Here is a 56851-nt window from a genome sequence, read left to right on the forward strand (position 1 = left end):
TCCGAGGGCGGCGGCCCCTGCCAAATGGTGAGCTTCTGATCGAGAATGCCTTCGTGCTCGGCGCGACACTGGCGCTTGAACGCTCGCACGATCTGCTTTGGGCGGTCCATTGCGAGGTAGAGGACCTTGGCGGGCCGTGCCGCCACAGGCATGTCCAGGACGGGATCGGTCAGCACACCGACCATGGTGAGCACCAGTTGCTGAGCGAGGGTCGTCTTACCGACGCCCTGGCTCCCGCCGATCACAAGCCCCTCACCCTTGGCCCACAGCACCTTATCCTCTCTGCCCCATAGGCAGTCGACGTCCGGTGTGTTGTTGAATATGAATGCGCCTCCAGGAATGAAGTTGTCCGCCCAGCCTCCGCCTTCAGCACCAACCGCATTATCTGTCGATGCCGGAATAGTGAGGCTCGGAGGCAGGGTGGCCGCTATCAGAAGTGCGGCTCCGTCCTTCATCCGCCTGAACTCAGCGAGCGCAACGTTTGCCGGGGCACGGTCCGCCACCGAGAGGACGTAGAAACGTTCCAGGTTGCCCAGCGCCTTGCACACGCCCGTACGGCCAGAAACATAAAGCCGGAAGAGGCCCGCCACGTGGTCCCGCGTGACGTCATGCCGGGCCGCCCCGACCACCATAAGGTCTTGAAATGCTGCTTCCAGCCTCTTTGCGACTACACAGTCCGGCTCACCATCGTCTGGAAGATCCACAAGCCGTTGGTACACATCAGGATCGACCTCACGACCAGGGTCTAGCAAAGCGTCGGTTAGTACCTCGCTTCGAGCCGCGTCCTTCGACAATGCCTTTACCCATGCTTCCGGCAGCGCAGGTAGTTCCCCTACCGGCGGGACATGGCCATCCCCCAGTTGAGATTCATTGGGATGGTGCCATCGGTACGTCGAACCCGACGGATGCACAGACGGCCACACGACCGCGTACCGGCTCGATGGCTGAATAATATCGACATGGCCGATGCCCAACTCCGGGAATCGAATTCCGCCAACAAAACAGGCATCACTCGGGACAGAATAGAAGCGGATCCCACTGACCCTGTCCGCATCCCGCGAAGACGAACGGTAGGTTGGCGGCAATGGCCCCCAACGCCCTTCGGCCTCCTTCAGGGTTTCCGCCCCGGTCTTGCCCGCATAGGCGTCGATATCGATACCAACTACCCCATGGCCCAGTCGCAGGCAGAGGTTGTCAGTACCACGCTCATCGACCCATTCAGCCACGAGATCGTCGGTCGGCCAAGCACCGTCGCGTCCCGTCAGCCCCGCTGGCGGAGGAGCTTTCTGCCCCTGGGGAAGCGGTAGCACCCCGCGCCAACCAGCAGATCGATACAGACCTGATGCAACACCGTACCCCTGAATACGTGGCGAGCGCGGTACCGCGCTCACTGGACACCATCCTGGATGTTCTCAGCGTGTTTCATGCTGGCCTTCGATCTCATCGACAATAAGCCGCTGTCGGAGTCTTCCGGCAACCGGTACGGCGTCATCAAAGATGACCTCCGGATCTATCTCTCGGAACTTCAGACGAAGTCCATTGCCTACAGGCCAGTCCATTTGAGCGGCCGAGACCCGCGACGTATGAGGCAGCTTCGCGGCCAATTTCATACTGGCGAGTGCGGCTAGCACCGCGCGTTTGGCTTCCGGACTCAGACTGAGTAGCTGTTGGATCACCTGATCATCAAGATGGACGGCGTTAGGCGGCTTGGATTCGTAGTCGATCGGTCCGCCATTCCACGCCACAAACCAGGGCTCATCATCGCTCTTGAAATCTGCCACATCGCCGATCGCGAGGATGACCGGCCAGACTTGGAATACCTGACTGACGATTTCGACGTACTCGGCGCTCACCGGGCAGAGCAGTGTCGTACTCGGAAAGACATGTGGTTGGTTAATGTGCTCGCCCAACAGAGACTCACCGCCATCTAGTGCCACTCCGCGTGTGGCCAGAAAGCTGTTCATCTCACCGAAGGTGATGACTTGCGAGTAAGCGATATGCTGCGCGCAGGCTCGCGCATGTTCTTCGGGCGAGGTCATCTCTACACGCCCTCGCTCGTGCTGGAATCCGTCGGTGTCCGGCCCCATCGGTCTTTGGTCATTGCACTTCGCCTTAGTATGGTTGTTCGTCCAGTTCTGGTAGCTATCGACAGCCGAGTTCGGCCATCTCAGAAGCTCTCTGCGGCAATGACTTGCAGACATCCCGTTGTCCGGCAAGCACCGCAGCTAGGCCCTCTCGCGGGCCGGTTGATATCAACGGCTCGCGGGTCGGTCGGTGGGCAAGCAGCGGTGCTCAGCCAAGAACTCGTCCACGTCGCTCCACCGATACAGCACTCGTCGACCGACTCGTATGAAAGCGGGTCCCGTTCCACGGTAACGCATTTGAGCGAGCGAGCTCTTGGTGGTCCGCAAGCACTCAGCGACGTCCTCAGGCGTCGCCAGGGCACCTCGCGAGCGTCGCTCGGTTTCGTATCTCTGAATACCTGGAGGCATGACTCCGTTCTACCCCAACTCCCGCCCCCTTGTCAACTCTCCGAGAATCTGGAATTATCAAGACGTGGCCGCAGTCAATCTCCGAGAACTAGTGGGCAACAACGCTCGCCGCATCCGATACGAACATGGGTTGACCTTGGATCAGGTCGCCATAGCGGCCCGACAAGTCGGCCTAGGCTGGAAGGAGCCCCGCGTCGCCGACTTCGAAGGCGGGCGGATAGCTCCCAGCTTGCCCACGATCTTGGCCGTCTGCGGAGCACTGTCCATCGCTACCGGCCGCGAGACGACCCTCCTGGACTTACTTAAGGCTCAAGGTGATCCGGTCGCTATCAACGAACACTGGGCAATGACCGGCGACAATCTTGTCCGACTCATCAGCGGCGGTGTCGAGTCCAGGCAGGGCGGGGCCACCACATCCTCTTCGAGCCGCATGGTTGCGCCGGTGAAACGCGCCGCGGACTTCTCTCCGCCGTTCATTCTGAGGCCGGTAGAAGCGGTCGTTGCCGAGTTTTTGAAGGACTTGAAAAGCAAGGACAAGCTCATCATCGAACGCTATAAGGCAGGGGTGGAAGCTGAGGATCTACCGGCGCTCCTCCGAGACTTCGGAGCTGCAGAGGATCGGGTTCGGCGCGAGCTCGACATCTCGGCCTACGCGCTCGCCCTACTCGCTGTGGGCCTTTGGGGCCAGTCATTCGCGGACGAACGTGATGAGCGGGCCGGGGCCGATGCGAACGTCCAAAAGCGAGGCCAGGTAACCCGGCGAATGAAGGAAGAACTGGACCGTGCTATAGCCGAATTGAACACGTCTCTCGATTAGCCCAGGCAGTTGTCCGAGCGGGCCAGCTCGCTCGCACGGACGGTGCCCGGAGACGCGGCTCACGCTAGGACCCGACTTCCAGTGCCTCCGACCTTGCTTCGTCGAGAGCTGACGCAACAGCCTCCAAGTCGTCGTCGAACAGGTCTGCGTAGAGGTCGAGAGTCATGGCTGCGCTCGCATGCCCGAGCATGCGTTGCACTGCCTTAACGTTCGCCCCGGCGCTGACCGCGAGGGATGCAGCCGTGTGTCGTAGGTCATGCGGGGTCACCCTTGGTAACCCAGAGCTGGCAACGGCCTTGGCGAACCACCCGGACACCGGGTGCGGGCGGCGCAGGTGCTTACCGTCGCCGAACAGCAGATCGCCGCGTTGCTTACCCTCACACTGGCGCGCCAATGGTTCCACGAGGAACTCTGGCAACGGGACCGACCGCTGTTTGTGAGCCTTTGGTGTACCTACGTGAATGTCACCGCCTGACTGGACTGCGTTCTCGTGGATCAGCGCGCGCTTGCGCAGCATGTCGAGGTCGCCGACCCGTAGGCCAATCGCCTCACCCCACCGCACGCCCGTGTAGGCCAGGAGCAGCACCAGGGTCCCGTTCTCCCCCGCCGAATCCGCCAGGGCGGCTACGTCCTGGTGGGTCAGATACACCGGCGTCTTGCGTTTGGTACGGGGTAGGGGCAGAGCGGCGGCAGGGTTCTTGGGGATGAGATTGTCACGTACAGCGTCTGCCAGGATGCGCGACAGCACGTGGTGGGCACGCTTCACCGCGGCAGCACCGATGGCCTTGCGCTCATCGGTGGACTGGCCCAACTCAGCCATCCACGACTGAACGGCGGTGGGCTTGATGTCCCCCAACGCAACGTGACCCCAGCGCGGTTGCACGCGCACTCGCCACGTGGTCTCCATCACTGCGTAACCAGACGGCTTGAGCTGGCTCTTCTGCCGCTCCAGCCACGCTGCTCCAAGATCGTCGACCGTGCGCCGGGCGTCGGCAGGGTTGACGTACTCCCCTTTGAGCTTGGCGACCTCGACCGTGTTGAGGAAGCGCTCGGCGTCACGCTTGGTCCGAAATCCACGCTTGTCGGTCTGCCGGTTGTCCGGCGTCCGGTACCGAACCCGGTATCGCTTGCCCTGCTTGGTCTCGTATGCCGCGACAACTGCCACGTCCACTAGCGTAGAGAAGTGTGGGCAAAATGTGGGCAAAAGATCGGCGTGACGATGCCAGAGCAAGCAAAAGGGCGGACCGTTTCCAGTCCGCCCCTAGGCTCAAATAAGGTCGTGAACAGCGCCTTTAGAAGTCCCAGTCCTCGTCCTCGGTGTTGACGGCCTTGCCGATCACGTAGCTCGACCCCGAGCCGGAGAAGAAGTCGTGGTTCTCGTCGGCGTTGGGGCTCAGCGCCGACAGGATCGCCGGGTTCACGTCGGTCTCGTCCTTGGGGAACAGCGCCTCGTAGCCGAGGTTCATCAACGCCTTGTTGGCGTTGTAGCGCAGGAATTTCTTGACGTCCTCGCTCAGTCCGACGGCGTCGTAGAGATCCTGGGTGTATTCAACCTCGTTGTCGTACAGCTCGAAGAGCAGCTCGTAGGTGTAGTCCTTGAGTTCCTGGCGCTTGGCCTCGTCGACCAGGGCCAGGCCCTTCTGGTACTTGTAGCCGATGTAGTAGCCGTGCACGGCCTCGTCGCGGATGATCAGCCGGATCATGTCGGCGGTGTTGGTCAGCTTGGCCCGGGACGACCAGTACATCGGCAGGTAGAACCCGGAGTAGAACAGGAAGCTCTCCAGCAGTGTGGAGGCCACCTTGCGCTTGAGCGGGTCGTCGCCCTTGTAGAAGTCCATCACGATCTGCGCCTTGCGCTGCAGGTTCGGGTTCTCCTCCGACCAGCGGAACGCCTCGTCGATCTCGCTCGTCGAGCACAGCGTGGAGAAGATGTTGCTGTAGCTCTTGGCGTGCACCGACTCCATGAACGCGATGTTGGTGTAGACGGCTTCCTCGTGCGGGGTCAGCGCGTCGGGGATGAGGCTGACGGCGCCGACGGTGCCCTGGATGGTGTCCAGCAGGGTCAGGCCGGTGAACACCCGCATGGTGAGTTGTTTCTCGGCGGCGGTCAGGGTGCCCCAGGACGGGATGTCGTTGGACACCGGCACCTTCTCGGGCAACCAGAAGTTGCCGGTCAGGCGGTCCCACACCTCCGCGTCTTTATCGTCCTGAAGCCGGTTCCAGTTGATGGCCGAGACCCGGTCGATCAGCTTCATTCCATCGGACACCTTGGACCCCAATTCGAAACGTGACGAGTACTGCCCCAACACTACAACTGGGGGGCGGCAACGCGGCGCAACACAACAACTTGTGGTGTCGTGTCGCGAGAACTACTGACTGAACTCGTACTCCGCGGGCTCGAAATGCCGGGTCGCCAGCCAGTACTGCCAGGTCATCCCGCTCCACAGGGTGCGGTTGACACCATGGGCGTCCAGGTACCAGCTCTGGCAACCGCCGGTGTTGAACACCGTGCCGGCCAGATCGTGCTGCAACTGGGTGTTGAAATCGTCCTGGGCGCGCCGGGTGGGCGCCAACGCCTTGGCTCCGGCCGCGTCGGCGGCGGCGATCGCTTGGGCGACATAGCGGATCTGCGATTCGATCATGAACACCACCGAGTTGTGTCCCAGCGCGGTGTTGGGTCCCAGCAAGAAGAACAGGTTGGGCATGCCGGCCACGGCGATACCGCGGTGCGCGGCGATCCCCTCCGTGTTCCAGCGGTCCACCAGGTCCTCGCCACCGGCGCCCTTGATATCGACATAGGTGTAGGAGTCGGTGACATGGAAGCCGGTGGCCCACACCACGACATCGGCGGGATGCTCGACTCCGTCGCGGGTGACGATGCCGGTCGGTGTCATCCGGGCGATGCCCTCGGTGAGGACATCGGCCTTCGGGTCGGCGATCGCGCGGTAATAGGTGTCGGAGTTGAGGATTCGCTTGCACCCCGCGGTGTAGCTCGGGGTCAGCTTGCGACGCAGGACGGGATCTTTGATGCTGCGGTTGATGTTCCAGCGGCCCAGAAGTTCACCGATCTTGAGCAGCCGCGGCTGCTTCGTCATCGCGAAACCGACACCCTCGTGGATCCAGTAGATACCCGCGCGCATCAGCGCCCTGGTGCCCGGAACATAGGTGAACAGCTTCCGGATCCATTGCGGGAAGGCGTTATTGGGCCGGGGCATCACCCAGGCCGGGGTGCGCTGGTACAGATCCAGCCCGGCCACCTGGTCGATGATCGCCGGCACGATCTGGATGGCGCTGGCACCGGTACCGATCACCGCCACCCGCTTGCCGGCGAGGTCCACGCTGTGGTCCCACTGGGCGGAGTGGAACATCGCGCCGGCGAAGGTGTCGGCACCCTCGACCTCGGGAATCGACGGGATGTGCAGCCCGCCCGCCCCCGAGATCAGGAACTGCGCGATGAACTCCTGGCCCGACTTGTCGAAGACATGCCAGCGCGCATCGCCCTCGTCCCAGTGCGCGCGATCCACGTGGGTGTTGAACCGGATGTGGCGGCGCAGCCCGTGCTTGGCGGTGACGCCCTTGAGGTAGTCGAAGATCTCCGGCTGAAACGACCACATGTGGGTCCAGTCGGATTTCGGCTCGAACGAGAAGGAGTACATGTGCGACGGGATATCGCACGCGCACCCGGGGTAGGTGTTGTCCCGCCAGGTGCCGCCGACCTCGTCGGCCTTCTCCAGGATCAGGAAGTCTTGATCCTTGAAGCCTTGTTTCTGCAGCGCGATACCCATTCCGAGCCCGGAGAATCCGGATCCGATGATCAGCGCGCGCGTGACGACGGCCGACATAGCTCACGCCCTTTCCCGGAACGGCGGTACCGGGTACCAGTATTCAGACTGCGTGCGGCGGGGTGCAACAACCCCAGGTCAGGCGCGCAGATCGATCTGCTGGAGCTTCACGGCGCTGCTGATCGGCTGGTCGGGGTCGATCACGACACCGACGAGTTCCCCGGTGCCGTTGACCGCGCCCATCATGATCGTCGTCATATGCGCCACGAACTTGTCCATCGGCATGCGGCGAACGCCCTCGTCGGTGGCGCCCAGCCACCAGTCGGTGGCCGCGGCCGCGGTCCCGAACAGCGCGAAGGCGGCCAGCTCGAACACCTCGGGGTCCAGGTGCATGTCCTCGAGCTCGCCGCTGACCATCTCGGCGATGGCCAGGGTGATGTCGCGGCCGCGGTTAACCGTGCTCATCGCCGCCGACGACTGGTCGGCGAACCGGCCCTGCAGCAGGAAGCGGACAACATTGGGGTGCTGGTCGACCAGCTCGACATAGTGCTCGACGGCCCGGCCGATGATCTGGCGGGCGGAATCGTTCTCGATGTCGATCGACGGGATGACCGCAGCCCACAGCATGTCCCGCATGCGCTCGCCGATCTGGGCGAACATATCGGATTTGTCGGTGAAATGCCGATAGATCTTCGGCTTGGCGGTGCCGGCTTCCTCGGCGATCTCGCGGACGCTGACGTTGGGGCCGAGCCGGTCGATCGCCCGGAATGCGGCGTCGATGATCTCGGCGCGCACCTTCTTGCGATGCTCCCGCCACCGCTCACTGCGCGCATCGACCTTCACTCCGGGTTGCCCACCGGGCAGCGGAATGGCGGGAAGAGATGGTCTGCGCACCCACCTACTGTACCGGGCTGGCCGTCTCTGACCTGCTCCGCGCGCACCGAGTGCGATCCGCCGGCAGATCAGCTACGAATAGCTTCGGTAACATCGATGGGACACACTCCCTTTCAACGAGGCGGAAGATGACGGCCAGATACGACCTGGTCATCGCAGGTGGGGGCCCGTCCGGTTCAGCGGCCGCATGGCAGGCCGCGCAGACGGGCGCTCGGGTGATCGTCTTGGACAAGGCGGATTTCCCCCGGGACAAACCCTGTGGTGACGGATTGACCGCACGCGCGGTCAGCTATTTGCAGAAGATGGGCTTGGCCGACGAGGTGGCGAAATACCACCGGATCAACAAGGTCACGGTGTACAGCCCGAGCGCGTGGGAGCTGTCGTTTCCGCGCCGCCCCGGGATGCCCGACCACGGTCATACCGCCAGCCGCACCGACCTCGATCTCAAACTGCTCAAGCATGCCGAGTCGGCCGGCGCCGAGGTGCGCCAGGGCGCCGAGGTCGCCGGGCCGGAGTTCGACGCCAACGGCCGAGTCGTGGGCGTCGTGCTCAAGAGCGGCGAGAAGGTGCTCGGCGACGCCGTCATCGCGGCCGACGGCGCGTACTCCCCCATCAAGCGGGCGCTCAAGCTGGATTCGCAGTACAACGGGTACTCGGCCATCGCGATCCGCTCGGAGATGCCCGCCAACCGTCCCGACGGCGACAGCATGGACATCTACCTGAAGCTGCAGTTCCAGGGTGACCAGCTGCCCGGCTACGGCTGGGTGTTCCCGATGGGCAACGGCGTGTTCAACATCGGGCTGGGTTACGTCAACAGCTACAAGAACTGGCAATCCATCAACGCCACCCAGTTCCTCGGCGAGTTCCTGCGTTCACTGCCCCAGGACTGGGAGCTACCGCCGATCGAGGAGCTCAAGAAGAACAAGAGCGTGCGGGCATGGCGATTGCCGATGGGCTTCACCGCCTGGCCGCCGTGGCGCCCGGGCGTGCTGTTCACCGGCGACTCCCTGGGGGCCGGCAAGCCGGCGTCCGGGGCGGGCATCTCCAAGGCTCTCGAATCCGGCTTGGCCGCGGGCGAATGCGCCATCGCGGCGCTGCAGAACGGCGGCCCCGACGACTTCACCAACTACGCGCAGCGGATGGAAGCCGCGTGGGGCCGCGAGTACCGCCGGGGCCGTTACATGCACAAGCTCATCGGATACCCGAAGGTCGCCGACGCCGGCATCAAGCTGATCGACAATGCGGCGTTCCGGGACCGGTTGCTCAGGTCGCTGTACAAGAAGGCGCAGGGTCCCGACCACCACAAGGTGTGAACGCGTACTGCAGGTGCTCGTCGACGGCCGTGAACCCGATCCGCTGATAGACGCGATTGGCGAGCGGGTTGGCCGCATCGGCGAACAGCACGACCTCGTCGGCACCCCGCCGGTGTGCATGCCGGGCGGCCGCGGCGGTCACCGCCGCGGCGTAGCCGTGCCCGCGGTGCTCCGGCGGCGTGTAGACGGGGCCGATGCGGGACACGCCCGCCAGCGGGGCGTGCACACGCGCCATGCTGACGGGAGCCGATCCGGCGGTCCACACGACGATGTCCCCGTCGGCGACGGCGATCTCGTCCAGGTAGGCCCGTCGTGCAGTTCGATCGGATGGCAAGCCGAACGCCTCGACGAAGAACGCGTCGAGCCAGTCGACAAGCAATTCCACCTCGCGGCCGACCGCGAGCCGGCTCTCCCCCGCTACCCCGGACGGCGCCGCGAGGTCGACCAGCCGGTACAGCGGCTCCACATCGGTCAGCTCGGCCGCGGCCCCCGTGAGCGCACTCCACGCCGTCACGAACGCCGTGGAGCTGCACCGCGTTCCACGGACGGCGGGCAGGCGCGGATGATCGTCAGCCAGCGCCGCGGCGACATCGGTGGCGTGCGCCGGGGCCAGGCCACTGGTGAGCAGCGCGGCGTTGCTCACCTGTACTGCCGCGCCGATCGCGGCGTCGCCGTCGGCGACCGACAGCAGAATCCGCGAACCATCGGCGGCGGGCACCCGGAGGGTGGTCAACTCGACCGTGTAGGCCACCGGGTCGGGGCGATACACCACATCGACGACCGCGCCGAACTCGCGCTCGGACGGATGGAGTCGAACCTTCATACCTACGAGAGTGGCGACCGAAGCTGGCAATCGCCAGCGAATATTCGCCCGGTGTGAGGCAGAGTCGAGGCGATGCGGGCCGCCGACGGCTGAGCGTACGGCACCCTACTGACGCTTGCGTAATTTTGCCCGATCGCAAGCCCCCGCCCGAGTAAGCCCCGCCCAAGGCGCATACCATCGACCAGAGCCCAGTCACCTGTTGGTTGCTAACTGGTCACTCTTAGCGAAGGTTGTGGGCAGCCAACACGCCGAAACGAGAGCGGGGTCGTGGTAGGGGTTCTTCGCAGCTGTCGGGTGTTCGCACGAGGCGTCGCCACATGGTGGCGCGAACCCGTGGACTACCCCGGTCAGGTGCAGTACTTCGCGCGCCGCTCGCTGGCCAGCGCGATACGCGTGCTGATCGGGACCGGTGCAGGTCTGATGGCGCTCATAGCGCTGGCCGTGCTGCTACCCGGCGCCGGGCGGACGTCGTCCGCGGCGCACGTCGCCGTCGGGCTGTTCGTGGCGCTGGCGACCGGGTGGGCCGTCGTATGGTGCACCCGCGCATGGCCTTCGCAACGCATGTCACGCGCATTCGTCCTCTCCGCGGACGTCGGCATCACCATGGTCGCCCTCGTCGGCCCCACCTGGTCCACCGGGCTGTTCGCTCTCAATTGCTTCGCGCTCGTCTCTGCGTACTTGTTGTTCTTCGACGGAGCGAAGGCACTCACCCTGCACACCGCACTGATCCTCGCCGCGACGACCTCCTTCATCGCCCAGCTCTCCGTCGACGACCACCTGAGCAGAGCGAGCCTGGCCGCCACCATCCTCGGCGCCGCGCTACCCACAATCCTGACGCCGCTGGGTATCCAGCTCGGTATCTGGATGTTGCGCAGAGATGCCAACGAATCGGTCACGGACCCGCTGACCGGGCTTCTCAACCGTCGCGGCCTCCACCTGCACTCCGCGGGACTGCTGGTCATGAATCGCAGCGCCGCGGCGGCCCTCACCGTGATCGTCGTCGACCTGGATCGGTTCAAGGACATCAACGACACGTATGGCCACGCCACCGGCGACGAGGTGCTGATCCGATGCGCCCGGCGCATCGTGGCAACGGTCGACAACAGCTCGGCGCTGGTAGCCCGAATCGGCGGTGAGGAGTTCGTCGTCGTTCATCTTGCCGACCCGTACCTGGCCGACGAATTACCCGAGCGGATCAGACACGCCCTCGCCGCTTCTGGCGAATACCCCTGTGTCACGGCGAGCCTCGGTGTCGCCAACGTGGCCCACGAGCACCTTGCGGCTCCGGACGCGGATCCGGCCGGCGTCCTGGATGACGCCATCGCGCGCGCCGACGAGGCGATGTTCGATGCGAAACGTGTCGGCGGCAACGCAATCCGTCAGATCTGAGCACGCTTCACGCCGCGCCCTCACTGACTGTGCGTGATCTGGTCGGCGAATGCCGCACCGGCATCGCCGTTGAGCTTGGCCGCGTCGAAGCCGTAAGCCACCTCGTCACCGCGGATCGCACGCAGCGGATCCTCGAAGTCCCGGAAGTAGCCCATCGCCCACGCACCCTCCTGATAGCCGATCAGTTTCAGCAGATCGTCGTCGAGGGTGCGCGCGACTTCGGTTGGTACCGAAAGGAATTGGTTCTCCTCCTGGCGCACCCAGCCGACGCAATAGTTGATGTTGATGGCACGGCGCACCCGGTCGCTGCGGTTGGCTGCACCGCTGTGCACGATCTTGCCGGAATACAGCAGCACCGACCCGCGAGACATCTCGGCTTGTACGCACTCGTCGTCGGCGTAGTCGGTCGGCTTCTTGTCGCCGACCTGGCTTCCCGGCACCACCCGGGTCGCACCCATCTCCGCGGTGTAGTCCGTCATCGCCCACAGCGTGTTGCACTGGACGTGGTAGTCATCGGGAAACGGGTAGAAATCGAAGGCATTCTGATCGCGATGCAACGCCTGGTCCGACTCACCCGGTTCGATCGAGATCACCTGGGTCAGCATCAGCTGAAAGGCGCTCGCATGTCCCAGGAAGTCCTTGCACACACCGAGAACGGTCGGATCCTGGATCAGCGTGCGGCACGCCGGCGAGCGCGCGATCAGGGCACCGGTACGCCGGGTGTTGCGACCGATCATCGCGTTGTAGCCCATCGGTGTCGCGTCGAGGTAGGGCGCCAGTTCGGCACTGATGGTGTCCATCAACGAGTCCGGAACCAGATCGTCGACGATGACATAGCCGTCGCGGCGCAGGTGGTCGGCGAGGTCGGCCGCTGACGTGGTGGCCGGAACGTGGTTCAGCACGGTCATGGCTGCAAGTATTTCCGAGCATGTGTGTTGACCAGGTAAAACCGCGTCACGCGGCAGTTACGGTCGGGCGTCGCGCCGACTGTGGGTGCTACGCACACCGGCCGCGGACGTACACAACCCCCACACTCGCGGGCTCAGCGCCGCCCGCGTTTGGTCGGCCCCGGCTTGCGAGCCACCTTGCCCGCGGCCGCCCGGGCAGCCTGTTTGGCCAGCGTCTTCTCCCGTGCGGTGCGTTTCGGCGTCGGCTCGGCCTGCCCCCGCGAGGAACCGGGTTTGCGGCCACGAACGATCCCGGTGAACTCCTCGACCAGCGCCGACGGCGGGCCTTCCGGGAAGGCAAGCCCCACAGGGCAGGTGGGCGCGTCGGTGATCGGGCGGTACGTGAGGTCCTTGCGGTGATACAGCCGGGCCAGCGATTGGGGAACGATGAGTGCGCCGAGCCCCGCAACGACGAGTTCTATTGCGTCCTCGGTGGTTTCGGGTCGATGCTCGATCGGCATACCGGGGGCGCCCGCCCAGGCGACGACATCGTCGAGTGGGAGCAGCGTCGGCTCTCCGTCGAGGTCCGCGGCGGCGATCTCGTCGGCCGCGGTGAGAAGGTGATCGGCCGGTACCACCGCCACCGTCATCTCCTCGTAGAGCGGGATGACGGCCAACCCGGAGGTATCGGCCGTCGTCCGGAGCACCGCCAGGTCGATGGCGCCGCTCCGCACTTCGGCGGCCGCGTCTGCGGCGGCAACGGCGCGCAGGTGCAGCGTCACCTCGGGATGGCGCTCCGCCCAGATCTTGGCCCACTTCGCGGGCGTCCCGCCGGGCACATACCCGAGGGTGAGGGACAGCGGGATCACCGCCTCAGGCTACCGATACGCGGCTACCGATAAGCTCTGTGCCATGAGCAGGCCGAACGCGCAGTCCATGAAACCCGCCACCGCGGCGAAGAAGCTGGACGTGTACCTGCCCGCCACGCCCGCGGAGTTCCAGGAGAACCCGATCACTCGCACCGAACTCGCCGCCCTGCAGGCGGATCCGCCGCAGTGGCTCAAAGACCTCCGCAAGAATGGACCGCACCCGAAGAACCTCGTCGCAGCCAAGCTCAGCGTCTCGATCGCCGGCCTCGCCCGCGGCGGCGTCGAGGATGCGCTCACCACCGAGCAGATCGATGCGCTGCTCGAGGAGAAGCCGGACTGGCTGGTCGCCGAACAGGAGAGCTACCAGAACGTGCTGCGCGAGGAGCGGCGCCTGAAGGCGTTGCGTGCCGAACAGGCCCGCGACAACTGATTCGCCGGCGGCGTCGGCGCCGTCGTCGAAGCGGGGTGGTCACCCCGCCTCGGCCGTATTGAACCAGCCGATCTGCTCGCCGAGATAGGTTGCCATCTAGGGTTTTTACAGCGCGCGGGATCCCGGTGACGGACCGGAGGACCGAGACCGTCGGGGCAACGAGGAGTCGGTGTGAACTGGCAGCACTTCGAGCCGTTCCTGGTGGCGCTGGCCATCGGGCTGTTGCTCGGCCTGGAGCGGGAACGCAGCCACACCCGCGATCTGCCCGCCGGCTCACGCTCGTTCGCATTGTTGTCTCTGGCCGGGGCGATCGCCTCCGGTATCGACGCCAGGGTGGTGGCGGCCGGCGCGATCGGCGTCGCGGTGTTGCTGGCCGTCGCCTACCGTCGTACCAGGGCCGACGACCCGGGAACCACCACCGTGATCGCCGGTCTCGTCGCTTACCTGCTGGGCGCACTCGCCTACACTCGCCCAGCCGAGGCGGTGGCGCTCGCCGTGGTGGTCGCGGTGTTACTGGTGTCGAAGGCCCGCATTCACCGCTTCGCCCGAGAGATCGTCAGCGAGGTGGAACTCGAGGACGCGATCAAGTTCTTCGTGGTGGCCTTCGTGATCCTGCCGCTGCTGCCCGACCGGGCGATCGGGCCCTACGGCGTGCTCAACCCGTCGAAGATCTGGCTGCTGGTGGTGTTGCTGACCGGCATCGGCTGGCTCGGGTACATCGGCGTGCGGGCGCTCGGCCCACAACGTGGCCTGCTTGTCACGGGCCTGGCCGGTGGGTTCGTCTCGGCAAGCGCAACGACTGCGTCGATGGGCCGGCTCAGCAAGACCGAGACTGGCCTGCGCGCGTCGCTGGCCAGCGCGCTGGTAGCCAGCCTGGCCACCTTCGTGCAGCTGCTCCTGGTGATCGGCGTGGTCGACGTCGAGGTGTTGCGCCGCCTGTGGCCCCCGGTGCTGGCGGGCGCTCTCGTCCTTGTCGGCGTTGCCGCGTTCGTGTATCGCGGTGGCACTCGGCCCGATCAGGCCGCAGCCGAGCATCACGACAACCCTGACGAGCGCACCGTGCGACCGTTCGCACTGTGGCCGGCACTGGCGCTGGCCACCGTGCTGACGCTGGCATTGCTCGTCAGCCGGTGGGCGGCCGACATGCTCGGCCCCAACGGGCTCGTGCTCGCGACCTTCGCCGCGGGTTTGGCCGACGCGCATGCCGGCGCGGTCGCGGCGGCAAGCCTGGCCGCCAAGGGCGATGTCACGGTCGACGCCGCATTGATCGGCGTCGCCGCCGCACTGGGATCCAACCTTCTGGTGAAGGTGATCCTGGCGTTCGCGTCAGGCGGTCGGCGGTTCGGGTTGGCGTTCCTCGCCGCGATGGCCGCCCCCGCGGTGGTGTTCGGCGTCGCGCTGACGTTGGTCGTGACATGGGGTTGAGGCGCCCGGCGGGGCCGGATCGATCACGATCCGACCCCGCCGAGCGCTGCTGAGAGGTGTGCCCCGTGCCCACCCTCGTCGTCACGGATCTGCACATGGTGATGTGTTGTGCGCCTTGCCCTGTCAGCGGTGCACGATGCGGGGCTTGCGTTGTGACGAGGGATTCGAACCCTCGGCGCTGCCCTGCGCGCACCAGAAGACCGGCGGACCCGCCGGTTGGGGGCGTGCACGCCTCCGTGTCGACTACCTGCTTCACCTCACTGATCGAGAAGATCGACTTCCCAGTTCTTCTGCTGAATCCGCACATCGAGCTCGCGCAGGTCCCGTGCGGTGGCGTCGGCTCGGGCCCGCAGCTCAGCCACGGGCAACGCCGCGAGCATCTTCAGTTCCGACCGCAGCTGCCGGGCGTAACCCTGCTGCTTACCGCTGCCGGCCGCGGCGTCGGCGGCCGTGGACAGCAGGTGCCGCCGCCACCGCAGCGCATCACGACGACCCAATGCATCGGTCAAGGTGCCGTCGGAGCCCATTTCGGTGGCCGCGTTGGTGCGGTTGATCGCCTGGATCAAGTTTTGCCAATCGTTCACGGCCGCTTCGGCTTCGATCAGCAGCACCGCCGCATCCTCGGCGGGCTCCTCACCCTCCTGGAATCGGGCATTGTCGGCGATGCGGGTGCGCAACGCCTCCAGATGCCGCAGCGTCGCGCTACGTAGCGACAACGCCTCAGCCAACTTCATGATCGTCCTGCCTCCCTTCGTGGATACGCCTGGCTTTCTCCGTCCAACATCGTTGAGCCGCAGCGGCGCTCACCCATGATGAGCGTTGGCTATCTGGCGGGCAACATATTTTCTGATCGGTGCCATCAGACGCAGCCACCTGTGCGCGTGCCCCCGAAGTGTCGAGAATCAGTGTCCGACACACCCTCAACTGTCCCTTATGCTGCGCAGTGGGGAGAACACTAATACAGGGGGAATCCATGTCAGAACCTTTTGCGCCGACGAACCAGCAGGCGAATCCGTACGCGTCCTACCCGCCGCCTCCCGAGGTACCGACCTTTCAGGTCACCACGATGAGTCACGTCGGCGCGTTGATCTTCTGGTTCAACCAACGTCGCACCGTTCAGGGCAGCTACGCCCAATGCGATTCCGCGCTGCGGTCGGCCCAGACCCAGAACCTGATATTCGGCTGGTGGAGCTTCTTCTCGATTCTGATCCTGAATTGGCTTGCGCTCTTACATAATTCGAGCGCACGCAAACGGCTGAACCGAGACGCACAGCAGGCACGGGAGTACGCCCTCTGGTGGCACACCTACGTCGGCACGAATCAGCGATAGACCATGCCCGAAACTCAGAGCACACCCCCGGGCTGGTTCTCCGATCCGCTCTCCGGTGGCCTGCGATGGTGGGACGGCCGGCAATGGACCGAGCACCGTCAACCGGCCGCTTACGCGCAGAGCGCTCCGGTATCGACCGGTGCCCAGGTGCCGTGGTTCGCTGAGGTCCAAGCGGCTCAAGCGGCACACAAGCGACGCACCCGCTGGATGGCTTTGATCGCCGCCGTGATCCTGGTGGCAGGCGGGATCGGTTGGTACTTCCTGGCCCAGAACTACACCTCGCCTGATTGGTATCAGGAGGGCTATGACATCGGCTACCGCATCCCCTTGGTGGGGTCGTCAGTGGACGGCGCCTGCGACTTGGCATTGCTCGGAAAGATCAAGCTCGGCGACAATCCCCGGTTGCGGCGCAACCGCGAACTCAGACGCGGATGCGTGCAGGGCGTGCTGGATCACGCCAGGGAACACAAACCACTCCCCACGCTGAAGTAGTGAGCAGATGATCGCCCGCAATGCGGGTGAGTGCGGTGGGCGCCCCGCTGTGGCGTTGTCGCCGACAATAGGTGCAGGCCAGGAGAAAGTCTCTCCTGGCCTGCGACCTCAGCGAATCCGCGCTACAGCATGCAGCTGACGCAACCCTCGACTTCGGTTCCCTCCAAAGCCATCTGGCGCAGCCGGATGTAGTACAGCGTCTTGATGCCCTTACGCCAGGCGTAGATCTGCGCCTTGTTCACCTCGCGGGTGTCGGCGGTGTCCTTGAAGAACAGCGTCAGGCTCAGCCCCTGGTCCACATGCTGGGTGGCCGCGGCGTAGGTGTCGATGATCTTCTCGTAGCCGATCTCATACGCGTCCTGGTAGTAGTCCAGGTTGTCGTTGGTGAGGTACGGCGCCGGGTAGTACACCCGACCGATCTTGCCTTCTTTGCGGATCTCGATCTTGCTCGCCACCGGGTGGATCGAGCTGGTCGAGTGGTTGATGTAGCTGATCGAACCGGTCGGCGGGACGGCCTGCAGGTTCTGGTTGTAGATGCCGTGCTTCTGCACCGACTCCTTGAGCAGCTTCCAGTCGTCCTGGGTCGGGATGTGGATCTCGGCGTCGGCAAAGAGCTGACGCACCTTGTCGGTGGCCGGCTCCCACACCTGGTCGGTGTACTTGTCGAAGAACTCACCCGAGGCGTACTTCGACTGCTCGAACCCGCCGAAGCGCGTACCCCGTTCGATCGCAATGAGATTCGAGGCGCGCAGCGCGTGGTAGAGCACCGTGTAGAAGTAGATGTTGGTGAAGTCCACGCCCTCTTCGGAGCCGTAGTGGATCCGTTCCCGCGCCAGATAGCCGTGCAGGTTCATCTGCCCCAGGCCGATGGCATGCGAGCTGTTGTTGCCCTGCTCGATGGACGGCACCGACCAGATGTGGGTCTGGTCGCTCACCGCGGTGAGCGCCCGGATGGACACCTCGATGGTCTGGGCGAAGTCCGGTGAATCCATCGCCTTGGCGATGTTCAGCGAACCCAGGTTGCACGAGATGTCCTTGCCCACCTTGGCGTAGGACAGATCCTCGTTGAACTCCGAGGGCGTGGACACCTGCAGGATCTCCGAGCACAGGTTGCTGTGGGTGATCTTGCCGGCGATGGGGTTGGCCCGGTTCACCGTGTCCTCGTACATGATGTACGGGTAGCCGGATTCGAACTGCAGCTCGGCCAGTGTCTGAAAGAACTCACGCGCCTTGATCTTGGTCTTGCGGATCCGCGCGTCGTCGACCATCTCGTAGTACTTCTCGGTGACCGAGATATCGGCGAACGCCACACCGTAGACCTTCTCGACGTCATACGGCGAGAAGAGGTACATGTCCTCGTTCTTCTTGGCCAGCTCGAAGGTGATGTCCGGGATCACCACGCCCAGTGAGAGCGTCTTGATCCGGATCTTCTCGTCGGCGTTCTCGCGCTTGGTGTCGAGGAACCGGTAGATGTCGGGATGATGCGCGTGCAGGTACACCGCACCAGCACCCTGGCGCGCTCCGAGCTGGTTGGCGTAGGAGAACGAGTCCTCCAGCAGCTTCATGATCGGGATGACGCCCGAGGACTGGTTCTCGATGTTCTTGATCGGCGCGCCGTGCTCCCGAATGTTGGTGAGCAGCAACGCGACTCCGCCGCCGCGCTTGGACAGCTGCAGCGCCGAGTTGATGGAGCGCCCGATGGACTCCATGTTGTCCTCGATGCGCAGCAGGAAGCAGGACACCGGTTCGCCGCGCTGCTTCTTGCCCGAGTTGAGGAAGGTCGGGGTGGCCGGCTGGAACCGGCCGTCGATGATCTCGTCGACCAGCTTCTCTGCCAGCTCGGTGTCGCCGGCGGCCAGCGTCAGCGCCACCATGACCACCCGGTCCTCGAAGCGCTCCAGGTAGCGCTTCCCGTCGAAGGTCTTCAGCGTGTAGGACGTGTAGTACTTGAACGCCCCCAGGAAGGTCGGGAAGCGGAACTTCTTGGCGAAGGCACGGTCCAGCAGCGACTTCACGAAGTTACGGGAGTACTGGTCGAGCACCTCGCGCTCGTAGTACTCCTTCTCGATCAGGTAGTCGAGTTTCTCGTCCTGCGAGTGGAAGAACACCGTGTTCTGGTTGACGTGCTGCAGGAAGTACTCCCGCGCGGCCAGCACATCCTTGTCGAACTGGATGTTGCCGTTTTTGTCGTACAGGTTGAGCATCGCGTTGAGCGCGTGGTAGTCCGTCTCCCCCGGGAGCGCATGCGCGCCGGTGGTTACAGGCTCTGCAGCTGTGACGGTTGGTGGCACGTCTGTTCCTTCCAGAAATCTTGCAATCCCGCACGGACGGCATCAACGTCGTCCGGAGTTCCCATCAGTTCGAAGCGGTAGAGGTAGGGCACACCGCACTTGGCGGAGACCACTTTGCCCGCGTAGGCGAATTCCTCACCGAAGTTGGTGTTGCCCGCAGCGATGACGCCGCGGATCAACGACCTGTTGTGCTCGTTGTTCAGAAAAGCGATGACCTGTTTGGGGACGTAGCCACCATTGCTGACATCGGGTGTCGCACGCCCCCCTCCGTAGGTGGGCAGTACCAGCACGTAGGGCTCATCGACCTGGATCCGCCCTTTGAGCGGGATCCGGGTCGCCGGGATGCCCAGCTTCTCGACGAAGCGGTGGGTGTTCTCGGAGACGCTGGAGAAATAGACCAAGCTGGTCATCCGTCAACCCCCTCCCGGTGTATCGGCGGTGACTAGGCGCTGACAGCCGCCGCGCTCAGCGCCTTGATGCGGTCCGGACGGAAGCCCGACCAATGCTCGTTGCCGGCCACGACGACCGGGGCCTGCAGGTAGCCCAGAGCCATCACGTAGTCACGGGCCTCGGGGTCAACGCTGATATCGATCACGTCGTAGGCGACACCGGCCTTGTCGAGGGCCTTGTAGGTAGCGTTGCACTGCACGCACGCCGGCTTGGTGTACACGGTGACCTTCATCTGCGTGGCTCCTCTGCGAATGGGACGGGCAACTTACTTGTTAGAGCGTTCCTGCGGACCCGGCCATTCCGGTTCGCAAGGCCCCGATTCCAGCGGATTCCATCCGGTCGATCGTCGGTTCCGGGGCCCCGGCCGACCCGTACTGCTTGGGGTCTGTCGGTTCGCCAAACACTACACCTAGTGTCCGACAAACCGAACAGATACCAGATGTTCTGAACAACATTCATGAAATTCCCTGGTCGTAAGCCCTGCGGAGCGCGACACGCCCGGCGTGTCGCACGTCACATCCGGGGTGTGTCGGGTCACCACCCCGGTCTATCACCAGGCACCGACAAGTCCGGCACACCTCGACCGGGCAGCAAAAGGGTGCCGAGTCTCACACCATCGCCGACGCCACGGCGATATGGCCGTCGAAATCACACGCTCGGGCGAGCGCCAGATAGCCCGCCGTCCAGCGCCGGTACCCGTCCTGGTTACCCTCGGCCCTCGCGAGCAGAGCCCGCAGTCGGCGCAGCGTCACCTCGTGCAGGACGAACCCGGAGTCCACCGGATCCCCGTCGAGCCGCGCGATGCCCGCCCGTGCAGCCTCGAGATCGCCGGGAGCGCCACGGCCGAGCAATGCCTCGATCAGCACGCTGGTGGCCGGACCACGCCACACCACCGAGCCGAGGGCGAACAGTTCGTCCACCGTGGCCGACGCGAGCGCGACCGCGCCGTCCACCTCACCGAGCGCGTACCGCTGATGCGCGAGGTGGATATCGGCGATCAGGACGATCGACGAGTTGCCACAGCCCAGCAGCGCCGCCTCGCGAGCTCGACGCAGGTGCTCATACCCCGCATCGCGCTCAGCACCGTCCCGGGCCACCAGCACGATCCCCCGCGCCAGATGTGCGTGCACCACCGTGAAATCGTCACCGGATCGTTCGGCCACTGCCAGTGCCGACGCAGTGTCGCGCAACGCATCAGGACCGGACTGCAGCGCACCCAGACCGATCTGCGCGTACTTGTGCAGATTGGTGACCACATACATCAGTGGATCGAGCTCACGTGCCGTGGCGATGGCACGGTCGAGATCGTCCTTCCACCCCGGCAGGCCCAGCGACATCCCGGCGACGCCGCGCAACGCCATCGCCAGCGCTCGCGGCGAGCTCACGAACTTCATGCCCTCGGCCGTCTCGGTGTCGTGGTCGATGACGCGCTGCGCCACGGCGAGGACGTCGCGCACTTCCCCGGTCTCCCACTTGGCCGCCAGAATGCCGAACGACGCCGCCACCGCCAGAGCGTCGTCGCCGATGCTCTCGAGCAACCGCCGCAGTTCGGAGGCGAGCTCGGAGGCCACCCGAGGATGATTGTGCATGGTCAGGGCCATCATGTAGCCCGACATCCCGATGGCCAACGATCGCCGGTCACCATGCTCGGCACACAGTCTGCGGAGCTCGTCGAAGTTCTGCTCAGCCTCGGCAAGTCCGATGCGCCAGGCAGTGCCACACAACGCCGTCCCGACGTCGATCAGCATGGGCAGCCGATCCGGGGTGTCGACCGGAAGCTGCCCCGCCAACCGCGCGGCACGTCGCCAACTGGTCCGCGCGGCATCGATATCGCGCAGCGCCAACCGGTTTCCGGCCCGCATCTGCCAGCCGAATGCGGCGGCCAGGTCGCCGGCGCCCTCGTGGTGCGTCGCGATCAACGCAGCATTCGCATCCGGGGTGCCGGGCCCGTCCCGCTCGATCGTCGCGGCCAGCTGACGGTGCAGTCGGACACGCTCCGAACGCAACTGCGACTCATAGGCGACCGTCCGGATCAACGGATGACGGAAGCCGTATTCGACACCACCGTCGCAATCCAACTTCTCGATCATGTCGGCTTCGAGCAATTCCTCGACACACAACCGTTCGACCAGCCCGGCCAGCAGATCACCGGAGAACCGCGTCCCGATGACCGCCGCCGCGTTCAGCGCGTCCTTGGGCGCATCGCCGAGCCTGTCGATGCGCGCGGCGATGGTGGCCTGCAACGTCGGGGGCACACCCGTCACGGTGGCATCGGCACCGGCCACGAACGATCCCGGATTGCCCTGCAGGACACCGCGTTCGGCGAGATCGCGCACGATCTCCTCGGCGAAGAAAGGATTACCCGCCGCGTGCTCGGCGATCTCGGCGGTCAGCGATCGCACCGACGGATCGGTACCCACGAGTTCACCGATCAGTACTGAGGCCTGCGAATCATCCAGCGGACCAAGCGTGATCGCGTCAAGCGAGGTGATCTGGACCAGCTTGCCGTGATACTCGGGCCGGTAGGTGATCAACACCATCGACTCGGTGAGTGCCGACAGGAAGTCGGCGATGGTCGACTCACTGGCCTCGTCCATCCAGTGCGCATCCTCGACGACGTACACATCCGGGGCGCTCCGGGCGGCTGACGCACAGGTCAGTAATGCCGATACGCGACGCCTGCGCGCATCAGGATCGATGACGGGCACGTCGATCCCGGGTTCGGCGATACCCAGCAGGTCGTCCAGCAGCACCAGGTCGGCCGGATCCGCCGCGGGAAGCTGTCTGCGGACGTGGTCGCGCGCGGCATGGCCCTGCAGGTTCTCCACCCCGGTGAGGCTGCGAAACAGTCGCGCCGCCGCATGGAACGGAACGTCGTGGGCATGTGATTCGCAGACCGTGGACACCACGCCGACACCGCGGGCCGCGCCGCGCCTGAGCACCTCGGCCACCAGCCGGCTCTTACCGATGCCCGGTGCGCCGACCACACCCACGACGGTGCCCGCACCGGCCAGCGCCGCATCCAGATGCCTGCTCAACGCGCGCACCTCCGCCTCGCGCCCCACCAGCGTGGACTGCGACCGCACGCCGGCCGCGACGCTCGACCCGGCGGACAGCAGCCGTCGCGCCGGTACCGGCACCGCGGAGTTCTTGACACGCAACTGCTCTGGTGCGCCCAGTTCGACGATGCCCTCGACAAGGTGCGCCGTCGAGCCGCTGAGCAGCACGCCGCCAGGCGGGGCCGCTGCCTCCATCCGTTGCGCCATCCCCACGTGGGCGCCGATGACGGTGTAATTACCCGGACCGGCACCGATATCGCCGGTGATCACCTGCCCGGAGTTCAGTCCCACCCGCAGCTTCAGCCGGACCCCGTCACGCCCGTGCAGTTCGGCGGCCAGCGCGGTGGCCTCCGTCTGCAGGTCCAGCGCGGCCAGACAGGCCCGGACGGCATGGTCCTCGAGGGCGATCGGTGCGCCGAAGGTGGCCATGATGCCGTCTCCGGTGAAGTCGACCGAACCCCCGAAATGCTGGACGACACAACGGGATCGACGGAACAGTTCGCTCATCACCTCGCGCAGGCGTTCGGTGCCCAGGGCCGCCGCCAGGTCCATCGACCGGACCACATCGGCGAACAACACGGTGACCTGTTTGAACTCGGGGTGATGAAACACCGGGGTGATCGGGGCGCCGCAGGCGTCACAGAATCTCGCGCCCGCACGCGGCGCGGTCCCGCACTGCGCACAGGCCGCGCCCACCCCTCATCCCTTCGCCGCGGTGACGTCGAGTAGCCGCCGCTCCACGAGGTCCGCTCCACGCATGACGCCACCGGCCGCGGCGAACCCGGCGGCCACGCGCTCGGCGCCCGCGCGCATTGTCATCGCCTCCGCGACGGCGGCTCGCAATCGGGACGGGTCGAGCCGGCGGGCCGACAGCCGGCTGCCGCACCCGGCCACCTGGACCCGGCGCGCCACCTCGAACTGGTCACGCCCGTAGGGCACGACACATACCGGAACTCCGCGGGCGAGGGCCTTCTGGGTGACACCCATACCGCCGTGGGTGATGGCACACACCGCGTGGTCGAGCACGGCCCCGTGGTCGACGAAACGGCGGACGGTGCCGTTGGCAGGAACGTCGACACCGGCGGGCACTCCGCAGGGAAAGGTCGCCACGACGCGTACCGGTTCATCGGCCAGTGCCGCGAGGGCCGTGACCGGCAAGGCGTCGTCACCCTGGCGTTCCGAGGATGTGGTCACCAAGACTGTCGGTCCGAGAAAGACCTCGGTGGGTGGGCCGGCGGATCGATGCTCGCACGGACCGATCAGGACGACGCGCTCGTCCCAGTCGGGATGCGGGTACTCGAACGGCTCGGCGGTGCCCACCAGCACCAGCGGCGCACGCAGCACAAAGTCGTCGCCGGAGGTGAGCGGTGTGGTGCCGAGCAACCGGTGCAGCCGATTCACCGGCTCCAGCATCTCCCGCTCAAGCAGCCGGCGGGTCATCGCGCCCACCGCGGCGTCACGCCACCGGCCCAGCACTCCCGATCTCGGCGCCAGCCCGGGCCCGAAGGGTGGACTGGTCCGCGACGACAGGTAGGGCGGGTAGGGCCAGAACGTCGCCCAGGGCAGCGCCGCGGCTTCGGTGGCCACCGGGGCACCCCAACAATTCGTGTCGAGGATGACGGCATCCGGCGACACGGCCTCGATGGCGCGGCGCACATCCTCCACCTCGAGCGCCGCGCGTTCGGCGAAGACCTCGAATCCGCGCCGAAGCGCTCCCAGCCCGGTGCGCGCCGTCCAGTCAGTCATCGCGACCGCTTCGATTCCGGGATCGACGGCCGCGGTGTCCAAACCCGCGGCTGTGCCGATCGGCACGCCGGCGGTCAGGGTGCGGAGCACGATCCGGTGGCCGCGCCGGCGCAGCTCCGTCAGCAGCGCGACAATCGGGTACAGATTGCCCAGCGCCGGAGAGGTGTACGCCAGGATTGTGGTCGGCCGGTCCTGTGAATGTCGCACGTCAACATCCCACGCTTGGGAGCCGAGCCGAATGCGACGGCCCCTCGAGACGGCAGTCTATTGCCTTGACGAGGGGCCGGTGGCGGGATGGCGAACTGGGTCAGCCGACCTCAGCGGCCAGCTTGCCCACCACATCGCGCACATTGGCCACCACGTCGGCGTTCTCGCGGGGGTGCTTACCGTCGAACACCTTCGCCGGGATCGACAGTTTCTCCTCGATCACCCGCGGGCCAGCGATCCCGAACGATTTACGGGTCTCGTCGTGCGCCCACACGCCGCCGTACTGCCCAAATGCCGTGCCGATCACGGCCAGCGGCTTGTCCTTGAGCGCGCCATTGCCGAACGGGCGGGACAGCCAGTCGATGGCGTTCTTGAGTACGCCCGGGATGCTGCCGTTGTACTCGGGCGTGACCACCAGGGTGGCATCGACACCGGCCGCGGCCTCACGCAAAGCCACCACCGAGGCCGGCGCATCCTCGTTGTCGATGTCCTCGTTGTAGTGCGGGAGCTCCCCGAGTCCCTCGTAAAGGCGCACGTCCACCCCGTCCGGGGCCGACTCCACGGCCAGCTCGGCGAGTTGGCGGTTCACCGACGCGGCACGCAGGCTGCCCAGCAGAACCAGAACCTTGGTATCCGACATTTTCACTCCCCAGTCTGTACGGTCGTTCGTATCGTCACATACCTTAACCGGACTGTGGTCCGAATAATTCCGGCTGAGTTAAAGTGCAGGTATGGGCGCCCCTGACCCCCTCATCGCGTTGCCGTTGACCGGCGCCGCCCCGCACGAACGGGGTGACGCCGCGCGCAATCGCGCCCTCCTACTGGACGCGGCCCGGCGGCTCATCGCAGAACGCGGTGCCGACGGGATGTCGATGGACGATGTCGCCGCCGCGGCCGGGGTCGGCAAGGGCACCTTGTTCCGGCGCTTCGGCAGCCGGGCCGGCCTGATGATCGTCCTGCTCGACGAGGACGAGAAAGCCGAACAACAAGCCTTCATGTTCGGCCCGCCCCCGCTGGGCCCCGGGGCCCCACCATTGACCCGTCTGCTCGCCTACGGCCGGGAACGGCTGCGGTTCGTGCGCACGCACCACGCGCTGCTCTCGGATGCCAACCGCGACCCGCAGATGCGCTTCAACTCCCCCGCCACGCTGCATCACACGCACGTGCGCATGCTGCTCGAATCCGCGGGAACCACAGGCGATCTCGATGCCCAAGCGGATGCGCTCCTGGCGCTGCTGGACGCCGACTACGTCGAACACCAGATCCATGACCGTGGCCAGGACCTGGACCGCCTCGGCGATGCGTGGGAGTGCGTGGCCCGCAAACTCTGTGGCACGTGAAACCCTGGATTCTGCACGTCGACCTGGACCAGTTCCTGGCCTCGGTCGAATTGCGACGCCACCCCGAACTCGCCGGCCTGCCGGTGATCGTCGGCGGCTCGGGCGATCCGACCGAACCCCGCAAGGTGGTCACCTGCGCCTCATATGAGGCCCGCGAGGTCGGCGTGCACGCCGGCATGCCCTTGCGCACCGCGGCCCGGAAATGCCCCGACGCCACCTTCCTGCCGTCGGATCCGGCCGCCTATGACGAGGCCTCCGAACAGGTGATGGGCCTGCTGCGCGATCTCGGCCATCCCCTCGAGGTGTGGGGCTGGGACGAGGCGTACCTCGCAGCCGCCGTGGACGATCCGTTCGACCTGGCCGAGCGGATCCGCACGGTGATCGCCGCCGAGACCGGGCTGTCCTGTTCGGTCGGCATCAGCGACAACAAGCAGCGCGCCAAGGTGGCCACCGGTTTCGGCAAGCCGGCCGGCGTGTACCAGCTCACCGACGCCAACTGGATGACCGTGATGGGCGACCGCCCGGTCGACGCTCTCTGGGGTGTCGGGCCCAAGACCTCGAAAAAGCTTGCCACCCTGGGTATCACCACCGTCGCCGACCTGGCGTCCACGGACGCGACCACCCTCGTCGCCGCCTTCGGGCCCAGCACCGGACTCTGGATCCTGCTGCTGGCCAAAGGTGGTGGCGACGACACCGTCAGCACCCAACCGTGGGTGCCCCGCTCACGCAGTCATGTGGTGACCTTCACGCACGATCTCGTCGACCGCGCCGAGATGGACGCCGCCGTCACCGAACTGGCACAGCGCACCCTCACCGAAGTCGTCGAGGCCGGACGCACCGTCACCCGGGTCGCGGTCACGGTGCGAACCAACACCTTCTTCACCCGCACCAAGATTCGCAAGCTGGCCGTCGCCGGCACCGAGCCCGGCCCCATCGCCGCGACGGCGCTGGAACTGCTCGGGGAGTTCGACCTGGACCGCCCTATCCGCTTGCTCGGGGTACGGCTGGAATTGGAGATGCCGCAGACGCATTGAGCACCGGACGGCACCGGTCACAGATCGGCGCTGAGCCAGACCGAGTCCTCGATACCGAACCCGTGGCGCTGGTAGAACCGGCGAGCGGCCGAGTTGCGCGCCTCGGTCTCCAAGAACACCGATGCCGCGCCGGCCTCTCGTGCCGCAGACATCGCGTGGCGCAACAGCGCACTGCCCAGGCCACCCCCGCGTTCGCTGACATAGAGCTCGTCGACCAGACACTCCAAGCCCCCGGATTCCAGCGACCAACCCCAGGTCGTCACCGTGTAACCGACCGCCGCGCCCGCACGCATGCCCAGCCAGACCTGTCCCCGCCTGTCGTCTTGCAGCAGCGGCTCGAGGCCCGCAGCGACCCGCTCGGCGTCGAAGTGGTGGCCGTCGATTACATAGAAATCGGCGATGAGCTGAAACAGCGTGCCGCGGTCGTCCACACCGGCCCGCCGGATATCGAAGTCAGGCACCGCCAGAACATAACGTAGCCCCGAGTGTCGGGGCCAGCCAATAACCTGGGCGGCATGCTGAGCACCATCGCGATCCGCGGCTACCGCTCGTTGCGCGACATCACCGTGCCGCTGGGCGATCTGACCGTCATCACCGGCGCCAACGGCACCGGAAAATCCTCGGTGTATCGGGCGTTGCGCCTGCTGGCCGACTGCGGTCGGGGCGCGGTGATCGGCTCGCTGGCCCACGAGGGCGGACTGGAATCGGTGCTGTGGGCCGGCCCCGAACAGACCTCCGGCGCCCGTCGCACCGGCAAGAGTACCGGCACCACCCGCACCCGCCCGGTATCACTGGAACTCGGGTTCGCTTCGGATGATTTCGGCTATCTGATCGACCTCGGCCTGCCGCAGTACGCCGGGCCGAACTCCGCCTTCGCCCGCGATCCGGAGATCAAACGCGAGGCGGTGTTCGCCGGGCCCGTCGCCCGGCGCAGTGCCGTCCTGATCCGGCGCGCCGGTGAGTACGCCGAGGTGAGCGCGGAGTCCGGCCGCGGCTTCGACCCCTTGACCCGCGGGCTACCCGGCTACCACAGCGTGTTGTCCGAATTCGCGCATCCGGGAACACATCCCGAGCTGGCGGCCGTCCGAGACAGGCTGCGCAGCTGGCGCTTCTACGACGGCTTCCGGGTGGACGCCGCCGCGCCTGCGCGACGGCCCCAGATCGGGACCCGCACCCCGGTACTCTCCGACGACGGCACCGATCTGGCCGCCGCCGTGCAGACCATCCTGGAGGTCGGCCAGGACGATCTGGCCCGGGCGGTGGCCGACGCCTTCGACGGGGCCACCATCTCCGTCGCCGTCCACGACGGACTGTTCGAGCTTCACCTGCACCAGCAAGGCATGTTGCGCCCGCTGCGGGCGGCCGAATTATCCGACGGCACACTGCGTTTCCTGCTCTGGGGTGCCGCGTTGACATCGCCGCGGCCGCCTTCCCTGATGGTGCTCAACGAGCCCGAGACCTCCCTGCATCCTGATCTCGTCGCACCGCTGGCGGAGATGATCCGCTCCGCCGCCACCCGCACGCAGGTCGTCGTCATCACCCATGCCGCCGCATTGGTGCAGCGGCTCGCCGCGGATTCGGAAGTGGCGCTGTACAAGGAGTGGGGTGAGACCCGGGTCCAAGGCCAGACCCTGCTCACCGCGCCGGCCTGGGACTGGGGTAAACGCTGACCTATCTGTTCAGTCGCGGTCGGTTAACCGGCCCGGCCGCAGGGCCCGCGTGAACAACAGGTTCGCCCGTCTCATGGCCACGCTGTAGGGCCACCACGCGAGCCGCTTGAACAGGTACAGCGCCCGGATATCGGTCGAGGTGTAGATCAGGAACCGGTTGCGCGCCACCCCTTGCAGGATCTTGGCGGCGGCGTGCTCCGGGGACACCGCATGCCCGGAGAAGCGGTCCACCCATTTCGCCACCCGGGGATGGTCACGGTCCACGCCGGCGATCTGAACCGTCTGCACCAGAGGGGTTTTCACCGCTCCCGGCACCACCACCGACACCCCGATGCGGTGCCGGGCCAGGTCGAAGCGCAAGACCTCGCTCAGCCCGCGCAACCCGTACTTGCTGGCGCTGTAGGCGGCGTGCCACGGCAGTGCGACGATGCCGGCCGCCGACGACACGTTGACCAGATGCCCGCCACGGCGCGCAGCCACCATCGGCGGCAGGAATGTCTCGATCACGTGGATCGGCCCCATCAGGTTGACGTCGATCATCGACTTCCAGTGCTGATGGGTCAGGGTGGACACGGTGCCCCACGCGGAGATGCCCGCGATATTGCACACCAGGTCCATCGAGCCGTACGCGGCGTGGATATCGGCGGCGAAGGCGCTGACCGCGTCGAAGTCGGAGATGTCCAAAACCCGGTGCAGCAGCACCTTGCCGCCCAGCGCCTCGGCGTCGGCGGCGGTGACCGCCAGCCCATCGGCATCCCGGTCGGTGAGGAACAATTCGGCGCCGTCGGCGGCTAGCCGGAGCGCGGTGGCGCGACCGATACCGCTCGCCGCCCCTGTCAGGAGGCAACGTTTGCCCGCGAACGTGTCCGGCATGGCCCAGATGCTACCGGCGGTACCGATCAGACGGTGTTACCGCCCCACAGGGCATGCAGCCACAACTTCTCCAGCACGCTGACGATGCGGTCCCGGTCATTGCCCGGCCCCAGGGACGGCAGGTCACCCGAGAACGCCATCACCGTCGTGGCGCCGAGGGTCCGGATCAGCGTCGGGATGTCCTCGGAGATCGGATGCGCGTTACCGGCGGCGATCTCGCCCTCGACCACCGCGATGATCTGTTCGATCACCGTCAGCATCTGCTCGTCCTGGATGCGGCGGATCTCGGCGTCGGTGGCACGGGCGGCGTAGCAGGCCGACATCACCGGATCGTTGTGCGCGAATGTCAGCGCGGCGCTGCCGACCATCCGCTTGGCGAAGGCCGCCGGGGTCTCCTCGGGTCCGCGGGGCGCGAAATGCTGGGTGAGCTCCTCGAGTTCGCGCGTCGCCTCGTCCAGGATCTGGGCCAATACCGCATATTTGGTGTCGAAGTAGAAGTAGAAACCCGACCGGGCGACGCCGGCGCGCTCGCTGATCATGCTCACCGACAGATCTGCGAAGGGCTTCTCCTCAAGCAGTTCGCGAACGGCGGCGACGATGGCATCGCGTTGCCGGTCCCCCCGGCTGCGACGGACCGGCTGATCCGGCACCGATTCCGGCTGTGCAGTCATGAATTAGACCTTTGCATCGCGGCGCGCCATTGCAAAACTTGACATGCGTCAAGTCTGGCATACAGGATGACTTCCACGAGTGACATCGACCACACGTCTGTTAGCCCGACGATCTTCTCAGGAGCTCCGCAGTGTCGACCAACACCAAACCCGCCATCAGCACTCCGGCCTATCTTCTCGATCAGGCCAGGCGCCGCATGACCCCGACCCCGGTGACCATCCCCGGGATGGGCACCATCGAGAAGCGGTTGCTGGCGCACGAGTGGGATGAGTTCCCGCTGGCTCCCGCGCCGCCGGAAAGCGGATTGAAGACGGTCATGGGCGACGCCGGACTGCCGGTGTTCGGGCACATGATCGAGATGTTCCGCGGCGGTCCGGACTTCCTGCTGCACCTGTACCGCAAATACGGCCCGGTGCACTACATGTTCTCGCCGGTGTTGCCCGCGGTGCTGGCACTGGGGCCGGATGCCACCCAGGCCGTGTTCTCCAACCGCAACAAGGATTTCTCGCAGCGCGCCTGGGATCCGGTGATCGGGCCGTTCTTCGAGGGCGGCCTGATGCTGCGCGACTTCGACGACCACATGTTCCACCGCCGGATCATGCAGGAGGCGTTCACCCGCAGCCGGCTGACCGGCTACGTCGAGCACATCGACTCGGTGGCAAGCCACGTGCTGGCCAACGACTGGGTGGCCAACGACAAGCGGTTCCTGTTCTTTCCCGCGGTCAAGGAGTTGACGCTGGACATCGCCTCGGTGGTGTTCATGGGCCACGAACCCGGTGCCGACCGGGAACTGGTCACCACCATCAACCACGCCTTCACCACCACCACGCGCGCCGGGAACGCGATCGTGCGCAAGCCGGTGCCGCCGTTGAGCTGGTGGCGCGGGATCAAGGCTCGCGAGACGCTGGAGAACTACTTCAACGGCCGCCTCGCCGAGAAGCGCGCGTCGGGCGACACCGACATGTTCAGCGTGCTGTGCCACGCCGAGGACGAGGACGGTCAGCGGTTCACCGACGAGGACATCGTCAGCCACATGATCTTCCTGATGATGGCGGCCCACGACACCTCGACGTCGACCCTGACCACGATGGCCTATCACCTGGCCGCCAACCCGGAGTGGCAGGAGCGCTGCCGGGAGGAGTCCGAGCGGATCGGCGACGGCCCGCTGGACATCGAGGCACTGGAGAAACTGGAAACCTACGATCTGGTGATCAACGAGGCCCTGCGGATGCAGACCCCGCTGCCGTTCAACTTCCGCCAGACCGTGCGTGACACCGATCTGCTGGGGTACTACCTGCCGGCCGGGACCAATGTGATGACCTGGCCGTCGATGAACCACCGGCTCGAAGAGCTGTGGACGAACCCGGAGAAGTTCGATCCCGACCGCTTCACCGAACCGCGCAATGAGCACAAGGGGCACCGGTACGCGTTCGCGCCGTTCGGCGGGGGTGCGCACAAGTGCATCGGCATGGTCTTCGGCCAGCTGGAGATCAAGACCGTCATGCACCGCCTGCTGCGCCGCTACCGCCTCGAGCTGACCCACCCCGGGTACAAGCCGCACTACGACTACGGCGGCATGCCCGTGCCGATCGACGGTATGCCGATCGTGCTGCGCCCCATTCGCTGATCGGCTCGACTGGCCGGTTATGGCACACGTTTCACGAAAACGCGTGCCATAACCGGCCTTTCGGCGTTATGCGAGCCGGTTCGCGCAGGCGACGAACGCGCGCAGCGCGGATTCGGTCGGCGACTCCGACCAGCCGATCGCCCATTCGATGCGGACGCCGTCGGTGCCGCGGATGAAGGTCGCGGTCTGCCCGCCGGCACGCAGCTGGTGGAAGTTGAGCATCTCGACGGCGCAGCCCTGCTCATAGAGCAGGCCGGTCAGGGCGGCGAGCGGGGCCGGCGCGGATGCCAGGGCCGCGGCGGTTCGGTCGTCCAGGCTCAGCGGACCGGCACCCGAGAAGGTGGCGGCGACGTCATCCCAGGACATGTCGCCGGCCAGTTCGCGCAGGCCGCGCGGCAGCGGGGTGTCGAAGAAGTCGGCGAAGCGGGGACCGGTGAGGGTGGTGGTGTGCATGGTGTCGGTCTTTCGGCTCTTCGGGAGCGACCGACGGGTAGTAGCGTGCGACCCACAGCGGGGGGTCGGTCTGGATCAGACCCCGCTGCGGAGAGCTACTACGACAATGCGATGCACGTGGGCGAGGTTAGCCGCAGCTTCGGGGTCCGCGCAACCCTTTTACGGGTCGCCGACCGCGCGCACCAGCAGCGGGATGAACGGCCGGTGGTTGGCTCGCCCGTCCCGACGGAACGGCATGCTGTCCGCCGATGCGCTGTACCAGTCGGCGCGGGTGATTCCGGAGAGGTCGAGCGGATACCCGCACTGGGCCGCCACGGTGTGCAGCAGCAGGGTCCCGGTGCGGCCGTTGCCCTCGCGGAACGGGTGCACCTGGTTGTAGTCGGCATAGAGCCGGGACAGCTCATAGGCCAGCGCCGGCGCGTCGGGCGGCCGGTCGGTCACCAACGCGCGCGCGTGCCCGGTGATCTCGTCCATCCGGGCGCCGATATCGGCCTGCCATCCGAAGGCGACGTCACCGCGGCGCAGTTCGGTGATCCGGTACTCCCCCGCCCATGCGTACACGTCACCGAACACCTGCTGGTGGATCACCCGCGCATCGAGATCGCCGGTGCCGACCTGCCCGGCGGCGATCCGCTGCTGCCACCCGAGGATGCGGCCCGCGGTCGCGGTGAATTCCAGCTCGATCAGCGCCGACGGCTCGGTGACGCCGAAATTGTTGCGCAACACCGTCGTTCCTGGAATCAGATACGGGATACGACGTCGCAGCACCCAGCGCCGCGGTGCCGGCGCGGGCGGTGGATACCGGGCCCGGTAGCCGGCCAGATACTCCCCGAAACTCAGCTCGGCACGCGCCAGCCGACCCAGGTCGGCCAGCTGCTCATCGGTGGGCCGCCAGCCCTCCAGCCGCTGCGCGGCGACGGTCTGGCGCAGCGCGCCGGCTTCCACTACCGGAACGCCGACGTCGATGCCAGGAAGGTGAGCTTGCGGCTGATCCCTGCCACCTCGCGGTGCACGCCACGCAGAACCGCCCGTTCATGCGGGGCGATATCGGCCAGGGTGACCACGTCCGACACCGGCCTGCCCTGCAGCCAGGGACCGGCCCGCAACCGCCAGCGGAACCTGGTCAGCCACAGGAAGCACTCGTGCAGTGTCGAAACATCCTCGGCATCAAGGATATTGGCCGCACCCGCAGCATCCAGGCGACCGAGGGTGGACACTGCCACCGATCCCGCAGACAGGCCGGCCCAGCGGGCGATCTTCACCACCGGATCCACCATCGCCGCCTTCATGTCGACGGTGTCGGCGTGCCGGGAGAAGATGCGCAGCCGGGACGGGAAACCGGCGCGCAGGGTGGTGGCGTCGTCGAGCATCGCCTGACGAGCCGCATAATGGCGCCGCGCCGCCTCGACCGTGTGGGCGCGCAGTACATCCTCTGCGATCCCGGGGTGCCGTCCCGCCACGGCCGCGTCGGCCAATCCCGCCACGGCCGCGTCGGCCAATCCCACCGCGGCCGCGTCGGCCATCAGTCCGGTCATCACCACCCCGCGGTCCTCGCGCGGGTCGGCCGCCCAGCGTTCGATGCCCTCGGTCCAGCTGGCCATCCGGCGGCAGAACCGCGGCCGGCTGGCCAGCACCCCGTTGCCGTCGCCCTGGATGCCACAGCGTTCCAGCAGCGCGTGCACCTCGGCGGCCCGCGCCATCAGAGCGACCTTGCGCTCGTCGGAGACGGCGTCGGACAGGGCGACCATGGTCTCGACATCGGAACCGGGCGCGGCCTCACCGCGCGCGACGCTGCCGGAGACGAACCAGCTCCAGTCCGCGGCACCGTCGATCGCTGTCAACCGGACCGCTGCCGCGACACCGCCGCGCAACACCTCCGACCAGCCCGCGGCCAGGGCCGGCGCCGGCGTGTGCGCCGCCAGCTCCGCGGTCACGGCCTGCCGGGCCTGGCCGACCCCCGCACGCAACGCGGCCTCGTCACCTGCGGCATCGATGACTCCGAGGGCTGCGGCGATACCGTGACCGGAGGGGGTGTCGGGACTTTCTGGAGGCACGGACTCGATTGTCACTCGCTTGCTCCCACGGTGCAGGTCACACAGATGTGACAGCTTCGAAATGCGCGGATCAAAAACACAGGCTAATTTCTATCGCACGATAGTTATTCCATCCAGCTTTTCTCACCCCAGGAGCACCGTATGTCCGCCACCTTCGATCCGGCGATCTCCTCACAGGAGGACGCCGCCACCCTGGAGGAGCTCGGCTATACGCAGGAGTTGCACCGCGGCATCGGCGGTTACGCCGCTTTCGCCTCGGGCTTCTCCTTCGTGTCGATCCTCACCACCGTGTTCGCGTTCTTCCCGCTCGGTTTCGCACTCGGCGGGCCGGCGTTCTTCTTCACCTGGCCCATCGTGTTCATCTGTCAGTTCTGCGTGTGCCTCGTCTTCGCCGAACTGTCCGGCAAGTTCCCGGTTGCCGGCGCCATCTACCAGTGGTCGCGGCGGCTCGCCGGTAACGCCGTGGGCTGGTTCGCCGGCTGGTTCATGCTGATCGGCTACATCGTCTCGATCGCCGCGCTGGCCATCGCCATGCAGACGGTGCTCCCGCCGATCTGGAGCGGATTCCAGATCGTCGGCACCGATATGGATCCCCTGTCGGTGGACGGGGCCACCAACGGCATCATCCTGGGCGCGGTGACGATCGTGCTGTGCACCATCATCAGCGCGGCCGGGGTGCGGTTCATGGCGCGTATCACCGTCACCGGCGTCACCCTGGAGATCATCGGCGTCATCCTGATCATCGGCGCCATGTTCTTCACCGCCGAGCGCAGTCCCGTCCAGGCCGTCGCCGACACCGGCGGCCACGGCTCGGGTATCCACTACCTGCCGGCCTTTCTGGCCTCGATGTTGATGGCCGCCTACGTGATGTACGGATTCGACAGCGCCGCAGAGCTTTCCGAGGAGACCAAGGACCCCCGACGCACCGCCCCGAAAGCGATCGTCAACGCCCTGCTGGTGTCGTTCGTCGGCGGTGGACTGATGATCGTCGCGGCCCTCATGTCGGCTCCCGCGCTCGGTGACGACCTCGCCACCGGCGGTATGGCCTGGGTCATCGAAAGCCAGCTCGACACCTGGCTGGGCAAAACCCTGCTGGGACTGGTCGCCGTCGCGATGTTCTCCGCCACGCTGGCCATCCAGGCCTCCGCCTCCCGGGTGATGTTCTCCATGGCCCGCGACAACCGGCTGCCGTTCGGCACGTTCCTGGCCAAGGTGAACAAGCGCACCGGCACCCCCGTGATCACCGGGGTGGCGGTCAGCCTGCTGGCCATCGCCGTCCTGCTGGTCAACCTCGGCCAGGCCAGTGTGTTCGCGGCCATCGCGTCGGTCTCGGTGGTGATCGTCTATCTGGCCTACCTGATGGTGACCGTGCCGGCGTTGATCCACCGGCTGCGGGGCACCAGCCTGTCCCATGGCAAACCGGTGATGGATCTGGGCCGCTGGGGCATCCCGGTGAACCTGGTCGCGGTGGTGATGGGCGGGCTGCTGGTGGTCAACATCGGCTGGCCCCGTCAGGAGGTCTACAACCCGGCCGGCGACTCGTGGTTCCTGCAGTACTTCGCGGTGATCTTCGTCGCACTGACCTTGGCCGTGGGGTACATCGCCTACCGGGTGGTGCGTGATCGTGAAGGCGCTCCCGACCCAGCTGACGCACTGGTTTCGCCCAAGAAGAAGTAGCAAGACCGCACCGGAATCCCGCCCCCGTATCGGCGGGGGCGGGATTCCGCCGGCACGGGGACGCTGGGCCAGGATGGGCCGGTGACGTGGTCGGAGATGCTGCTGTTGTTCGCCGCCGGAATCGGCGGCGGCCTGACCGGCAGCATCGCCGGACTGGCGTCGGTGTCCACCTATCCGGCGCTGCTGCTCGTCGGGCTGCCGCCGGTGACCGCCAATGTCACCAACACCGTGGCGCTGGTGTTCAACGGCATCGGTTCGGTGTGGGGTTCGCTGCCCGAGCTGCGGGGCCAGAGCGCCAAGTTGCGCAGGATGGTCCCGACGGCGGTGCTCGGCGGAGCGGCCGGCGCGGCACTGCTGCTGTCCATCCCCGCCGAGGGGTTCGAGAAGGTGGTGCCGGTGCTGCTGGCGGCGTCATCGTTGGTCATCGCGCTACCCGTGCGCAACAACGTCGACCGGCCCCGCCACACCGGACACCTGGTGCTGCAGGCCCTCCTGGTGTTGGCGATCTGCGTCTACGGCGGGTTCTTCGGAGCCGCCGCGGGAGTGCTGCTGCTGGCGCTGTTCCTGCGCACCGGCAGCGCCACCCTGGCCGACGCCAACGCCACCAAGAACGTGGTGCTCGGCGTCGCCAACGCCGTGGCCGCGTTGGGCTTCATCGTGTTCGCCCCGGTGAGCTGGGCCGCCGTGGTGCCGCTGGGACTGGGTTGCCTGATCGGCTCACGACTGGGGCCGGTCGTGGTACGCCACGCCCCGGCCACCCCGCTACGCCTGCTCATCGCCCTCGCCGGGCTGGGCCTAGCCGTCAAACTCGGCTACGACACCTACCGCTGAAGCCACCTGCTGCTGGGTGTCGTCAGTGCTGGTAGTCCAGGCAGGCCTCGGCACCGTTGATGACGCCCTCACGGAAGGCACGCACCCGGTCGAATCCCGCGCCCTGGCGGTCGGCGTCATCGGCACCGCGGAACACCAGCAGCGCCTTGATCCCCTCATCGAGATCACCCGGCGAGATCGACCACGAGCTGGTCTCCGCCCGGTTGTGCAGGATGACGCTGGCGGTATAGGCCCCGGCGAAGCAGTCACCCCGCGCGGTCGAGGTCTTCTCGTCGGACTCGTCGCCCAGGCGCGTCAGCGCGGCCAGCCCGTACTGCGTCGCCAGCAGTGTGGCCACCGCATAGTCGCCGCCCTGCGTGTACACCCGCGGCATCGTCTGCGCGTTGTCCCAACCGATGTAATCGTCGGGCACGCAGTAGAACAGTGAGAACCCCTCGGCGGACTGGTCACCGCAGTTGGGTGGACTCGAAGGGTCGAACGGTTCCAGGCCGTGCACCGGTGGCCATGCCTTTCCGTCAGCGATCTCCGGATACACGTGAGTCCAGTAGTCCTCCAGGTCGTACGGCACACCGTTGACGATCGAGTCGTACGGGGCGTCACCGCCGTTGGCCGCATCTTCGGGATCGTTGAACGGCAACGCGAGCACCATGGGATCGTCGTCGCGGTAGTCCTTGCATTTCGTGACGCCGTTGTCGAAACCGTCCTGGAACGCGCCGACGCGGTCGAAGCCACTGCCGTGCGCCGACGGATCCAGCTTGTCGGTGCCCACCGGGTCGCGCAGATCCAGGATGCCCGCCAGTGCGGTGTCCAGTTCGCCGCTGGTCACCTCGAACACCTTGTCGTCCTTGGCATGTCGAGCCCAGGCCCCCGCGAAGCAGTCGGCCTGCAATTCGCGGGTGACGGTGCGGGCGGTGAAATTGGACCGCTCCTGGATGGCGTGTCCCCATTCGTGCGCCATCACGATCGGGATGACGAAATCGCCGTACTTGGCTTGCAGATCGGGGAACAGGCCGCTGGAATCCCAGGCGACGACATCCTTGGAGCCGCAGTAGAAGGCGTTGCCCGCGACATCGTCGGGACTCGCGGCGCACGGCGGGGTTTCACCGGTTGACGGGTCCACCGCGAAGAAGCCACCGGCCACCGGCTCGTACTCCTTGCCGTAGAGGTCGGGGAACTGCTTGCCCCAGAACTCCTGCAGGTCGGCGATGGCCTCGATCGCCAGCTGGTTCAACGGGCCCGATGCCTCACCCTGCACCTTGATACCGCTGGTGTCCGGCTTGGCCAGGGCCGAGGATTTGGGGATCTCGACCTTGGGGCTACCGCACGCGGCCACCATCACGACGGCGGCGCACGCCGCGGTGATTCGCTTGAGCATGGGCAAACAGTAGTGCGCCGGCTTGGAATTGGCTTGGAAAAGGCTCCACAAGTGGTGGGCGGGTTTTATCGGCGACTTCGGTGCGATCGGCTGCGCTTACCGCAACCGATCACACCGATATCCTCGGGTCTACTTCGGGGCGAACCGCTGGCCGGCATCCAGTCGTAGGCACTGGCCGTTGAGCATCGGGTTCTCCACGATCGCCACCGCGAGCTTGGCGTACTCCTCGGGCTTGCCCAGGCGCTTCGGGAAGGCGGCATCCTTGGTCAGCACGGTGGCGAACTCGTCCGGAATGCCCTCGGTCAGGCCGGTCGCGAACAGGCTGGGCGCGATGGCCAGCGCGCGAATGCCGAGGCTGCCGAGGTCTCGTGCCATGGTCAGCGAGATTCCGGCGATCGCCGCCTTGGCCGCCGTGTAGGCGACCTGGCCGATCTGGCCCTCGAACGCCGCGATGGACGCCGTGTTGATGATGACGCCGCGCTCCTCGGCCTCTCCGCCGTCTTCCGAGTCGACAAGCTCGTTCTTGCTCATGTGCCATGCCGAGAGTCGGCTGATGTTGAACGTGCCGATGAGGTTGAGGTCGATGGTCTTACGGAACGACTCCAGGCTGTGGGGCCCGTCCTTCTTGACGGTGCGCTCACCGATACCGCCGCCTGCGGTGGTGACCGCGATATGCAGGCCGCCGAGGGCCTCGACCGCAGCTTCGAGCACCGCCTCGGTGCCGTCGAAGTCGGTGACGTCCACCTCGTGGAAGGCGCCGCCGATCTGCTGCGCCACTTCCTTACCCTTCGATTGCGGCCGGTCCAGGATGGCGACGCCGGCCCCCCGCTTGGCCAAGGCCTCCGCGGTGGCGCGACCGAAACCGGATGCCCCACCGACGACGATGGCCTTCTTACCCGAGATCTCCATCTAGCTCCCTTTCGCGGTCATGTTTCCAAAATGGGGTCAGACTGTAACGTCGACCTTCCGGCGACACTTTACGGTAAGCCTTTCGGGGACCTCGCTGGGCTAGCGTGGTTCTGTGACAGCCATCGCCCCCGGTACCCGAATGCTCTGCGGAATCTCCGCCGCGGCGATCACCCTCGGCGTCAGTGCGCTGGCGGCGATCCCGCTGGGCGCGTCCGCCGACGCCCGCACCGCCGTCGGATCGACCGTCATCGACCGCACCCCGGGCCCGGTGAAGGAGTGGGCGATCCAGACCTTCGCCACCTTCGACAAGCTGTTCCTCACGTCGGCGGTGCTCGTCGTCATCGCGATACTGGCCGCGCTGGCCGGGCTGCTGGAGCGCCGCCGGGTGCCCATCGGCAGCGTGATGTTCGCCGCCGCCGGCGCAGCCGGTTGCGCGGCAGTGCTGACCCGCACCGGCGCCGGCCCGCTGGACCTCGTCCCCACCGTTCTCGGCGCGGTGGCCGGAATCGCGGCCCTGCGGTTCCTCGTCTCGGGACGGCTGCTCGACGGGGCGGCCAGCGCCCCGACGAGCACCACCGATACCGATCCGGGCCGCCGGTTATCCCTGGCCGCACTGGGATTGCTCGGCCTGGGGACCCTGGCCACCGCACTCGGGTCCGTGTACGGCGGACGGCTGAACTCGGTGGCAGGCGACCGGAAATCCTTCACCCCGCCGCCGCTGGCCAAACCCGCACCGCCGGTGCCACCGGGTGTACAGCCACCCGGTGTGGACCTGCCCAGCTTCGTGACGGACAACGCCGCCTTCTACCGGATCGACACCGCGCTGTCGGTCCCGCAGCTGGCCAGAGGCGACTGGCAGTTGCGCATCCACGGCCTGGTCGATCACGAAAAGACCTACCGCTTCGATGATCTGGCCTCCTTCGAGCTCATCGAGAAGATGGTCACACTGACCTGTGTGTCCAACCCGGTGGGTGGCGACCTGATCGGCAACGCCGTGTGGACCGGCTACCGGGTGCGCGATCTGCTGGCCGCCGCCGGCGTCCATCCCGACGCCGATATGGTGCTGTCCACCTCCAGCGACGGCTTCACCGCGGGCACCCCGGTGCAGGCTCTCACCGATGACCGCGACGCACTGCTGGCGATCACCATGAACGGCCAGCCCCTGCCCGTCGAACACGGCTACCCGGTGCGCCTGGTGGTGCCAGGACTGTACGGGTACGTCTCGGCCACCAAGTGGGTGGTCGACCTCGAACTCACCAGATATGACCGCGCACAGGCCTATTGGACCAAGCTGGGCTGGTCTCCCAAAGGCCCGATCAAGACGGAGTCCCGCATCGACGTGCCCCGCAGCGGAGCCGACGTGCCGAGGGGACCCACCCGGTTCGGCGGGGTGGCCTGGGCACAGAATCGCGGGGTGCGGGCCGTCGAAGTACGCATCGATGAGGGGCCTTGGCAACCGGCGACTCTCGGGGCTGCGTACTCGAACGACACCTGGCGGCTGTGGAGTTTCGACTGGCAGGCCGAGCAACCCGGCCTACACACCATCACGGTGCGCGCCACCGACAACACCGGTGCGGTGCAGACCGCCGACCTCGCCGACGTGGTGCCAGACGGGGCGACCGGCTGGCACAGCGTCGACTTCGCGGTGAAAGGCTAGACGCCGTCGACGACTCGCGCGTCCGTGTCCTGGTGCACCTCGCCGGACTGCTCGAGCCGTATCCCGTACTGGCGACCCCGGGTGGCGATCGTCAGCGGAATGTAGATCACCGGACCGAGCAGCATGGCGGCAAACGATGCCAGGTACATCGGGTACAACCCCGCCACACCGAGCGCTCCGACCAGCAGGCTGGATCCGAGTGCCACCATGCCGCAGACGTTCCAGTCCTTGACCCATCCGTCCCGATATTCGATGTCGTGGGCGGGAGCCAAGTTCAGCAGCTTGCGGCACACGTAGTAGTCACTGAGCAGGATAAAGATCCAGGTGTTGGTCATGATTCCGGTGACCGCAAGGAACTCCCCGGTGTACTGCAGGATGTTCACCGGGTAGCAGGCGATGCCGGCGACGCACAACGCCACCATCCACCATTGCCGACCAACCCGCTTGGACGCCAGCGCATCCCATGCGTTGGACAGCGCCAGTGAGCCGGAGTAGAGGTTCATGACGTTGATGCGCACCTGGGTGATGACGGCGAAGATGACTCCCAAGACTCCCATCACGACCGCGAAGATCAGGCCGGGATCGGTTGCCGAGAGCTGACGCTGCGTATCCGTACCGTCGAAATGCCCGAGCATGGTGAAGCCGAGCAGCACACCGAACAACATGACGACCACGATCATGGCCAGCTCGACGAACATGAGGCCCGCAGTGCCGGCATAGCCGACCGAACGCTTGACGAACCGGCCATAGTCGGTCGCGATCAACGCCTGGAAAACCACCTGGCCATTGGCCAGGCTCATCGCCTGCCACATCGACGTCGCGGTCAGCCCGCCCTGCGCCGCCCACTCCCCCGGGCCCACCAGCACGTAGCCATTCGCCAGCATCACCATGCCGATCACGAACAGGATGACGAAGATCGGCAGCCCGAAGCGTTGCAGCAGGTTCATGGAGTGCATTCCACGCCAGGAGAAATACAGTGCCGCGGCGGCGATCACGGCGAAGACCACCGTCGCCTGTCCCGAGTCGATAGGGATACCCAGCAGATGGCTCAGGCCGTGCGAGACGATGCTGCCTTCGAAGACGAAGTAGAAGACATAGTTGACGGCGTACACGATGGAGGCGATCGCCGAGCCCTTGGCGCCGAAGCCGAGGCCCCGCGACAACAAGGTGAGCGACAGGCCCTCCTGGCTGGCGATGCGCATCACCAGCGCACCGATGATCGTCGCGCCGATCACCATGTAGGCCACCGGAATCAGGAACATCGGCCAGCCCACCAGGAAGCCGATCTGGCCGCCCAGGGCGAACCAGAACATCGCCGTGATGTTGCCGCTCAGGACGAGGAGCACGGCGGGGCGTCGCCACCGTTGATCGTCGGGCACGCGGGTGGTCGCATAGCTCTCGACCTGCTCGTCGAGACTTGTCGCAGGACCCTGGAAATAGCTTTTGAGGGACAAGGATTCACCTTCTTCGGATGGACACCCCCCTTCGGGGGTGTGACGTAGCGACCGTCGGCATGAACTGACACGACGGGACCGTGTGGACGCCGCCGGTGGCGTCCACACCCGTGCGGCATCGGGGTTAGGCGATCACTGCCGGGCTCGGTTCGTGAACCCGCCAATCGTCGAGCTCGGCACCGGCGTCGTGCACCAACGCGTCAGGGCCCGACAGCGCGCCGTACCAGTGCGGCAAGCGCATGGTGACGAGATCCTTGCGGCGCACCACGTTCGACGGGTAGACCGAGGCCGCGTCTCTCGTGTCGATGTGCACGGCGGCCACGCCCTCCTGACCGGCCAACACCTGCTCGTTACGCGGGAACGCGAAGGTGTCCGGTCCGAACACGCCCGAGCACCCACCCTCTCCGTCGGCGTCCACGGTGTTCGCGAAGGCGAGGTAGACGTTGTTCTCACCCGCTCGCACCCGCATGTGGTGCCAGTGCGTCAACGACGGCCCGGTGGGAATCGGATAGCTCTGCGCGACTGTACTTCCGCTGTGGCCCATCATGATTCGCTCGCGATTGTCGGCGCTTCCCGCGATGACATCGCAAGCGTTGAGGGCCAGGATCCGGCCGGACTCCGGTAACAGGAGGTCGTCGCCGTGCAGTAGTCCGACGCGGCCGAGCGGGATGTCTGCATAGGTCCAGGCTGACCCCGCTTCGAACAGCGCACGTTCACCGTGTCGGAGGTGGATCTTGCGATGCACTGCCTCGATGCCGTCGGGACCGATCAGGACCAGTGAGTTGTACTGCCGACCCTCGACGGGATCGGACTCTGCGAGACCCACGACCAGCCACGCCGATTCCGCGGCGGCCGCCTGCATGAGTTGTCCGACAGCTGGATCCTGCAGCGTCACCGCCCGGGTGGTCAGCGACAACTCCGGAAAGACGACGAGTTCGGCACCGCGTTCGGTGACAGACGACCTGAACATCCGGCTGATCGTGGCGAGATTGGCGTCAAGATCGGGCGCCGGACGAAATTGTGCCACCGCCACCGTCGCCGATTTGCCCTCCGGCAGTCCGCGGTGGCCGTAGAGACCGAAGAAGTCCTTCGGATTCCACAGGTAACTGTTGATCTGCAACTGACGGTAGAGTTCGGGCCGCCGCGCGCGGAGTGCGGGACGATCCGCCCAATCCTGTTGTGCAGCATCGACGGTGATGGTGGCCGTGGCGAGGCCGTCGCCGGAATCGATCTGGTCGAGAATGGTGGCGTCAGGTGCGATGACGCAGCTCCCGCCACTGAACTGCACGCCCCGCTCCAAGCCCCACCGATTGCTTTCTATGACGTAGCAACCATTTTCGTAGGCTCGCGAGATCCAATACGGCGCTGGGGTGCGTTCGGCCAACCAGTTGCTGAGATGACAGATCACCTCGGCTCCGCCCACCGCGGCCAGTCGCGCGGTCTCGACGAAGTGGATGTCCATGCAGATGAGCACGGCGATGCGCCCGATCTCGGTGTCGAATACCTGATGCCCGAGGTTTCCGGGGGCCGCCCACTTCGGTTCCGCGATGTACGCGTGCGTCTTTCGGTGCTTTCCGATGAACCCATCGGGACCGACGAACGCCGCGGTGTTGTAGAGCAAGCCGGTCTGCTCATCACGCTCCGGCATCCCGAACACGATGTAGCAGTGGTGTTCACGGGCGATCTGCGCGAACCGGTCCGTGGTGGGACCGGGCACCGGCTCTGCCATCCGCTCGGCCTCGCGCTGGTCGAAGAAGCAGTAACCCGTGGTGCACATCTCGGGAGCGGTGATCAGTTCGGCGCCGCCGGCGGCCGCGCGGGTGACGAGCTCTGCGACGCGGTCGATGTTGCCCGGCTTGTCGAACAACGTCGGCTCGAACTGAACGGCGGCGACCTGAATGTCTTTCACGTGTGAACCTTTCCGGCCGGGAATCTGCGTCCCAGTCCGCTCGTGATCGAAAGCACACGCTAGCCAGTTCACGATCAACGCTGAAGACATTTACGTTACGTATCGGTTAACTACTCCCCAGTATGTTTCGTACATGTTACGTCTAGTTCATTGAAGTGCTGTTTTATGTTTTTGGAAACTATTTTCTCGACGACCCATCGAGTCCTGACCGGCGCCTGGGCGGCCTCAGCTGAGGATGCGCCAGGACCAAGTCGTCCAACAGGGCGCGCAACGCACGCACGCGCGCCTGCCGCGATATCTCGCGCGGAACGACCTCCCAGTAGTGCCGGGTGACAGCGAATTCCGTTGGCAGCACACGGGTCAGCGTGTCGTCGGCGTCACCGATATAGGTGGGCAGCGGCGCGATACCCAAACCGGCGCGCACCGCGTGGTGATGGCCGGTGATGTTGGTGGTTTGCACACGGGCACGGATACCGGGTAGCAGACCACCCAGGAACCGCAGCGGGGCAACGTCGAGCAAGGCCTCGACGTACCAGATGACGACGTGCGAAGCGAGGTCACCGAGACTGCGCACTTCGGCGTGTTCGGCGACGTACGCCGAGGCCGCATACAGGCCCAGCTCATAGTCGGCGAGCGGACGTACCACTCCCGCGTGCGGCGATGGTTCCTCCAAGGTGATGGCCAGATCGAAATCGCGCATCGTGAGCACTCCGTGGGCGGTGGCCGTGACCACGGCGACCTCCAGGTCCGGATGTTCGTCGGTCAGGGGTAGCAGACCGGGGGTCAGCAGATAAGCCCCGAACCCGTCGGACGCGACGATCCGCAACTGTCCGCGCAGGCCCTGATGCCGGTCGGAATCCTGAAAAGCCGACACGACCGCCGCGTCGATCGCCTCGGCATGCGGCAGCATCCGCCGGCCGGCGTCGGTCAACTGCCACGCCCCGCTGGAGCGATCGAACAGCCGCTCTCCAGACGCTCTCTCCAGGCTTGCGATGCGGCGGGTCACGGTCGTGCGGTCGACCCCGAGGCGTCGTGCGGCATCTTGCGGTGAGCCCGAGCGCGTCACCTCGAGCAGATAGCGGAGGTTGTCGGCAGATTCCATGGTCCCCATCTTGCCGTGCAGATCTGCACGGTCAACGTGCGGATCTGACTGTTGACTGGTGCATATTCGCCCATGAAGCTGATACCGATTCCCCTGTCGGTCGGCGCGGGCCACGTGCCCGAACTGCTACGAACCGAGTCAGCAATCGAGATCGAGGACACCTATGACACATGCCATTTCCGTGCCGCGAACCATGAGGATCGGCGGCGGCTCCATCGACGAGACCGGTGCAGTGCTCAGCGACCTCGGCGCCCGGCGCCCCCTGATAGTGACCGACGCGTTCCTGGTCAGCACCGGCCAGGTCGACAGACTCGTCGCAGTATTGGAAGCCGCCGGGGCGAGCGTCGCCGTGTACTCCGACACCGTGCCCGATCCGACCACGGATTCGTTGGCCCCCGCCACGTCGGCGCTGGTTGCACATCGCGCCGACAGTGTCGTCGGTTTCGGTGGAGGCAGCCCGATGGACACCGCCAAGGCACTGGCCGTACTGGGCGTCAACGACAAGCCGATGCGAGAGTTCAAGGCGCCCAACGTCTACACCGGTCCCGCGCTACCGATCGTGGCGATCCCGACCACGGCCGGAAGTGGATCGGAGGCCACTCAGTTCACCGTCATCACCGACAGCGCCACCGACGAGAAGATGCTCTGCATCGGGACGTCGTTCCTGCCGATCGCCGCGATCATCGATTACCGCCTCACCATGTCGATGCCGGCACGACTGACCGCCGACACCGGTATCGACGCACTCACCCACGCCGTCGAGGCCTACGTCAGCCGCAAGGCCAACGCGTTCTCCGACGGTTTGTGCCTCCTTGCCATCCGGGCGATCGGTGAGAACATTCGGCGGGTGGTCGCCGACGGGCACGACGAGCAAGCACGTGCGGCCATGATGATCGCGGCCACGCAGGCCGGAATGGCGTTCTCGAACTCCAGCGTCGCCCTGATCCACGGCATGAGCAGGCCGATCGGCGCGCATTTTCATGTGGCACATGGCCTTTCAAATGCCATGCTGTTTCCCGCGGTGACCCGGTACTCGATCGACGGTGCCGCCGATCGGTACGCCGACTGCGCCCGCGCCATGGGTCTGGCCACCGAGCACGATCCGAGCGCGATCGCCGCCGCGAAGTTTGTCGAGGGAATATCCGAACTGTGCCGCGACCTCACAGTGCCGACCCCCCAGCACTACGGCATCTCTCGCGCCGACTGGGATCGGCTCATCCCGACCATGGCCGAACAAGCCCTGGCCTCGGGGTCCCCGGCCAACAATCCGCTCGTTCCCGACGCCGATGACATCGCGGCGATCTACGACGAGATCTATGCCTGGTGACCGAGCCCGGCGGCGGGATCCCTACGCCGGGATCCCGCCGTTGCTCGGGGCGGAAACCGCCACGTCACGCACCAAGTCGCACAACGCCGTCAACTTCTGTAGCTGATCTTGGTCGTACAGCAGGTCGCAGCGATCCACGGTTTCGGCCAGATGCCGGTACGAACTGGCGCCCCGCGAGGTCAGCCGAAGATTGATCTTGCGCCGGTCGACGTTGTCCGTCCGGCGATACACCAGGTTGTTGGCCACCATGCGGTCGACGATCTTCGTCAGTGCCGACGGCGGAATCGATGTCGTCTCGCTGATCTCCGACATGGCGAGGGCCCCAGAGTCCTTGAGACAATCCAGGATCCGCCACTCCTCCAGGGTGCATCCCCCTGCGGCGAGCACCTCACGAACCCGCTCCAGCAGCGAGTTCTGAATCGCGCTCAACGCCAGCGCAGCCTGGCTCACGGTTCCCAACTGTCGTTACCTCCCGCCGTGGATTACCGTAGCGGGTGGTTCAGGGTAATCGAACGACAACCCCGACCTGGTGGTGGAGATGGGCCGCATGAACAGCAACGCACGGACGGAATCGGACGCCGTCGTCGTCGGCGTGGTCAATCCGCTACAGGGACCACTCGGGATCATCGGTCCGTCGGCGCAACTGTGTGCGGAACTGGCTGCCGAGGAGATCAATCGCGAGGGCGGCATACTCGGCCGCGAGGTGAAACTCGTGCACGTCGACGGCGGTGCGCAGGTGCACAAAGTTCGAGCGCAGGTGCTTGAACTCGCCATGGCAGGCAGAATACAAGCGGTCGCAGGCGTACACACGTCCACCGTGCGGGAATCACTGGCATCGGCCATCGGTGGCGCGATCCCCTATATCTACAACTCGTTGTACGAGGGTGGCGAGCGGCGCCCGGGCGTCTTCGTCACCGGCGAGACGCCGGAGACGCAGCTGTTGCCCGCGATGACACTGCTCGCCGGGGAGAGGCGCATCTCCCGCTGGGCCTTGGTCGGCAACGACTACGTGTGGCCACGCGGCACCGCGAACACCATCCGAGGGCATCTCGCCACGACAGGATCCGGGACCCTCGTCGACGAGATGTACGTTCCGCTGGGCACGTCGAACTTCGACGCACAGCTCGACCGGCTCGAGCGCTCGACCGCCACGGCGGTGGTGGTTCTACTGGTCGGGCAGGACGCCGTCGAATTCCACCGGCAGTACGCCGAACGCGAGCTGGACGCCAAGGCGGTACGCCTGACACCCCTGATGGACGAGAACATGCTCCTGGCCGCGGGCGATCGCAGTTGCCGCGACCTGTACGTCGGCGCCGGCTATTTCTCGTCGCTGTGCACCTCCGACAGTCTCGACTTCGTCGGGCGATATGCCCGCCGGTTCGGCGCTGACGCCCCGTTGGTGGGGACGATGGGTGAATCGTGCTACGAGGGATTGCATCTGCTGGCGGCGCTCGCGCGTACCGCCGGCACGCTCGACGTGAACGTGATGACCACGCTGTCGAATTCGCTGGTATACGAATGCGCTCGCGGCGTGCAGCGCCTCGACGCCGGACACACGGCCCCCAGAACGTATCTGGCCGAAGCCGACGGGTTCGACTTCAACGTGCTCACCGAGATGACTGCCGTCCCACCTGGTTGACCGGAACGAGGTTGACCGGCACCACACAGTCCACCCGAACCGGCCGCGGGTTACTGTGCGGACTCCGACACCGCGGCCGCGTGGTAGTGCGGGCTGGCCGGGTCGCGGAACTCACGCCCGGTCATCTGTTCGGTCTTGATCCGAATGAAGTGGTCACGCCGGCCGGTTACCCATGGCGTGACGAAAGTACCTGCCACCTCGACTATTTCATCGATATCGGTGATGGGCTCCGCATGGCCGACGACGGTCACACTCCATCCGGAACGGAGGTCCTGGTCCAGATCGTCGGCTTCGAAGGCCACCACCTGATGGTCGGCCGCAGCGGCCAGTTTGCCTCCGCCGGCGACCCGGATCACCACATCGTGGCGGCACAGCCGGAAATTCACCGGTTGCACCGCGGGCAACGCACCCTCGGTGAAGATGAGCCGACCGACGCGGGTGCTCTGCAACCGGTCCAGGCATTGCCGTCGGTTGAGCACATCCAGCTCGTGTGTGTTCGACATGTCCGCCGCCTCTCTCGCTCCTGCTGTCACTCTGCGCGCCCGGCGGCGCCGCACACAGGGCCGAAAGTCCCGACTTGTCTGTGCCTCGTGGCACCGTGGAGACATGTTGCTCAGCGCAGTGGCGGATGCCTCGGCCGAGGTGGGCGCGTCGTCCTCGCGGCTGGCCAAAGCGGCGCGGGTGGCCACGCTGCTGGCCCACTCCGATCCCGACGTGGTCGGCACCGTGGTGTCCTGGCTGACCGGTGAGCTTCCGCAGCGCCAGATCGGTGTCGGGTGGGCCGCCTTGCGGGTGCTGCCACAACCCGCCGCGGTTCCGGAGCTGACGGTGTCCGGCGTCGATGACACCTTCAGCAGGATCAAGACCACCACCGGCAAAGGTTCGCGGGCTCTGCGCACCCAGCTGCTCGCCGAGCTGTTCACCGCGGCCACCGCCGCCGAACAGACCTTCCTGCGGCGGCTGCTGTCCGGCGAACTGCGTCAGGGTGCACTCGCCGGGGTGATGGCCGACGCCATCGCCCGGGCCGCCGCGGTACCCGCAGCCGACGTCCGCCGGGCTGCGATGCTGGCCGGCGATCTGTCCGCGGTCGCGGTCGCCGCACTGTCCGAGGGCGCCGCCGGTCTGGCCCGGTTCACCCTCACCCTCGGACGACCGGTCGGGCCGATGCTCGCACAGACCGCGACCGGTGTCGGTGACGCGCTCGAAAAGCTGGGTGGTGAAACCGTTTTCGAAACGAAGCTGGACGGCGCCAGGGTTCAGATCCATCGTCGCGGCAACGACGTGACGGTGTACACCCGCAGCCTGGACGATGTCACCGCGCGCCTGCCCGAGGTCGTCGAGGCCGCCCGCGCCCTGCCGGTCACCGATCTCATTGCCGACGCGGAAGCCATCGCGTTACGGCCGGACGGACGCCCGCACCGGTTCCAGGTGACCGCCTCGCGGTTCGGCAGTACGGGTCGAGGCGAACAGCCGTTATCGGTGTTCTTCTTCGACCTGTTGCATCACGACGGCACCGATCTGCTCGATCTGCCGACCACCGAACGTCTGGCCGTCCTCGATGCGGTGGTACCCGCCGCGCAGCGGGTGGACCGGCTGATCACCGCCGATCCAGACGCAGCGGCGCGGTTCCTGGATGCCACGCTCTCAGCGGGGCACGAAGGGGTGATGGCGAAATCGCCGACCGCACCGTATGAGGCCGGTCGCCGCGGATCCGGGTGGCTGAAGGTCAAACCGGTGCACACCCTGGATCTTGTGGTGCTCGCCGTGGAATGGGGTTCGGGGCGGCGCACCGGCAAGCTGTCGAATATCCACCTCGGTGCCCGAGATCCGGCGACGGGCGGATTCGTGATGTTGGGCAAGACCTTCAAAGGCATGACCGACGCCACCCTGGACTGGCAGACCCGGCGGTTCACCGAGCTGGCCGTCCACGGCACCGACGGTTATCTGGTCGAGGTACGCCCGGAACAGGTCGTCGAGATCGCCTTCGACGGCGTGCAGGGTTCGACGCGGTATCCGGGCGGGATGGCGCTGCGGTTCGCCCGGGTGTTGCGTTATCGCGACGACAAGACGGCCGGTGAGGCCGACACCATCGACACCGTGCGGGCGTTGTTCCAGCGGGCCGACTGACCCCCATAACCCCCAGCACGCTGCGAGGACGCTCACAGCTACGGGTGCGATCATCTCGGTGATGCCGACCCCGCCGCGGAGATGACCACCCATGATTCGTAAAGCGATCGGCGTCTTCTCAGCGCTCGTCCTGGTGCTGACCGGTGCCGCTTGGTGGCAGGTGTATCGCGCGGTCGGCGGCATCACGGTGTCCGATGCGCTGGGCGCCCTGGGTGTCACCGCACACTCCACCGGCGGCGCCATGAATGTCCTGCTGATCGGCCTGGATTCGCGCAAGGATCAAAACGGCAACGACCTGCCCCAGGAACTACTGGACAAGCTGCACGCCGGCGACTCGGATTCCGGCGGCTACAACACCAACACGCTGATCCTGGTGCACATCTCCCCCGACGATCACGTGACGGCGTTCTCCATTCCCCGTGACGACTATGTGGACGTCACCGGCATCGTGCCCGGTAACGACAACATCAAGATAAAAGAGGCGTACGGCCTGACCAAGGCCGCCGCCGAAGACACCCTCGTCAACGAGGGGGTCGGCGACCAGTCGACGCTGGAGTCCAAGGGTCGCGAGGCCGGCCGGGCGGCGACGCTGAAAGTGGTACAACGCCTGACGGGGGTCCCGATCGACTATTTCGCCGAGATCAATCTGGCGGGTTTCTACGACCTGGCCGACAGTCTCGGTGGCGTCCAGGTGTGCCTGAATTCGGCGGTGTCCGACGACTATTCGGGCGCCCAGTTCCCGGCGGGCAACCAGACTCTGGATGCCGAACAGGCCGTCGAGTTCGTCCGGCAACGCCACGGCCTGGACAACGGCGACCTCGACCGCACCCACCGCCAGCAGGCGTTCCTGGTATCGGTGATGCGCCAGTTGCAGGACAGCGGAGCGTTGGCGGATGTCGGCAAGCTCCAGAGCCTCATCGGGGTCGCGCACAAGGACATCGTGTTGTCGAGCGGCTGGGGCGCGGACCAGTTCCGCCGGGTGGCCGAGCTTGCGGGCGGCCATGTCGAGTTCCAGACCCTGCCGGTCCTGCGCTATGACAATGTCGACGGCCAGGCCGTCAACATCATCAACCCCGCGGCGATCAAGGCGGAGGTCAGCGCCGCCTTCTCGGGTGATCTGCCCGACTTCACCGCACTGCCCACCAGCACGGTCGACGTGATCAACGCCGGCGGCACCGAAGGACTGGCGGCCACCGTCTCGGATGCCCTGCGCGCCAAGGGCTTCAATATCGGCGACGTCCGCAACGCGACGGCCGCGGATCCGACCGCCACCGCGGTGGACGGCGGCACAGGCACCGGGACCGATGTGCACATCGTCGGAACACTGCTCGGTATCGACTCCACGCCCACCCCTGATGACGCTGTCGGCGCCGGGCACATCCGGATCGTCCTCGGCGCGAACTACGTGCCACCCGGTACCGTCACCGCGGCCGGATCCACCGAGGCCGTGTCCACGTCGGGCTCAGACACGCCCGACGTGCCCAACCCGGGCAAACCCATCGACAACGGGCAGATTCCCTGCGTCGACTAGTTGCGGGACTCACGATCGGACGCGGGAATTCCACAGTTCGGTCACAGTCCGGATTTGCGCGATGCAAGGATCGGGGTATGGCCGGACCTTCTACACCTTCTGCGCGTGGGCTCGAAGAGCACAAGGGCGATATCACCTATATCCGGACGGAGCAGGATCTACCCCCGGTCGCGATCATCGACCGCTCCCCGATCACCGTGCGGCACCGCATCATCTTCGGCGTCATCGCCCTGCTCGGCGCGGTGGCCTGGGCGCTCATCGCCTTCGTGCGCGGCGAGACGGTCAACGCGGTGTGGTTCGTCATCGCCGCCATCTGCACCTACGTCATCGGCTTCCGGTTCTATGCGCGGCTGATCGAGAACAAGATCGTGCGCCCGCGCGATGACCATGCCACCCCGGCCGAGATCTTCGAGAACGGCACCGACTACATGCCCACCGATCGGCGGGTGCTGTTCGGGCATCACTTCGCCGCGATCGCCGGCGCGGGCCCCCTGGTCGGGCCGGTGCTGGCCATGCAGATGGGCTATCTGCCCGGCACCATCTGGATCATCGTCGGCGCGTTGGTCGCGGGCTGCGTCCAGGACTACCTCGTGCTGTCCATCTCGGTGCGCCGCCGCGGCCGCTCCCTGGGGCAGATGGCGCGTGACGAGCTCGGCAGCATCGGCGGCGTCGCCGCCATCGTCGGCGTGCTGGTGATCATGGTGATCCTGCTCGCCGTGCTGGCGCTGGTGGTGGTCAACGCCCTCGCCGAGAGCCCGTGGGGCGTGTTCTCCATCGCCATGACCATCCCGATCGCCCTTTTCATGGGACTGTACCTGCGGTTTTTGCGGCCCGGCCGGGTGTCGGAGGTGTCGCTGATCGGGGTGGTGCTGCTGCTGCTCGCGGTCGTCTCGGGCGGCTGGGTCGCCGAAACCGACTGGGGAACAGACTGGTTCACGCTGTCGAAGGTGACGCTGTCGTGGTGCATCATTGTCTACGGCCTGGCCGCGTCCGTGCTGCCGGTGTGGTTGCTGCTGGCCCCGCGGGACTATCTGTCCACGTTCATGAAGGTCGGCACCATCGTGCTGCTGGCCATCGGCATCCTGCTCGCGCGCCCGGTGATGGCGGCCCCGGCGGTCTCGCACTTCGCCGGCAGCGGCTCCGGCCCGGTGTTCGCCGGCGCACTGTTCCCGTTCCTGTTCATCACCATCGCCTGTGGAGCCTTGTCCGGCTTCCACTCGCTGATCTCCTCGGGCACCACGCCGAAGCTGCTGGAGAAGGAATCTCAGATGCGGCTGATCGGCTACGGCGGCATGCTCACCGAGTCGTTCGTGGCCATCATGGCGCTCATCACCGCGGCGATCCTCAACCAGCACCTGTACTTCGCGATCAACGCACCGTCGGCCCAGACCGGTACCACGGCACAGACCGCGGCCGACTACGTCAACGGCCTGGGCCTGTCCGGGCAGCCGATCACCGCGGGTGAGATCACCGACGCGGCCGCCAGCGTCGGCGAGAAGTCGATCGTCTCCCGCACCGGCGGCGCCCCCACCCTGGCCTTCGGGATGTCCGAGGTACTGCACCAGGTGTTCGGCGGCGCAAGCCTCAAGGCGTTCTGGTACCACTTCGCGATCATGTTCGAGGCCCTGTTCATCCTGACCACCGTCGACGCGGGCACCCGGGTGGCCCGGTTCATGTTGTCCGACGGGCTGGCCAATCTGGGTGGACCGCTGAAGAACCTGCGCGACCCCAGCTGGCGCGTCGGCGCGTGGCTCTGCAGCATCATCGTCGTGACGGCGTGGGGCAGCATCCTGCTGATGGGTGTCACCGATCCGCTCGGTGGCATCAACACGTTGTTCCCGTTGTTCGGCATCGCCAACCAGCTGCTCGCCGCGATCGCACTGACCGTGGTGACGGTGGTGATCATCAAACGCGGGTTGGTGAAGTGGGCCTGGATCCCCGGTGTTCCGCTGCTGTGGGACCTGACGGTGACGATGACCGCCTCGTTCCAGAAGATCTTCTCCGGCGATCCGAAGGTGGGCTACTGGACCCAGCACGCGCAGTACGTCGCCGCGAAGGACGCCGGCAAGACGGCCTTCGGCGCCGCCAAGAATGTCGATCAGCTCGACGCCGTCATCCGCAACACGTTCATCCAGGGCACCCTGTCGATCATCTTCGCGGTGCTGGTGCTCATCGTGTTCCTCGCCGGCCTCGTGGTGGCGCTGCGGACCCTGCGCGGCGCCGGCCGGCCGCTCTCGGCAGACGATCCGGTGCCGTCCCGGCTGTTCGCCCCCTCTGGCCTGATCCCGACCGCCGCCGAAAAGGAGGTGCAGAAACAGTGGGACGCCTTACCTCCCTCATCCACAAGATCAGTTGGTACTGCTCATCATTGATGGGCGACAACCACTATCAGCGCTATGTCGAGCACCGTCGGCGCACCCATCCAGACGAGCCGGTGCTCAGCGAGCGGGAGTACTGGCGGATGCGCCACGCGGCCGCCGACGCCAACCCGGGCGCCCGCTGCTGCTAGCGCAGCCGGTACCGGATCGGCAGGTGCTTGAGACCGCCGACGAACGTGGTGGCGATGTGCTCGGGGGTGCCGGCCAATTCGATCGATTCCAGTCGCGGTACCAGCGCGGAGAAGAAGCTGTTCACCTCCAGACGCGCAAGTGCCGCGCCCAGACAGAAGTGCACGCCGTAACCGAAGGCGATGTGCTTGTTGGGATCCCGGCCGATATCGAACCGGAACGGATCGGTGAACACCTCGTCGTCGCGGTTACCGGACACATACGACAACAACACCGAGTCACCGGCCGCGATCCGCACGCCGCGGATCTCATAGTCGCGCTGGGCCGTCCGCATGAACTCCTTGACCGGCGTGGTCCACCGGATCATCTCCTCGACCGCCAGCGGCATCAGACTCGGATTCTGCTGCAACCGCGCCAGTTCCTGCGGGTGCTCGAGCAGCGCATGCATACCACCGGAGATGCTCGCGCTCGATGTGTCATGGCCGGCCGCAGCGAGAATGGCGTAGTACGAGACGGTTTCGATATCGTTGAGCGGTTCGCCGTTGATGGTGGCGTTGGCGATCGCGGAGGCGAGGTCCTCGGTCGGATTGGCTCGTCGTGCGGCGGTCAGCTCGGTAAAGTACTGGAACATCTCCAGCAGGGCCAGGCCCCGTTCCTCCATGCTGGTGCCGCGCTGGAATTCCTCGTCGTCGCTGCCGAAGAGTTCCTGGGTCCAGTGCAGCAGTGAGGTGAAGTCGGCCTCGGGCACACCCAGCAGCGTCATGATCATGTAGAGCGGGTAGTTGACCGCCACCTGCTGGACGAAATCGCATTCGGGTCCCTGCGCCGCCATCCTGTCGACGAACTGTGCCGCCAGTTCGTCGGCGCGGTCCTTCAACGCGCGCATGGCCTTGGGCCGGAACCAGTTCGCCCCGATCGCCCGGAAATCGCGATGCTGCGGGTCGTCCATGTGAATGAGCGTCTTGATCCCGATGGCGGCCTGCTGCTCGTCACCCTCCCTGGTGATCAGCAGCGGCCGTGGCGAGTTGGTGAAGACCTCATTGGCGCGTTCGATCTCCATGATGTCGGCGTGCTTGGTGATCGCCCAGAACGGGGCGTAGTCGGGTACCTCGACCCACGCTATCGGGGCGTTGGCCCGTAGATGGGTCAGCGCGGCGTGCAGTCCGGCTTCGTCGGTGTAGGCCTTCGGGTCGGCAAGAACCTTTGCGGCCTCGTCCATGGTCGGCATGCTCACCGGCGGCTCCTCACTGCTGAAAGATTGATTGCTGACATTGCTGTAAGCACTACCGTGGAACATCCCCGACTTCGAGATCCGCGCCGCACACCACCCCGAGCGCCGCCTGCGCCCGGTTTTCGTAGTCTCGACGTGCGGCGGCGTCGAACTCGAGGAACACCGTGTCGGTGCCGAAGCGGCGGCCCACCCAACGCCGGCCCCGCGGTCCGAGCAGACCGAGCGGCCCGAGCACGAACCGGATTCCGCCGGGCACGGTGACATGCGTCCTGGGCCTGTCGAGCGTCTTGACGATCGCCGCGGCGATGGCCTCGGGTTCGACGGGCCGGTTCGTCCTGGTCTGCGCCGTGCCGGAGATCAGTTCGGTGCGGGTGAACGGGGGCATCACCACGCTGACCTGCACACCGCGGGCGGCGAACTCATCGGACATGGCACTGGACAGGCTGATCACGGCGGATTTCGTTGCGGCGTAGACGGTCTGGCCGGGCACCGGCATCAGGCCGGCCAGCGAGGCCACGTTGACGATGTGACCGCGACGGCGCTCGATCATCTCCGGCAGGACCAGCTGACAGCCGGTGACGACGCCGTACAAGTTGACCTCGATCGCCGAGCGCAACGCCCGTTGCCCCTGCTCCAGGAAACCGCCGATCGGCATCACCCCGGCATTGTTGATCAGTACGTCGACCGCGCCGCCGCCGTCGGCGCGCACGTGGGCCAGAAAGCCCGAGAACGACGCGCGGTCAGTGACATCCAGCGGGTGACCGCTGACCCGCCCACCCAGTGATGCCACCGCCGACTCCAGGGCGGCGACATCGCGATCGCCGATGACCACGCGCGCCCCACGCGCGAGCAGCGCCTGCGCGGTCGCGTAGCCGATCCCCCGCGCCGCGCCGGTGATGGCCACCGTGCGGCCGCTGATGTTGTCCACGCTCTATCTCCTCCCCAGGATCCGAAGTTCTTGCAGCACATCGGATATCGCCGCCTCCGACAGGCCGGGCGGGAAGCCGGGCAGTACCCGGTCGATGACGCCGGCGCAACGTTGATGTAAGGCAGCGGCCACCTCCGGCAGCGGTGCGACCACGGTGAACGCCCTCAGCACCTCGTCATCGATCAGCCCGGCCATGGTGTCCCATTCCCCCAGCCGCGACAGGCGGTG

At 66.2% G+C, this 56851-nt stretch carries 53 protein-coding genes (2 of these 53 cut by a window edge); 20 read left to right on the top strand and 33 right to left on the bottom strand.

What is annotated here, in order from left to right; genetic code table 11:
* The 3 genes from H7J86_RS05585 to H7J86_RS05595 form a co-directional block, all read right to left on the bottom strand.
* Positions 1-1391 carry the 5' portion of a bifunctional DNA primase/polymerase gene (locus H7J86_RS05585; protein ID WP_267289796.1) on the bottom strand. It extends 625 nt beyond the left edge of the window, so 1391 of the gene's 2016 nt are visible here — the first part of the coding sequence; it begins with the start codon at positions 1389-1391; its stop codon lies beyond the left edge, outside the window.
* A 21-nt stretch (positions 1392-1412) separates the two neighbouring features.
* Positions 1413-2039, bottom strand: coding sequence for a hypothetical protein (locus H7J86_RS05590; protein ID WP_267289798.1), 627 nt, complete (start codon positions 2037-2039; stop codon positions 1413-1415).
* A gap of 213 nt (positions 2040-2252) precedes the next feature.
* Positions 2253-2492, bottom strand: coding sequence for a helix-turn-helix transcriptional regulator (locus tag H7J86_RS05595; RefSeq protein ID WP_267289800.1), 240 nt, complete (start codon positions 2490-2492; stop codon positions 2253-2255).
* 64 nt (positions 2493-2556) lie between these two features.
* Between H7J86_RS05595 and H7J86_RS05600 the strand changes: the two genes are divergently transcribed.
* Complete coding sequence (locus tag H7J86_RS05600; RefSeq protein ID WP_267289802.1) at positions 2557-3309, top strand: helix-turn-helix domain-containing protein; 753 nt, start codon at positions 2557-2559, stop codon at positions 3307-3309.
* A 64-nt stretch (positions 3310-3373) separates the two neighbouring features.
* Here H7J86_RS05600 and H7J86_RS05605 read toward each other — a convergent pair whose 3' ends face one another.
* The 4 genes from H7J86_RS05605 to H7J86_RS05620 all read right to left on the bottom strand — a co-directional run bounded on the left by H7J86_RS05605 (position 3374) and on the right by H7J86_RS05620 (position 7985).
* Entirely contained in the window at positions 3374-4474 is a 1101-nt protein-coding gene (locus tag H7J86_RS05605) for a site-specific integrase (RefSeq protein ID WP_267289804.1), read from the bottom strand.
* 127 nt (positions 4475-4601) lie between these two features.
* Positions 4602-5564, bottom strand: a complete 963-nt coding sequence (nrdF, locus tag H7J86_RS05610; RefSeq protein WP_276064974.1) for a class 1b ribonucleoside-diphosphate reductase subunit beta — start codon at positions 5562-5564, stop codon at positions 4602-4604.
* Positions 5565-5678: 114 nt separating this feature from the next.
* Positions 5679-7151: a flavin-containing monooxygenase gene (locus tag H7J86_RS05615; protein WP_267289807.1), complete on the bottom strand. Its 1473-nt coding sequence runs from the start codon at positions 7149-7151 to the stop codon at positions 5679-5681.
* Between the two features lie 78 nt (positions 7152-7229).
* Entirely contained in the window at positions 7230-7985 is a 756-nt protein-coding gene (locus H7J86_RS05620; protein ID WP_235632816.1) for a TetR/AcrR family transcriptional regulator, read from the bottom strand.
* Positions 7986-8113: 128 nt separating this feature from the next.
* Here H7J86_RS05620 and H7J86_RS05625 point away from each other — a divergent pair, with 128 nt between their 5' ends.
* On the top strand, positions 8114-9298 hold the full coding sequence (locus H7J86_RS05625; protein ID WP_090357092.1) for a geranylgeranyl reductase family protein: 1185 nt from the start codon (positions 8114-8116) through the stop codon (positions 9296-9298).
* On the opposite strand, the gene H7J86_RS05630 is transcribed toward H7J86_RS05625, so the two are convergent.
* Complete coding sequence (locus tag H7J86_RS05630) at positions 9249-10121, bottom strand: GNAT family N-acetyltransferase (protein ID WP_267289808.1); 873 nt, start codon at positions 10119-10121, stop codon at positions 9249-9251. The genes H7J86_RS05625 and H7J86_RS05630 overlap by 50 nt on opposite strands.
* Before the next feature lie 333 nt (positions 10122-10454).
* On the opposite strand from H7J86_RS05630, the gene H7J86_RS05635 reads away from it, so the two are divergent.
* Positions 10455-11510: a GGDEF domain-containing protein gene (locus H7J86_RS05635; protein ID WP_235632817.1), complete on the top strand. Its 1056-nt coding sequence runs from the start codon at positions 10455-10457 to the stop codon at positions 11508-11510.
* Between the two features lie 20 nt (positions 11511-11530).
* On the opposite strand, the gene H7J86_RS05640 is transcribed toward H7J86_RS05635, so the two are convergent.
* Both H7J86_RS05640 and H7J86_RS05645 read right to left on the bottom strand, forming a co-directional pair.
* On the bottom strand, positions 11531-12418 hold the full coding sequence (locus H7J86_RS05640) for a phytanoyl-CoA dioxygenase family protein (RefSeq protein ID WP_267289810.1): 888 nt from the start codon (positions 12416-12418) through the stop codon (positions 11531-11533).
* Between the two features lie 134 nt (positions 12419-12552).
* Positions 12553-13266, bottom strand: a complete 714-nt coding sequence (locus H7J86_RS05645; RefSeq protein ID WP_267289812.1) for a LysR family transcriptional regulator substrate-binding protein — start codon at positions 13264-13266, stop codon at positions 12553-12555.
* A gap of 43 nt (positions 13267-13309) precedes the next feature.
* On the opposite strand from H7J86_RS05645, the gene H7J86_RS05650 reads away from it, so the two are divergent.
* Together H7J86_RS05650 and H7J86_RS05655 are read left to right on the top strand one after the other, a co-directional pair.
* Positions 13310-13696 carry a DUF5997 family protein gene (locus H7J86_RS05650; RefSeq protein ID WP_090357102.1) on the top strand — a complete coding sequence of 129 codons (387 nt, stop codon included), beginning with the start codon at positions 13310-13312 and terminating at the stop codon, positions 13694-13696.
* A gap of 171 nt (positions 13697-13867) precedes the next feature.
* Positions 13868-15121: an MgtC/SapB family protein gene (locus tag H7J86_RS05655; protein WP_267289814.1), complete on the top strand. Its 1254-nt coding sequence runs from the start codon at positions 13868-13870 to the stop codon at positions 15119-15121.
* Positions 15122-15378: 257 nt separating this feature from the next.
* Here H7J86_RS05655 and H7J86_RS05660 read toward each other — a convergent pair whose 3' ends face one another.
* Complete coding sequence (locus H7J86_RS05660; protein ID WP_267289816.1) at positions 15379-15855, bottom strand: DIP1984 family protein; 477 nt, start codon at positions 15853-15855, stop codon at positions 15379-15381.
* 239 nt (positions 15856-16094) lie between these two features.
* Here H7J86_RS05660 and H7J86_RS05665 point away from each other — a divergent pair, with 239 nt between their 5' ends.
* The gene (locus tag H7J86_RS05665; protein ID WP_267289818.1) at positions 16095-16451 is read left to right on the top strand and encodes a hypothetical protein; all 357 of its coding nucleotides are present in this window, start codon (positions 16095-16097) and stop codon (positions 16449-16451) included.
* A gap of 3 nt (positions 16452-16454) precedes the next feature.
* Entirely contained in the window at positions 16455-16943 is a 489-nt protein-coding gene (locus tag H7J86_RS05670; protein ID WP_090357110.1) for a DUF2510 domain-containing protein, read from the top strand.
* Between the two features lie 122 nt (positions 16944-17065).
* Here H7J86_RS05670 and nrdE read toward each other — a convergent pair whose 3' ends face one another.
* The 6 genes from nrdE to H7J86_RS05700 all read right to left on the bottom strand — a co-directional run bounded on the left by nrdE (position 17066) and on the right by H7J86_RS05700 (position 25336).
* Positions 17066-19234 (bottom strand): class 1b ribonucleoside-diphosphate reductase subunit alpha, encoded by a 2169-nt coding sequence (nrdE, locus tag H7J86_RS05675; protein ID WP_167158133.1) that lies wholly within the window; start codon positions 19232-19234, stop codon positions 17066-17068.
* The gene (gene nrdI / locus H7J86_RS05680; RefSeq protein ID WP_090357114.1) at positions 19201-19644 is read right to left on the bottom strand and encodes a class Ib ribonucleoside-diphosphate reductase assembly flavoprotein NrdI; all 444 of its coding nucleotides are present in this window, start codon (positions 19642-19644) and stop codon (positions 19201-19203) included. Before nrdI ends, nrdE begins: the two co-directional genes overlap by 34 nt.
* Positions 19645-19676: 32 nt before the next feature.
* A complete protein-coding gene (nrdH, locus tag H7J86_RS05685; RefSeq protein WP_090357115.1) occupies positions 19677-19916 on the bottom strand; it encodes a glutaredoxin-like protein NrdH in 240 nt (79 codons plus the stop codon).
* Positions 19917-20292: 376 nt separating this feature from the next.
* The gene (locus H7J86_RS05690; protein ID WP_267289820.1) at positions 20293-23439 is read right to left on the bottom strand and encodes an ATP-binding protein; all 3147 of its coding nucleotides are present in this window, start codon (positions 23437-23439) and stop codon (positions 20293-20295) included.
* Positions 23440-23442: 3 nt separating this feature from the next.
* The gene (locus H7J86_RS05695; protein ID WP_267289822.1) at positions 23443-24696 is read right to left on the bottom strand and encodes a glycosyltransferase; all 1254 of its coding nucleotides are present in this window, start codon (positions 24694-24696) and stop codon (positions 23443-23445) included.
* A gap of 100 nt (positions 24697-24796) precedes the next feature.
* Entirely contained in the window at positions 24797-25336 is a 540-nt protein-coding gene (locus H7J86_RS05700) for an NADPH-dependent FMN reductase (RefSeq protein WP_090357121.1), read from the bottom strand.
* 91 nt (positions 25337-25427) lie between these two features.
* Between H7J86_RS05700 and H7J86_RS05705 the strand changes: the two genes are divergently transcribed.
* The gene (locus tag H7J86_RS05705; RefSeq protein ID WP_267289824.1) at positions 25428-26036 is read left to right on the top strand and encodes a TetR/AcrR family transcriptional regulator; all 609 of its coding nucleotides are present in this window, start codon (positions 25428-25430) and stop codon (positions 26034-26036) included.
* On the top strand, positions 26033-27070 hold the full coding sequence (locus tag H7J86_RS05710) for a DNA polymerase IV (RefSeq protein WP_267289826.1): 1038 nt from the start codon (positions 26033-26035) through the stop codon (positions 27068-27070). The genes H7J86_RS05705 and H7J86_RS05710 overlap by 4 nt, the downstream gene beginning before the upstream one ends.
* A gap of 17 nt (positions 27071-27087) precedes the next feature.
* Here the strand turns inward: H7J86_RS05710 and H7J86_RS05715 are convergent, their stop codons facing one another.
* On the bottom strand, positions 27088-27531 hold the full coding sequence (locus tag H7J86_RS05715; protein ID WP_208410197.1) for a GNAT family N-acetyltransferase: 444 nt from the start codon (positions 27529-27531) through the stop codon (positions 27088-27090).
* A gap of 54 nt (positions 27532-27585) precedes the next feature.
* Between H7J86_RS05715 and H7J86_RS05720 the strand changes: the two genes are divergently transcribed.
* Entirely contained in the window at positions 27586-28740 is a 1155-nt protein-coding gene (locus H7J86_RS05720; RefSeq protein ID WP_267289828.1) for an AAA family ATPase, read from the top strand.
* A 9-nt stretch (positions 28741-28749) separates the two neighbouring features.
* Here the strand turns inward: H7J86_RS05720 and H7J86_RS05725 are convergent, their stop codons facing one another.
* Together H7J86_RS05725 and H7J86_RS05730 are read right to left on the bottom strand one after the other, a co-directional pair.
* Complete coding sequence (locus H7J86_RS05725) at positions 28750-29613, bottom strand: SDR family oxidoreductase (protein WP_090357127.1); 864 nt, start codon at positions 29611-29613, stop codon at positions 28750-28752.
* 26 nt (positions 29614-29639) lie between these two features.
* Positions 29640-30284, bottom strand: a complete 645-nt coding sequence (locus H7J86_RS05730) for a TetR/AcrR family transcriptional regulator (protein WP_090357129.1) — start codon at positions 30282-30284, stop codon at positions 29640-29642.
* A 197-nt stretch (positions 30285-30481) separates the two neighbouring features.
* Between H7J86_RS05730 and H7J86_RS05735 the strand changes: the two genes are divergently transcribed.
* The gene (locus H7J86_RS05735) at positions 30482-31912 is read left to right on the top strand and encodes a cytochrome P450 (protein WP_267290601.1); all 1431 of its coding nucleotides are present in this window, start codon (positions 30482-30484) and stop codon (positions 31910-31912) included.
* Positions 31913-31978: 66 nt separating this feature from the next.
* Here H7J86_RS05735 and H7J86_RS05740 read toward each other — a convergent pair whose 3' ends face one another.
* The 3 genes from H7J86_RS05740 to H7J86_RS05750 form a co-directional block, all read right to left on the bottom strand.
* The gene (locus H7J86_RS05740) at positions 31979-32365 is read right to left on the bottom strand and encodes a homocitrate synthase (protein ID WP_267289830.1); all 387 of its coding nucleotides are present in this window, start codon (positions 32363-32365) and stop codon (positions 31979-31981) included.
* 159 nt (positions 32366-32524) lie between these two features.
* Positions 32525-33310 (bottom strand): Fic family protein, encoded by a 786-nt coding sequence (locus tag H7J86_RS05745; protein ID WP_187098863.1) that lies wholly within the window; start codon positions 33308-33310, stop codon positions 32525-32527.
* Positions 33310-34419, bottom strand: coding sequence for a putative nucleotidyltransferase substrate binding domain-containing protein (locus H7J86_RS05750; protein WP_267289831.1), 1110 nt, complete (start codon positions 34417-34419; stop codon positions 33310-33312). Before H7J86_RS05750 ends, H7J86_RS05745 begins: the two co-directional genes overlap by 1 nt.
* Before the next feature lie 141 nt (positions 34420-34560).
* On the opposite strand from H7J86_RS05750, the gene H7J86_RS05755 reads away from it, so the two are divergent.
* The gene (locus tag H7J86_RS05755) at positions 34561-36096 is read left to right on the top strand and encodes an amino acid permease (RefSeq protein WP_187098862.1); all 1536 of its coding nucleotides are present in this window, start codon (positions 34561-34563) and stop codon (positions 36094-36096) included.
* Positions 36097-36192: 96 nt separating this feature from the next.
* Positions 36193-36927 carry a sulfite exporter TauE/SafE family protein gene (locus H7J86_RS05760; protein WP_276065091.1) on the top strand — a complete coding sequence of 245 codons (735 nt, stop codon included), beginning with the start codon at positions 36193-36195 and terminating at the stop codon, positions 36925-36927.
* Between the two features lie 22 nt (positions 36928-36949).
* Here the strand turns inward: H7J86_RS05760 and H7J86_RS05765 are convergent, their stop codons facing one another.
* Together H7J86_RS05765 and H7J86_RS05770 are read right to left on the bottom strand one after the other, a co-directional pair.
* Entirely contained in the window at positions 36950-38302 is a 1353-nt protein-coding gene (locus H7J86_RS05765; protein ID WP_090357137.1) for a neutral zinc metallopeptidase, read from the bottom strand.
* 129 nt (positions 38303-38431) lie between these two features.
* A complete protein-coding gene (locus tag H7J86_RS05770; RefSeq protein WP_187098861.1) occupies positions 38432-39211 on the bottom strand; it encodes an SDR family NAD(P)-dependent oxidoreductase in 780 nt (259 codons plus the stop codon).
* A gap of 139 nt (positions 39212-39350) precedes the next feature.
* Between H7J86_RS05770 and H7J86_RS05775 the strand changes: the two genes are divergently transcribed.
* Positions 39351-40868, top strand: coding sequence for a molybdopterin-dependent oxidoreductase (locus H7J86_RS05775; RefSeq protein ID WP_267290603.1), 1518 nt, complete (start codon positions 39351-39353; stop codon positions 40866-40868).
* Here H7J86_RS05775 and H7J86_RS05780 read toward each other — a convergent pair.
* The 3 genes from H7J86_RS05780 to H7J86_RS05790 all read right to left on the bottom strand — a co-directional run bounded on the left by H7J86_RS05780 (position 40865) and on the right by H7J86_RS05790 (position 45333).
* A complete protein-coding gene (locus H7J86_RS05780; RefSeq protein WP_235683612.1) occupies positions 40865-42322 on the bottom strand; it encodes a purine-cytosine permease family protein in 1458 nt (485 codons plus the stop codon). The two genes, H7J86_RS05775 and H7J86_RS05780, sit on opposite strands and share 4 nt — an antisense overlap.
* 124 nt (positions 42323-42446) lie before the next feature.
* Positions 42447-44231 carry a nitrilase-related carbon-nitrogen hydrolase gene (locus H7J86_RS05785; protein ID WP_267289834.1) on the bottom strand — a complete coding sequence of 595 codons (1785 nt, stop codon included), beginning with the start codon at positions 44229-44231 and terminating at the stop codon, positions 42447-42449.
* A gap of 178 nt (positions 44232-44409) precedes the next feature.
* Positions 44410-45333, bottom strand: coding sequence for a LysR family transcriptional regulator (locus tag H7J86_RS05790; protein ID WP_090357145.1), 924 nt, complete (start codon positions 45331-45333; stop codon positions 44410-44412).
* A 163-nt stretch (positions 45334-45496) separates the two neighbouring features.
* Between H7J86_RS05790 and H7J86_RS05795 the strand changes: the two genes are divergently transcribed.
* On the top strand, positions 45497-46660 hold the full coding sequence (locus H7J86_RS05795) for an iron-containing alcohol dehydrogenase (RefSeq protein WP_267289836.1): 1164 nt from the start codon (positions 45497-45499) through the stop codon (positions 46658-46660).
* A 21-nt stretch (positions 46661-46681) separates the two neighbouring features.
* Here H7J86_RS05795 and H7J86_RS05800 read toward each other — a convergent pair whose 3' ends face one another.
* Complete coding sequence (locus tag H7J86_RS05800; RefSeq protein WP_187098858.1) at positions 46682-47110, bottom strand: MarR family winged helix-turn-helix transcriptional regulator; 429 nt, start codon at positions 47108-47110, stop codon at positions 46682-46684.
* A gap of 97 nt (positions 47111-47207) precedes the next feature.
* On the opposite strand from H7J86_RS05800, the gene H7J86_RS05805 reads away from it, so the two are divergent.
* Complete coding sequence (locus H7J86_RS05805; protein ID WP_090357334.1) at positions 47208-48299, top strand: substrate-binding domain-containing protein; 1092 nt, start codon at positions 47208-47210, stop codon at positions 48297-48299.
* Between the two features lie 50 nt (positions 48300-48349).
* Here the strand turns inward: H7J86_RS05805 and H7J86_RS05810 are convergent, their stop codons facing one another.
* Positions 48350-48802, bottom strand: coding sequence for a pyridoxamine 5'-phosphate oxidase family protein (locus H7J86_RS05810; protein WP_090357151.1), 453 nt, complete (start codon positions 48800-48802; stop codon positions 48350-48352).
* 103 nt (positions 48803-48905) lie between these two features.
* Here H7J86_RS05810 and H7J86_RS05815 point away from each other — a divergent pair, with 103 nt between their 5' ends.
* The 4 genes from H7J86_RS05815 to H7J86_RS05830 all read left to right on the top strand — a co-directional run bounded on the left by H7J86_RS05815 (position 48906) and on the right by H7J86_RS05830 (position 54466).
* Complete coding sequence (locus tag H7J86_RS05815; protein ID WP_267289838.1) at positions 48906-50426, top strand: ATP-dependent DNA ligase; 1521 nt, start codon at positions 48906-48908, stop codon at positions 50424-50426.
* Positions 50427-50517: 91 nt separating this feature from the next.
* Positions 50518-51957, top strand: a complete 1440-nt coding sequence (locus H7J86_RS05820; RefSeq protein ID WP_267289840.1) for an LCP family protein — start codon at positions 50518-50520, stop codon at positions 51955-51957.
* Positions 51958-52034: 77 nt separating this feature from the next.
* Positions 52035-54329: a carbon starvation CstA family protein gene (locus tag H7J86_RS05825; RefSeq protein ID WP_187098856.1), complete on the top strand. Its 2295-nt coding sequence runs from the start codon at positions 52035-52037 to the stop codon at positions 54327-54329.
* Positions 54329-54466 carry a YbdD/YjiX family protein gene (locus H7J86_RS05830; RefSeq protein WP_276064976.1) on the top strand — a complete coding sequence of 46 codons (138 nt, stop codon included), beginning with the start codon at positions 54329-54331 and terminating at the stop codon, positions 54464-54466. Before H7J86_RS05825 ends, H7J86_RS05830 begins: the two co-directional genes overlap by 1 nt.
* On the opposite strand, the gene H7J86_RS05835 is transcribed toward H7J86_RS05830, so the two are convergent.
* The 3 genes in view from H7J86_RS05835 to H7J86_RS05845 are tightly spaced (at most 49 nt apart) and all read right to left on the bottom strand, a layout consistent with a single transcriptional unit that may run on beyond the window.
* Positions 54463-55698, bottom strand: coding sequence for a cytochrome P450 (locus H7J86_RS05835; protein WP_267289842.1), 1236 nt, complete (start codon positions 55696-55698; stop codon positions 54463-54465). The two genes, H7J86_RS05830 and H7J86_RS05835, sit on opposite strands and share 4 nt — an antisense overlap.
* A gap of 49 nt (positions 55699-55747) precedes the next feature.
* Complete coding sequence (locus tag H7J86_RS05840) at positions 55748-56623, bottom strand: SDR family oxidoreductase (RefSeq protein ID WP_267289844.1); 876 nt, start codon at positions 56621-56623, stop codon at positions 55748-55750.
* Positions 56624-56626: 3 nt separating this feature from the next.
* Positions 56627-56851, bottom strand: partial view of an LLM class F420-dependent oxidoreductase gene (locus tag H7J86_RS05845; RefSeq protein ID WP_090357166.1) — the 3' end only. It continues 813 nt past the right edge of the window; 225 of the gene's 1038 nt are visible here — the last part of the coding sequence; the start codon falls outside the window, past its right edge — the gene reads right to left on this strand; it ends in the stop codon at positions 56627-56629.

It is taken from the genome of Mycobacterium hackensackense, assembly GCF_025822555.1.
Classification (GTDB): domain Bacteria; phylum Actinomycetota; class Actinomycetes; order Mycobacteriales; family Mycobacteriaceae; genus Mycobacterium; species Mycobacterium fluoranthenivorans.

What these genes read in the sequence shown, in the direction of transcription:
- H7J86_RS05615 (WP_267289807.1), bottom strand. Translation starts at nt 7,151, where the DNA reads ATGTCGGCCGTCGTCACGCGCGCGCTGATCATCGGATCCGGATTCTCC.
- H7J86_RS05700 (WP_090357121.1), bottom strand. Translation starts at nt 25,336, where the DNA reads ATGTCGGATACCAAGGTTCTGGTTCTGCTGGGCAGCCTGCGTGCCGCG.
- H7J86_RS05630 (WP_267289808.1), bottom strand. Translation starts at nt 10,121, where the DNA reads ATGAAGGTTCGACTCCATCCGTCCGAGCGCGAGTTCGGCGCGGTCGTC.
- nrdH (WP_090357115.1), bottom strand. Translation starts at nt 19,916, where the DNA reads ATGAAGGTCACCGTGTACACCAAGCCGGCGTGCGTGCAGTGCAACGCT.
- H7J86_RS05755 (WP_187098862.1), top strand. Translation starts at nt 34,561, where the DNA reads ATGTCCGCCACCTTCGATCCGGCGATCTCCTCACAGGAGGACGCCGCC.
- H7J86_RS05825 (WP_187098856.1), top strand. Translation starts at nt 52,035, where the DNA reads ATGGCCGGACCTTCTACACCTTCTGCGCGTGGGCTCGAAGAGCACAAG.
- H7J86_RS05790 (WP_090357145.1), bottom strand. Translation starts at nt 45,333, where the DNA reads ATGGAATCTGCCGACAACCTCCGCTATCTGCTCGAGGTGACGCGCTCG.
- H7J86_RS05830 (WP_276064976.1), top strand. Translation starts at nt 54,329, where the DNA reads ATGGGCGACAACCACTATCAGCGCTATGTCGAGCACCGTCGGCGCACC.
- H7J86_RS05775 (WP_267290603.1), top strand. Translation starts at nt 39,351, where the DNA reads ATGCTCTGCGGAATCTCCGCCGCGGCGATCACCCTCGGCGTCAGTGCG.
- H7J86_RS05730 (WP_090357129.1), bottom strand. Translation starts at nt 30,284, where the DNA reads ATGACTGCACAGCCGGAATCGGTGCCGGATCAGCCGGTCCGTCGCAGC.
- H7J86_RS05735 (WP_267290601.1), top strand. Translation starts at nt 30,482, where the DNA reads ATGACCCCGACCCCGGTGACCATCCCCGGGATGGGCACCATCGAGAAG.
- H7J86_RS05650 (WP_090357102.1), top strand. Translation starts at nt 13,310, where the DNA reads ATGAGCAGGCCGAACGCGCAGTCCATGAAACCCGCCACCGCGGCGAAG.
- nrdF (WP_276064974.1), bottom strand. Translation starts at nt 5,564, where the DNA reads ATGAAGCTGATCGACCGGGTCTCGGCCATCAACTGGAACCGGCTTCAG.
- H7J86_RS05725 (WP_090357127.1), bottom strand. Translation starts at nt 29,613, where the DNA reads ATGCCGGACACGTTCGCGGGCAAACGTTGCCTCCTGACAGGGGCGGCG.
- H7J86_RS05795 (WP_267289836.1), top strand. Translation starts at nt 45,497, where the DNA reads ATGACACATGCCATTTCCGTGCCGCGAACCATGAGGATCGGCGGCGGC.
- H7J86_RS05590 (WP_267289798.1), bottom strand. Translation starts at nt 2,039, where the DNA reads ATGACCTCGCCCGAAGAACATGCGCGAGCCTGCGCGCAGCATATCGCT.
- H7J86_RS05705 (WP_267289824.1), top strand. Translation starts at nt 25,428, where the DNA reads ATGGGCGCCCCTGACCCCCTCATCGCGTTGCCGTTGACCGGCGCCGCC.
- H7J86_RS05805 (WP_090357334.1), top strand. Translation starts at nt 47,208, where the DNA reads ATGAACAGCAACGCACGGACGGAATCGGACGCCGTCGTCGTCGGCGTG.
- H7J86_RS05820 (WP_267289840.1), top strand. Translation starts at nt 50,518, where the DNA reads ATGATTCGTAAAGCGATCGGCGTCTTCTCAGCGCTCGTCCTGGTGCTG.
- H7J86_RS05770 (WP_187098861.1), bottom strand. Translation starts at nt 39,211, where the DNA reads ATGGAGATCTCGGGTAAGAAGGCCATCGTCGTCGGTGGGGCATCCGGT.
- H7J86_RS05660 (WP_267289816.1), bottom strand. Translation starts at nt 15,855, where the DNA reads ATGAAGTTGGCTGAGGCGTTGTCGCTACGTAGCGCGACGCTGCGGCAT.
- H7J86_RS05670 (WP_090357110.1), top strand. Translation starts at nt 16,455, where the DNA reads ATGCCCGAAACTCAGAGCACACCCCCGGGCTGGTTCTCCGATCCGCTC.
- H7J86_RS05625 (WP_090357092.1), top strand. Translation starts at nt 8,114, where the DNA reads ATGACGGCCAGATACGACCTGGTCATCGCAGGTGGGGGCCCGTCCGGT.
- nrdI (WP_090357114.1), bottom strand. Translation starts at nt 19,644, where the DNA reads ATGACCAGCTTGGTCTATTTCTCCAGCGTCTCCGAGAACACCCACCGC.
- H7J86_RS05740 (WP_267289830.1), bottom strand. Translation starts at nt 32,365, where the DNA reads ATGCACACCACCACCCTCACCGGTCCCCGCTTCGCCGACTTCTTCGAC.
- H7J86_RS05810 (WP_090357151.1), bottom strand. Translation starts at nt 48,802, where the DNA reads ATGTCGAACACACACGAGCTGGATGTGCTCAACCGACGGCAATGCCTG.
- H7J86_RS05640 (WP_267289810.1), bottom strand. Translation starts at nt 12,418, where the DNA reads ATGACCGTGCTGAACCACGTTCCGGCCACCACGTCAGCGGCCGACCTC.
- H7J86_RS05595 (WP_267289800.1), bottom strand. Translation starts at nt 2,492, where the DNA reads ATGCCTCCAGGTATTCAGAGATACGAAACCGAGCGACGCTCGCGAGGT.
- H7J86_RS05765 (WP_090357137.1), bottom strand. Translation starts at nt 38,302, where the DNA reads ATGCTCAAGCGAATCACCGCGGCGTGCGCCGCCGTCGTGATGGTGGCC.
- H7J86_RS05665 (WP_267289818.1), top strand. Translation starts at nt 16,095, where the DNA reads ATGTCAGAACCTTTTGCGCCGACGAACCAGCAGGCGAATCCGTACGCG.
- H7J86_RS05815 (WP_267289838.1), top strand. Translation starts at nt 48,906, where the DNA reads ATGTTGCTCAGCGCAGTGGCGGATGCCTCGGCCGAGGTGGGCGCGTCG.
- H7J86_RS05760 (WP_276065091.1), top strand. Translation starts at nt 36,193, where the DNA reads ATGCTGCTGTTGTTCGCCGCCGGAATCGGCGGCGGCCTGACCGGCAGC.
- H7J86_RS05720 (WP_267289828.1), top strand. Translation starts at nt 27,586, where the DNA reads ATGCTGAGCACCATCGCGATCCGCGGCTACCGCTCGTTGCGCGACATC.